Raw genomic sequence first — 50,486 nt, 5'->3', positions numbered from 1 at the left:
CATTATACCACGCAAAACAAATAAACTTAACATAAATTTCATATTCATGTAACATTTTACACCTAATGCCCTGATATCTTGAGAGAAAAATTTCAAACATTTGTTTGGAGAATTTGTTTTATTGTATGACTAAAACAAATTCAGCCTTTTCCGTAATGTTATTATGGTGTCTTTTCTGTATAAATAGCACTCAAAAACTCAGCATATGATTTTTCTAAGCCCGTAACATCTCCTGATTTAAGGTTTAAGCCTCCAATTCCTGAAGTGTCTGGTTTAATTTTTAATGATGACACTTGGAAATACAGGTTTTCATCATTGGTTTTGGGCTGAACTTTTACTGTTGAGCCTAAAAGTTTCTTGGTAGAGATGGTATATACTTCTCCCGGAACAATTTTTAATTTAAAAAACGATCTTGGTGATACCCTATAGTCTTTATTATTAATATTGATCTTCTGCTCTTTTTCTGAGGAAGCAAATATATACATCATCCCCTCCTTGACTTTTAGCTTTTCTTTTGGAGTATAATATAATGCTATCTTATAATTGGAAGGATTAAAGGTCTGATGTGATCCGTCTACATTTTCAAAAGGTTTTATGACAAAAGTATTGGCTCCAATCTCTTTTGCTTTTTTATATATTAATGAGAACACTATTTCATCATCTTTCGAGAACCCCTGAACTTCTGCTTCTCCTAAATAAACTGCTTCTGTTTCAGCTTCATCTTTTTTATAAAGAAATTTATCTGAGTTATCATTGGTTTTCTCAACTTTACTCAGATAGACATTTTGTGCATTCCAAAGCTGAATACATAGTATTGAAAAGATGATGGCAATATTTTTCATAATATTATTGTTGTGTAAGGATCTCAACACATTCTTCAAGACTGTGTTCCCAATGTTTTGGCTCAATTTTATAAATCTCTTCTATTTTATCCAGAGACATTGTACTTCTTACAGGTCTTTTGGCTGGAGTAGGATATTGTTCGGTTGTTAATGCATTCAATTGTATTGAAGATTTTGAAAATTCAGCGATTTTCTTTGCAAAATCAAACCAAGTGGTTTCCGGATAGTTTGAAAAATGGAAAATTCCAAAGGTTTTATTCGGGTTTTCGATAATATCCATGATAGCAGCTGCAAGATCATTTGCATTTGTAGGCTGCCCAAACTGATCAGCCACAATTCCCAATTCTGTTTTCTGAGAGAATAGATTCAACATTGTTTTCACAAAGTTCTTATTAAACTCAGAATATAGCCAGGAAGTTCTCAGAATAATTGTTTTAGGATTAATTTCCAATGCTAATTCTTCACCTTTTCTTTTTGATGCTCCATACACTCCTATTGGATTGGTAAAATCATCTTCTGAATAAGGAAGATTGGTATCTCCATCAAAAACATAGTCTGTAGAGACGTGAATCAGAATGGCCTTATAATCTGCACAAGCCTGAGCAAGATGAGCTACTCCATGTGCATTGACTGCAAAGGCTTTTTCTTCTTCTTTCTCTGCCAAGTCTACTGCTGTATATGCAGAAGCGTTGATACAAAAATCAGGTTTATTATCATAAAAGAAGTCATTTACCTGGTCTGCATTGGTAACATCTAAGATTGTAGAATCTGTAAAAATAAATTCATATTGGTTTTCAAAGTCAGGAGCTATTTTTCTGATACAGTTTCCTAACTGCCCATTACTTCCAATTACTGCTATTTTTTTCATATTTTATTCATTTTAAATTTTCAAACGACTCTCAACAGAATTATCTACTAAGAGTTTTTTGCGTTTTGGGATCTTAAAAACTTAACTCTTGACTGGAAATCTTTTTGTACCAGATCTACATAGAATTTATGGAAAGTTTCTTTGATATCTTCTGGATGGATTTCTGATTTTCTTGTTTTTATATTAAAATAAATAACCGTCACCCAAAGTACAGCATGAATTGTTTTCTCATCCAAACTTTTCATCAGAATTTCAACTTTAGCTGTTCTGTCCTGAATATCGATAGTTTTACTACTGATGACCACCTGAGTATTATATCTTACTTCTTTCAGATAAGCGATTTCATTCTGAATGGCAATCCAGGTACAGCCTGTTTGCTTGGTATATTCTTCATAAGTAAATCCGTAAAATGTCTCTACGTGATCTTCTCTGGCATTGAACATGTAATCTAGATATTTTACATTATTCAAATGACCAATAGGATCACAATCGCTAAACCTTACTTTTACTATAGTTGATACTTCTTTTTCCATTCCGCAAAAATAAACAAACCGCCTCTTTTGAAGGCGGTTTGTCTTATAAATCTTTGTTAATTTGCTGAAATTATTGAATTCCTAATTCTTTCTTTACAGCTGCAGTAGCATCAGCACCTGCTTTGTAAAGGAATGCAGGTGAATTTGCATCCATTACATACTCATATCCGTTAGCTTTAGCAACTTTATCAACAGCATCGTTCAATTTTTTCTCAATTGGCCCGAAAGCTACTTCTTGCTTAGCCTGAAGATCTTTTTGAGCTTTGTCCTGCATTTGAGCTATTTCTTCCTGAATTTTTTGTAATTCACCTTCTCTAGCTTTGTTTTCGTCTGCAGTTTTCTTAGGCGCTTCTTCGCTATATTGCTTTAGTTTAGCTTGCCCAGCATCATATTTTTTCTTGATCTCAGCTTGTTTAGTATCGTAGAATGTTTTAAGGTCAGCATCTGCTTTTTTCTTTTCAGGCATTGCATTAAGAACTCCCAATACATCTAAAGTAGCCATTTTTTGAGCTTTTGCCATACCTACAGAAACAACCATCATTACTGCTGCAAATAATACACTTAATTTTTTCATAATTGGTAAATAAATAATTTAATTTGTTTTTAGATTTCAAATTTACGTAAAAGTTAACTTACAATTTTACTTTTTACTTTTACTTGTAGTTTTCTCTTTTTTATCTGTTCCCTTCAGTAAAATAGCTAATACTTTTTCTGTATAGTCATATTTTCCCTGGAGAAAAATAACACTAATGTTATTGCTTTTATCAAGAACTATGCCCAACCCATTTTTTTCGGACATTGTTTTGATGGCTTCCCAGATCTGATCCTGGAATGGTAAAACAAGATTTGTTCTCAATTTTGCTATTTCACCATTGGCTCCGAAACGTAAGCTGGTAGTGGTTTTGACATTTTTATCAAGATCTGCAACTTCTTTTTCTCTCAATTTCAGCTGATCGCCTATCAATAACACTTTTTCACTTTCAAAGGCCGCCTTTTTTCGTTCATACTCTGACTGCAGGTTTTGAAGTTCTGACTGCCAGGTATCAATCTGAGAGTTTAGTCTCGCTTCGGCTTCTTTATACTGAGGTAATTTATTTAAAATTTCATTAGTATCTACCACTCCGATTTTCTGGGCATTTCCAAACCCAAAAATTAAGAGCAATACAAAAGTGATGGTTATTTTAAAGTTCTTCATATTTATAATTATAATGATTGGTTCATCAAGAAGTGGTTTCGCCATCCTGATGGGTTTCCGGACATTGTCTTATCAAATCCATAAGCAAAGTCGAACCCAATCAATCCAAACGCTCCCATATAAACTCTAACTCCCACACCTACTGATCTTTTCAACTGGAATGGATTATAATTACCCCATGAGTTCCAAACGTTACCTCCTTCAGCAAATGTTAATGCATAAATTTTAGCTGTTTGGTTCATTGAAATCGGATATCTTAATTCTAAAGTAAATCTGTTATAGATTGTACCCCCTCCTTTTTGAGTGATATCTTCACCTTCACCTCCATAAGTACTCGCATTTTCATATCCTCTTAAAGGAATCAATTCTCTACCATCATATCTACCTCCGAATAATCCTGTACCCCCTACATAGAATCTCTCAAATGGCGGTGCCCCAAGGTTTTTGTTATAGCCATCCATGAAGCCCATTTCAGCGGAAGATCTCAACACAAGTTTACCGGCAATTTCGTTATAAACATCTGCTTTAAACTTGACTTTATAGAACTCCATCCACTTGTATTTATCAACCGCCTTCATTGTTTCATAGTTTTTATTACTAAACAATGAATATGGAGGAGTTAGCTTAGCAGAAAGTTCAATATTGGAACCCATTGTAGGGAAAATAGGATCTATACCTGCTGAGTTTCTACTTAATCCTAGGTTGATACTAAAGTTATTAGCTGTTCCATACATCTCTGTTTCCGTTCCAAACTGGAATGGATAATTATTAAAGTCGTACTTCTGGAACTGTAATCCTGTATATAGTGAGAAATAATCATCCGGCCAGTTTAATAGTCTGTTCAAACCTACTGATGCGGAGAAAATATTTAGTTTTTGGGAACCTCCCAATCCATCACTGTATCGCACTCTTGAATTATTTAAACTTACAGAAAGAGCTGTAGGTCTTGTCCCGAATAGCCAAGGTTCTGTAAAGGATACTCCATAGTTCTGGAAGTACTGCCCTGCCTGTACCTGAATGGAGAAAGTCTGCCCATCACCCTGTGGTACTGGTTTAAAGTCTTTAAACTTCAGGAAGTTTCTCAATGAGAAGTTATTGAACGTTAATCCTAAAGTACCAATAAAGCTATTACCACCATAACCAGCCTGCAGCTGAACCTGGGAAGATCCTTTTTCTACAAGCTTCCAGTTAACATCTACTGTATTATCAACCTGGTTAGGCTGAATATCCTGACCGATCTGTTGCGGATCAAAGAATGACATCCCTGCCAAATCAAAATAAGTTCTCTTGATTTCGGTTTTTTTGAACAATTCTCCTGGTTTTGTTCTTAACGCTCTAAGGATTACGTGGTCATGGGTTGTTGTATTCCCCTGCCATGTTACTTTGTTCCAGGTAGCCTGCTCTCCTTCGTTAATTCTGATCTCCAGGTTTACGGCATCACCGTTCACTGATTTTTCAACCGGTGTTACATTGGAGAAAAGGTATCCGTTATTCATATAAACGGATTTAATATCGGAATCATCTTCTTTACCACCGTCTTCACCAACTTTTTTGTTGAATCCTACGGCATCATAGATATCTCCTTTCTTATATCCTAGTAATCTCTGTAAATATTCAGTAGCATAAACTGTATTACCAGTGAACGTAATATCCCCGATATAATACTTTTTACCTTCGTTAAGTTTTACATTGATTTCGTAGTTGTTCTTCTTATTCCTCCATACAGAATCTGAAACGATTTTTGCGTCTCTGTATCCTAAAGAGTTATAATAATTGATCAGGCTTTGTTTATCTTCCTGGTATTTATCTTCAATGAATTTGGATGATTTCAAAATACCACCGATGCTGAAACGTTTCTGTTTTGTTTCTTTAAAGGCTTTATTTCTAAGCTTTCTATCGGTTACATTCTGATTCCCTTCAAATTCAATATGGTCAATTTTAATTCTCTTACCCTTGTCAAGATTGATCGTCCAGTCTACCAAAGCAGGATCTCCCGCATTTACCTTATCTTCAATCGTGATTTTGGCATCAGCAAAACCTTTTTGATATAGTCTTTCGGAATGTTTGTTTTAAGACTTGACACCAGATTTTGAGTAATCTTTGTCCCAGGCTTTAGATTGTTATCTTTAGCCAGTTTTTCACCTTTTGATTTCCCAATTCCTTTGCCTTTAAATTTCACTTCTCCAAGTTCTTTCAGATCCTGAAGATAGAATTTAAGAACAACAGTTTGTCCTTCAATACTTTGAACGTACACTTCCACTTCAGAAAAGATTGGGTATCCCAAAGCTTCTTAACCGCATTACTGATTTTCTGCCCCGGAATATCTACGCTTTCTCCTTTGGATAAGCCAGTAAATCTAAGGATCTGAGCTGGTGTATATTTTTTTACCCCATCTACAACAATGTCTTTAAGTGTATAAGTACCTACCTCATTGTCTGCATGTACAGCATTGTTTACTTTTGTGCTGTCCTGTGGCGTTACTTGTCCATAAAAATGTGCAGAAGCAGCAAACATAATGATGGGTAATAGTCTAAACTTCATTTTATCGAGTCTTTCTTTTCTTAAAATTTATTGGCCTTGTATCTGCTCTCCGGTTAATCCGTATCTTCTTTCTTTGTTTTGATAATCAACAATACATTGGAAGAAAATATCTTTGGTAAAATCCGGCCATAGAACATTTAAAAACTGTAATTCAGCATAAGCAATCTGCCAAAGAAGGAAGTTGCTTATTCTTATTTCGCCACTGGTTCTTATCAATAGATCTACAGGAGGAAAATCTTTGGTATAGAGATAATTTTCGAATAATTTTTCATCTATATTCTCTACATCTACTTTTCCTTCTTTTACATCTGAGCTGATATTTTTAACGGCATCCAGTATTTCGTTTTGTGAGCCATAGCTGATCGCCAGTACAAGGTTTCCTTTTGTGTTTTCTTTTGTAAGTTCTACCACACGCTGCAGCTGCTCTCTTACTAAATCAGGCAGCTTCTCAAGATTCCCTATCACATGCATTCTCAATCCTTTACTAAAGATTTCCTCTGCTTCCAGCAGCAGGGTTTCCACAAGTAAGTTCATGAGGGTATTCACTTCTTCAGATGGACGGCTCCAATTTTCTGAAGAAAATGTGTAAAGTGTTAAATAAGGGATATTGATCTCATTACATGCATTAATAGCATTTCTTACAGCATTAATGGCATTTTTGTGACCGAAGGTTCTTTCTTCGCCACGAGATTTTGCCCATCTCCCATTACCATCCATAATGATGGCTACGTGTTTTGGTAAATTCTCAGAATTTATTTTATCTTTAATCAACGACATATTAATTAATCACAATAACATGGAGGTCTTCCAAACGAAAACGTCAATCCTAAACTGAATGTATTTAACCAGTCTTTGGATTTATCATCTCCAATATTTCTTTTTTTAATAAACTCTTCTTCTCTTTCCTTTGCAACGGCGTAATAGTTTCCTGATTCTAATAATGAGCCTCCTGAAACCGGATCCAGGATATCAGCATTAAAGGAACTTTTTACATCCTCAGAAAGAATCTTACTATGATCAAGCTGATCTGTCAGAGTATATCTAAATGTTGCTTCTGCAAATATAGCCCAAGTATGGTTAAATTTATACTTTAGCCCTACTCCAAAAGGGATATGCATGGTAACTTTTTTTCCTAATGAATATTCAGTGTTTGTTTTAAAGTCCATTTCATTAATCGGAGCCAATGCCACTCCATCCGGATCTCTTCTGAAATCATGGGAAAGATTAGCTTTAGGCGCATCAAACATCAAGGCTCCAATACCTCCGAAAATATATGGACTCACCATACTGATCTGTTCATTATTAACCGGGAAAAAATTATATTCAAACATTAAACTTGCTTCATATACATTGTTTTTCCCGTATGCATTTCTATTTCTTCTATATTCTTCTTTTGCAGCTTTATCGCTAAACTGAATTTGGTTATACCCTAAATCCAATCTAACAGTTTGGTGCGGGTTAAAATTAAATCTATATAAAATTCCACCATAAAATGGGATCCCCCAATCCGACATTCTATTTAAATCCAACGGCTTTTGTAAAATATAACTTGTGCTCCCTACATCACCCACTAGGTTACTCATACCTAGACGAACCCCCAATTCGTTTCTTTGTGCTTTAACACTTACCACTCCAAGGAAGGCAAGGAAGCTAAACAATAATTTTTTATTCATAAAAGAATATGGATTTATGGTTATTTTAAAATTTAATTTTTGCAAATATAAAACATTTTTATATTAATGATAATCTTAATGTTTAGTTAAAAATAAACAAAAAAACATAATTTGTTATAAAGTAAACGGCAAAGTGGCAAAAATATTCTTTTTTCCATAGAATGAAAATACATATAGTATGAAAAAACCCCCATCGAATGAGGGTTTAAGGCTCTATTTTTTATTAAACATTCTCTGCATCTTATTCCGTAATCTAATTAATAGCGGTTCTTTATAATTTTTATCTTCATCAAAATAGCCGTAACCATAGCCGTATCCGTAACCATAGCCATACCCGTATCCCTGCTTCGTATTATAATCGTTATAAATAAGTCCTAAATGTTCAATTTCATTATTCTGATATTTCTCTGTGATGAGCTTCATCATATATTTTTCGGTATACTCATGACGCACCACATAGATATTGGCATCAGAGTATTTCATGAGTTCATAAGAATCTGCTACCAGGCCGGCCGGCGGAGAATCTATAATAATAAAATCATATTTTTCCTTCAGTTCCTGTAAGAACTGAACATTCTTCTGACTCATCAGTAATTCTGAAGGGTTTGGAGGAATAGGTCCTGAGGTAGCAACATCCAGATTCGGGATTTTTGTATGATTAATAATCTGATCAATATGTACTTCTCCTGTAAGATAGTTTGATATACCATATTTGTTATCAATCTTAAAATCACCAAAGATCTTTGGTTTTCTAAGGTCCATTCCTAAAAGAATTGTCTTTTTATCACTTAAGCCTAATACAGAAGCCAGGTTAATGGAAACATAAGTTTTTCCTTCCCCTCCTACGGAAGAGGTTACCAATATCACTTTCCCTTTCTCATCTTCATTATTCATCAGGAATCTCATATTGGCTCTGATTCCTCTAAATGCCTCTGAAACAGATGATTTTGGCTGATCCAAAACCGTAAGCATATTTTCGCTGTTGTTATTTCCAATCACTCCAAGAAGAGGAATTTTTGTAACTCCTAATAGCTCTTTAATATTTCTAATCTTATTATCAAGCAGCTCACCTATAAGAATAAACAGTATTGGAATGAATAACATTCCACCTATTATACTTGTTTTTGCTGTTTTAATATTAGGACTTACAGGCCCCTGTCCAATATTTTTGGCCGGGTCAATCACACTAATGTCTGATTGATTGGTTGCTACATTTAAACGGGCTTCATTCTGTCTGTTTAAAAGGCTGTTATAGGTAGCCTCAATCATATTATATCCTCTTTCTGCATCCAGATATCTTCTTTCTTTTTCAGGATAGGTTGTTAAATCAACATTAGCGTCTGATACCTGACGATCAATTTTATTGATCTCATCATAATATTTAGTATAATAGTTTTTTAAACTGTTAAAAGAACTGGTTTTAGCTTCATTAATTAACCTGTTTACTTCTTTCATTGGCTCAGAAGTAGGTTTATAAATTAAAGCTAGTTCGCTTCTTTTTGTATACAGTGCCTTAAGTTCGCTTACTGAAGCGGAGAAGAATCCATCTTCAAAACCTGCCGCATTCGTAGCAATCATTTTATCAAAATTCTGTGACTGAAGTGTATTTCTAATATTATTCAGAGAGTTAACTTTGCTTATGATATCTGCTTTTTTAGCTTCAAGTTCTTTTATAGTTTCCAGAGATTTTTCATCTCTATTTTTAATATCATAAAGTTTTTCTGAAGTTTTCAGATTATTCAGGACAGCACCTGCGGAGTCCAATCTTTTACGTATTCCGTCCAGGCTTCCTTGTAAGTAAGCTGTTGTATTTTTATTAACGATATTTTTATCTTCAAGTCTTTTTTCTGAAGCTCAGCAACTGATTTGTTAAGGAAGTTCACCGTACCATTAAGATTATACCCTTTTTTATTGATAATCATAATAGTATTAATTTCCTTATCAAACCCTACTCCCAGGGTAGATACAATATCATTAACCCCCTGGTTTATAGTCGTTAAATTGATAATAATATTATCAAGTTTGATGTTAGGAGTAACCGGATTTTGAACCAACTTAAATCTCAAATTTGGAGAATTATACCATTCATTGATTCTAATAATCTTATTTGCCGGTCTATTGTATGCATTAATATTCTGAAAGCCTTCTACTTCATAATTATACAAACTTGTGGATTGCCCTTCTTCAGGCAATACTATTTCATACGTACCATTTCCTTTTGGCAGTATAGTGATTGGATAATTTACCTGCTGAAGATGTTTTTTATCAATTTCGAAAAAAACAGGGGAATCATCTTTATCCAGATAGGTAGTCTTTATAAATCCTTTGGTAGAATAGCCCACAAAAAGGTTCAATTCCTTTACCAAATATTCATTATGAGATCTTGACAAAAGCATTTTCTTTAAATAAACACCATCTTGATTTCCTCCCTGTCCCCAAATGAAATTAATGGACTGATTAGGGCTAAAATAACTTGAGGTATTATTGGAGATACTTAAAGACAAGTCTGAAGCATATACATTCTGAGCATAATACTTACTATATGCCCAAGAGACGGCATAACCAATAAAGAACATAAGGATAAACCAATACCAGTTTTTAAGCAGCCTTCTTATAAAGTGTTCAATATCAAACAATGCAAAAGTTCCGTACTTATCTTTGGGAGCTTCGCTTTTTCCTACGTTAGTTTCTTTTCCTGGGATCATAGAATTAAAGTCTTTGTAGGAGTACATATATAGATAATGCAGTCGTAATAGCCGTAACACCAGTAAGCATTGTCTGGATAGGATCTTTACCGAATCCGTTCAAGCTTTTTCTTCTGGTATTAAGATAAATTTCATCTCCATTCTGTATATAATAGTAAGGAGAGTTCATAAGGTCTTCACGGGTAAGATCTATTTTAGCAATTTTGATTCCTTCCGGAAGTTTTCTATGGATAACAACTTCTTTTTTATCTACGGTTCTGTTCAGCCCTCCATTAATAGCCAATGCTTCAGTAATGGTAAGTGTATTTTTATGAGCTATTTTTTCTCCTGATAATCCCGTAGTCTCCAAGTCACCAAGAATGTAATAAGTAATTCCGTCGGTATTCAGTCTTACTTGAGATTTTCCTTCCTGGAAATTTTCATTTACTTTAGCTTGTATTTCTTTTGAGACATCATCAAGAGTTCTTCCTTCTGCTTTAATATATCCTATTCCGAAAATATTAATATCTCCGTTGCCATCTACTTTTAATCCATTAAAATAGAAATTGAGATTTCCTCCTGATGTTGTACCTGTAGCACCGCCTGTAGCTCCAACGTTTACAACTCCACCACCACCTACTCCGCCTGAGGTATTATATGCGGAGTAAAATTGTGCTGCATCTCCTTTGGGTGTAGTCACAATATTAAGGTTAAGCATATCATTTTTGGTAATCCTGTATACAGGAATATTGTAGGGAACAAGACCTTCTTCATTGATTACAAGGCTTTCATTTGGCTGTAAATACCTTACATCCTTTACGGTAATGCACGAGGTAAGCAGAAAAGGTAATATTAAAAATAAATACTTAAAGTTCTTCATCATATTTGAATATTGTTTACAAAAGTAATATTTAATTGTTAATTTTTGTTATTTCTTAACCGATATATCAAATCTGGTAAATATGCTCCCAAAAAGCCTAAGAAAACAATCAGTAATAACAAAAGATTTACATTGGTGTGTCTTAAATAATAGGCTGCTGCTACAATCATTAAATAATATAAAATAATATAGAACGTAGATCTTCTATGGGTAAGATTTAATTTCAGAAGTTTGTGATGAATATGGTTCTTATCAGCATCAAAAGGTGACTTCTTGTTATATAGTCTCACAATGATTACATTCAATGTATCTACAATCGGTAAAATTAGAATGGCTACTGCCACTACCGGGGCTGACTGCAGGTGATACCTAGGTACATCCGCAAGATTCTTATCTATAAAAATATCTATAAAACAAATAGAAGTAAAGGCTAATAGAAATCCTAAAAGCATAGACCCCGTGTCTCCCATAAATATTTTATTGGTTCTGTAGTTTGACAGATTGTAATACAGAAACGCCAAAACAGTCCCAATAATGATTACTGACAAAACAACCAACGGATAATTGTATTCACCTAACCTATAATAACTGATTCCAAATAACGCACTGCAGATTACAGAATAACCACCTGCCAGCCCATCAATTCCATCAATAAGATTGAAAGCATTAATAAGAATAATAAATGTAATAATACTGAACACTACACTTACAAAATACCCCAGCTCATAGACTCCAAATATTCCAAATAAGCTCCTGATTCTGATATCTGAACCAATGACAATTAATGAAGATACTAAGATTTGAGCCACAAGCTTTTTATAAGCTCTCATGACCACAATATCGTCCATCACTCCTATATACAGAAGGATAATAAGTGAAGCAAACAGGAATTTATAAAGATCAAACAGTTCATATGCAAAAATAGATGCACATATTCCTATAGAATAAAAAATGGCAATCCCTCCAAGATTTGGGATTTTTCTAAGATGTGAACTTCTGACACCAGGTTCATCCATAAGGTTTTTCCTTCTGGAAATCTTTACAATAGTAGGGATGGAGAAAAAAGTAATTAAAAAGGAAAATACGAAACCTAATCCTATTTTTACATAGAAAATATTTATCCCCGATCCGCTTAAGAACAATTCAAAGTTTTTCATTCTTTTCTTATCCAGTACATATTATCTATTCAACTAAACCGATGATCTATCTATGTTGTCACCGTGTTCCATTGTCCGAAACAATAGTACTTACATTTGTGTTTATATCAATTTTCTTATCAATTTTTTCTGTCCGGCAAAAAATAACAGATAAAAAATCTTTTTTTTCACCGGCAAAGATAAAAGATAATTTGTACCAAAACGACTATAGTTCAATATATCTTGAATTTTTATTTGTCTTTCTCTTATGAAAACAGATAGTTTATCAGCCATGCTGTAAAACATTTTTTCATCCTTTACAAAAGCCAGATAAGCCAGAAAAGAATATACTCCTTCAAAAATCTGAAAGTTTTTAAGTTCTTTTCTTTTATGAGCATATCTGGATTCTCCAAATACATTTTCTACATCCTGTACTGCTTTCAGTATATCAAGTCCTTTTTCCGTATGGGTTTTCGTGATAGAATCTGTACGCTCCAGGTATTGATAATGAAAGCTCTGAGTCTGTGTGATAGTTTCACACTCCAGCAGCAGCTGTGGAATCAACTGAATATCTTCAAAATGAACTCCTTTTTTAAACCTTTTCTGATTAAAAAGTTCCTTTTTGAACAATTTGTTGCAGGCAAAGTAGCTGATATCCGAAAAAACTGAGAAATGGTCTTCTAATTTTATTTTCTCGGGCATATTGGGAATCTGAGTCAGCTTTTGGGTTACCTGCCCATTTTCATTTACTTTCTGAATATTACAGATCACTATTCCTGCCTGATGTTTCTCTGCCAGCTGAAGCATTTCTTCAAACATGGTTTCAGTAACATAGTCATCACTATCCACAAAACCTATATAATTCCCATCGGCTCTATCCAAACCAAAATTCCTGGCATCACTTAACCCTCCATTTTCTTTGGCAAAGGCTTTTATTTTGTCCGGATACTTTTCTGCATACTCTTTAATGATCTTCCCGGATTCATCTTTACTTCCGTCATCTATGATAAGAATCTCAATATTCTGATGCGTCTGATTAACTAGAGAGTCAAGGCATTTTGTCAAATAATTTTCGACATTATAAACGGGAACAATAATTGAAATTCTCGGGGGAACGTTGATCATACATTAAAATTTCGTCAGTCTTGCATTCAGCCAGCCCTTTTTGGCATCATCAAAATCCTTTCTTGAACAGGGAATGCAGTTTTCTATATTTTCATCGTCACCAAAATACCACAAATTACTGAAAGTATCACGCTTAAATGCAAATTGTCTTTCATCAATTAAAACATAAAACAATTCATACTGTCGTTCTTTAGGATGAGATTGCTGAATATTAATCCCTTCGATCAGATACCATAGCATTTGAGCCAGCAGCTGATGGTTCAACTGGTTTTCCGAATAAATATTATAATTAAAAATCCCTACCGTCTTCAGATTTTCACTCAGCCCGATCTCCTTCATGTACGCACAGATTTCTCTTCTGTTCAGTCCATTTACCTGCGGATTCATAGAAAATGGTTCACTGAAACTTTCTACAGCGTCACAATTTACCGTAACCAGATCTGCTTTTCTGAAGAAAGGTTCTGTTTTTTCTGTAGAATTCATCATTTCTGCTAAACGGATGATGTCAAACTCCACTTCTTTAATCAATCGCACAGAATCCATTTCGTTCAAGTGCTTCTGATAGCCTAAATGGTGATAATTTTTAATAGAAAAATTCTTGGCTCCGAAAATTTTCCCTAAAAATGTATATTCATTAATCTCTTCTCCCTGTTTTAGGGAAATAATATTACTGATTTGCGTATAATTGATACTTTTCTGATGAAAATTCAATGCTGAAAACAGCGAAAAGGCAAAGTCATTGGATCCCCCGATGATTACCGGAAGTGCTCTTTTATAATGACAGGCTGATAAAACTTCCTGTAAAATATAGTGGGTATCCTGAACAGATTTCCCTGAGACTAAATCACCCAAATCCACAATCGGAATTTCAAAATCCAATTGTGAAAGTTTATAAAATTCTTTTCTGACTGCTGTAAAATCCTGCACCTCTGCATCACCGCCTGCTCCTCTATAATCCGAGACAAATAAAAGAACAATGCTATCTTCTTTTATATCTTTTGCAATCCGGTTTCCGATCTGCCAGCTTTCTGTTTTAAAATTTCTTGGCGAAATGATAAAGTCTTCAAAATCCATATTTTAACCTGAAATTGTAATAGTTTAATAATTGCTTGATATAACAAACATACAAAAAAACACCACAACTGAGAACCTTACAGAGATTTTTGTGCATAAAAAAAGCCGTTAACACTATTTGTTAACAGCTTTGTATGATATAATTAATATTACTTCTTCTTAGCAGCTGGCTTTTTTGCAGCGGTTGTCTTCTTAGTAGTTACGGCCTTTTTTGCTGCAGGTTTTTTCTTTTCTGCAAAAGCATTTTTATCCTGATCTGTGATCCATTTTTTGACTTCATCCAGAGAAATTTCTTTCAATTCTTCTGCGTCGTACTTGGTATCATCACTTTTCTTTGGAATCTTGAACATGGCTTTTCCAAATTTGATGAATGGCCCCCATCTTCCGTTTTCAAGGGAAATTTTTTCTTTTTCCCATTGCTGGATATATCGGTTGGCTTCTTTTTCAAGCTTAGCATCAATCAGTTCATTGATATCACTCTGGGAAAGGTTTTCGAAGTTGTATTTCTTCGGAACGTTTACGAAAATATCTTTGTATTTGATAAATGGCCCAAATCTTCCTGATCCTTTAGTTACAGGTTCTCCTTTATAAGTTGCGATTGGAGCATCAGCTTTTTTCTTTTCATTAATGATCTCTTCTGCACGTTTTTGATCTACAGAAAGCGGATCTTCACCTTTGGGAATACTGATGAAAGTTTCACCCCATTTCACATAAGGCCCGAATCTTCCTACTCCCACAGAAACTGCCTGCCCTTCAAAATCGCTCAGTTCAAAAGGCAATTTGAAGAGTTCCAATGCTTCTTCAAAGGTAATAGTCGCAATATTCTGCCCGGACATCAATGAAGCAAAGATCGGCTTCTCTTCATCATCAGTTTCTCCGATCTGGATCATCGCTCCAAATCTTCCGATTCTTGCATGAACATTTTTACCGGTCTTTGGGTCAACTCCTAAAAGCCTGTCTCCGGTTGCACGGTCTGCATTTTCTTCTACATCTTCAATTCTCGGGTGGAATTTTGAGTAGAAATTCGTCATCATTTCTTTCCATTTCTGATCTCCGCTTGCAATTTCGTCGAAACTCTCTTCTACTCTTGCCGTGAAACCATAATCAAGGATTTCTCTGAAGTTATCTGTTAAGAAGTCATTCACAACTTCTCCTATATCTGTAGGTATGAATTTATTTTTATCACCACCAAATTTCTCATCCAGAACTACTTTCTTGATCTTATCTTTTACTAAAGACATTTTGATCACTTCACGGGTATGTGGTTCTATTTCTCTTTTATCCACATATTCTCTATTTTGAATGGTCTGAATGGTTGGTGCATAAGTAGATGGTCTACCAATCCCTAACTCTTCTAATTTTCTTACCAATCCGGCTTCCGTATATCTTGCACTTGGTCTGGTGAATTTTTCTGTTGCCGTAATGGATTTATAACTTAATACTTCACCAACTTTTACTTTTGGCAATAGCTTTTCATTGTTTTCATCATCATCATCTTCGGTTTTTACAATTCCGTAAGCCTTAAGGAAACCATCAAAAATGATGACTTCTCCCTGAGCTTCAAAATGATGGGGTAACGAAGCATTTCCGATCTCGATAACCGTTTTTTCAATTTTAGCATTCGCCATCTGAGATGCTAATGTTCTTCTGTAGATTAATTGATACAGCTTATTCAACTGTGCATCTCCAATGCTCTTCACTCCGAAATCCGTAGGACGGATAGCTTCGTGAGCTTCCTGTGCAGAAGCTGATTTGGTAGTATAGTTTCTTGGAGAAGAGTATTCTGCTCCGTATTCTGATATAATTTGTTTTTTTGCTCCTTCAATAGCTTCCTGAGAAAGGTTTACAGAGTCTGTTCTCATATAAGTAATGAATCCTTCTTCATATAGTCTCTGAGCCAGACGCATGGTATTGGTCACATTGTATCCTAATCTGGATGAAGCTTCCTGCTGTAGTGTAGAAGTAGTAAAAGGAGCGGATGCAGAACGTGTTCCCGGCTTTGTTTCAACATTCAGAACTTTAAATTCTGTAGTTTTTGCCTGCTCAAGGAATTTTTCAGCTTCAGCTTCTTTTTCAAAGTCTTTTTTAAGTTTAGCTGCAATTTCCTGTTCTGTATTGTTTAAGAAAATTCCGTCTAGTTTAAAACTTGCTTTGGGTACAAATTCACGGATTTCTTTTTCTCTTTCAACAATTAATCTTACGGCTACCGATTGTACTCTTCCAGCAGATAGTCCTGGTTTTACTTTTTTCCATAAAACCGGAGACATTTCAAAACCTACGATTCTGTCCAGCACTCTTCTTGCCTGCTGGGCATTTACTAAGTTCTGATCGATATCCCTTGGATTTTCAATTGCTTTTAGAATGGCATTTTTAGTAATCTCGTGGAAAACAATTCTTTTTCTGTTTTCAGGCTTTAGTTTCAATTCATCTGCTAAGTGCCATGCAATAGCTTCTCCCTCGCGGTCTTCATCGGAAGCCAGCCAAACCATTTCGGCTTTCTTTACTGCAGCTTTTAATTCTGTCACCAATTTCTTCTTGTCTGCTGAAACTTCGTAATCAGGACTAAAGGTGGCAAGATCTATACCCATTCCTTTTTTAGGAAGGTCCCGGATATGTCCGAAACTGGATTTCACTTCAAAATCCTTACCTAAATATTTCTGAATAGTTTTTGCCTTTGCCGGGGACTCTACGATTACTAAATTTTTCGACATTCTAAAAAAATTTTTTTGCAAAAGTAAAGCTTTTTTATTATATACTTTTTGAAATCACATTTTATTTAATAATTCCAGGGGAGCAACAAACAGCCTATAGAGTATTCCTTCAAAAGTAAAACCCTTCCCGGACATTTCCACTCTATATAGTAAAGACAACAGTATAACAGCCATTATAACATAGAATTTTCGATCAATGGTTATCGGTTCATAAGCATATATAGAGTTTCCTTTTTTCAATATCATGCCAAACAGAACAATGATGAGCATCATATGAATATACATCCATCTTCCCCAGTCTATTGCAAGATAAAACAGTGGTAATGAAAACACAAAGGCTCCGATTAATAAAATATATAAAATCTTTTGCCCTTTTAGATATTTTAAATAATAGCCTATATGAAATACACTTATTCCTAAACTGATAAAGTAAAGCAAATATTCATTAAGATGTTCTTTAATATATTGTCTTTCATCAATATCCCAATAGAAAATTCCGTAGGTAGGATGTACTCCTCTTTTGCTCAGTATTTCTAATGAAATTCCTTCGTTTACATTTTTTCCGAACAAGACAATAGCTGCAGCTGGAATCATTACTGCGAGGAAATATTTTGTATACCTTCTGATTTCCAGTTTTCCGTTTTTCAGATATAATGCAATCGCAAAGTAAGGAACATAGAACAGGGTAACCTCGTGCAAAAGTGTACTTATAAAAAGCAGTAAGCAGAAGATGTATTCTTTATACTTTGAAAGTTTATGATTGTCTAAAAGGTATGCAAAGTAAGTAAATAACAGAAATACAATAAATTCTTTTTTCCCTACATAAGTCACTGTATTTAAAAGCCCTATAAAACCAATAGAAGACAATAAAAGTGAGAGATACAGCAAATCTGTTATTTTGTACCTGATAAGTTTTGTATAATACCAAAAGAATAGGGAAATAATCACAAATTGAAAGAAATACACAATATAATTAAGACGAAGCCCCGTTATATCCTGCAGAATAAAAAAGAAACTCCCGGATAAGCCTCTTCTTTTGAACCCGCCGTCTTCGTAATTAATCAGCCAGTCTGCAAGAATATATCCATCATCTTTAAGATTAAATATAAGGGTAAATGCAAGAGTATATAGTGTGGTTATTATTATCAAAAAGTAGATAAAAATCTTGATATTAAAATTCTGAACTATCTTTCTCATCTTCATAAAGCGCTTTAAAATTCATAAAAAACGAAATAACAAAATAACGTGTTACCTATATAAATAATATGTGAAGTAAGTTTTATTTTCTAAGTATAACTGCAATCAAAAAGTGAACTTCATTAAGGTAATACGAAATTCTTATAGGTATCTATAGAATAATTAGCCTTTTTAGCATTAAAAATGGAGAAAATACAGAAGTTAAAAAATATAATAAAAAGAAGTCCGGAAAAAATGATCTGTTTTTCTCTTTTAGAAACTACAGAAAGTGCATTTCCCATAAGCAGCATTACAAATCCCATAAAAACCCCTACCAGCCTGGAACTTAGAATTGGATTTTCTCTCAGAATAAAAAATGCACATATTCCTATAACCGTCACATTTCTATAGTACTCATAATAAGGACTTTTCTCTTCCAACTTATCATTAAAATATAAAATAAAACAGGTATACAGAACCATTAAGATTTCCGGGATCCCGAAACCTCCATTAATCCTTGCATACTGCTCTTCCATATATCCATTAATCCCATCTGAAATTGATGACCCTCCTGCTATCATATTCAGAAAAACACCAAGCTGCTCGTACACCTTAAATGGGGATAATATCATTGAAGCTAACACTAAAATAAATATCCAGAATTTATTCAAAGGAAGCTTCACCAACCAATACAATGGTAAAGTAGCCCACGCAGAGGTATGAAACCCTGCTGCAAGATACACGCAGATAAAATACTTCCAAAACTTTCTTTCTTTAATAAAAATAAAAGAATAAAACATAATTCCTCCTGCCACCGATTGTCTCATCTGTCCTCCTGTAGAAATTAACATTCCGGGAATAAATCCTAATAAAAGTAAAAGAGTAGGATAATCTGAATTTTTAATGAGGAATTTATACACTAGTGTTAGTGAGATTATGGCTACTAATAAAGTAATGATACTAAAAGGAAGTCCCAGATCAAATACAACACGGTTCATCAATATGTATAACCATTCTATCCCCAGTTTGGGAGCCCCACTAAAAGGAATACCATTCATCAGGATCGTCCCATAATCATAAATATAAGAGTAATCAAAAATCCCTTTATAAGACCCGTAATCTGGTCCCACATCATTTCGGAGTCCAATTAATATAATCTGAAAAAAACAAATCCCATATAATGTCGCAGGGTCTACATACCCTCCAGAATATTCTTTAAAAGTAAGAAATAGTAAAACAAAAAAAACGATTAGAAAATAAAGGGGTAATAAATCCATAGTGCTAATTTATCTAAAAATCATATATTAATCATACAGCTTAAGCTTATCCTTTAAAAAATATTTACAAATAGCCCAACCAAAGCATCAATCTCCTTAATGGTGCTGCTGTTTCAATTCCAACAAAACAAGAAGGAGCCCTATAAAGAAAATTGGATAAAAAAATTAATAGTATAAAACTCACACTTTTTTTAGAAAAAACAGTTTTATAATCAAAAACTGATATCTTAAAATCATTCTTTGGCAAAAGAGAAATGATCAATACACTCCAGAATATAAACAAATTGTAAAACCACCGTCCAATATCAATCGCAATCAGAAACAAAGGTACTGTACACAATAAGCAGACAAAAAGAAAAATACCAGTTTTCTTATATCTTCCTTCTTAAATTCTTTGATATATAAATAGAATGTTACATAGACAAACTGCAACAGAAAAGTTACGCTATAAAGTGAATAGTCATAGAGATGTTTATAATAGTAATCTAATTTAATAAACTCATTTTCTTTCCATGCAAAGATATTATCATCTTGAAGGTTGATTCCACAAGCTTTAATAACACCTAAAGTGTATTCTGACCCAACATTCTTCATCCCCGCAAAAAAAATAATCAAAGCTGGAATACAGAATGATAATGAAATCAGCAAAATTTTAGAAAGTTCAACTTTTTTTGTGTGAAAATAGTATAAAGAAAGAAAACATGGAAAAAAGAAAACGAAACTCTCGTGTATAAAAACCGAAACAAAAAAGAGAATATAAAAAGAATACCACCGCCATTTGCTCATGTTACCTTTTGTAAGAATATAGGCGAAAAAAGATAACATAAACCATAAAATACCATCTTTTCTTGCCCCCATTCCAGAATCAGAAATAAATCCCCACAGACAAAACGGTGTAAATAAAAATACAAAATCTAAAATAGTATATTTTTTCAAGTTTATTAACCGTACCAGATAATAAAAGAAAAGAAAATGAAATATAAACTGAAAGAAAAATACAGTATACTGCACTTTGATCTGAAAAGTTTCGTATAGAAAAAAAACGACTGTTCCTAATAATCCTCTTCTTTTAAATCCTCCATCCTGATAATTAATAAGCCAGTCACCAAAAGGATAACCATTGGCAATGGTGTAGGCAAAATAAACCTTAAAAATCAAAAAAAGAGCAATACCTAATAAAAAAAATCTCAAAAAATAGTTTGTAATCGAGCGCATTTTGTGTTTTAATACTGTTATTTGGGAACAACGCAAAGGTAATTAATTTCGTAAAAGGAATTGTTAATATGCGTTAAAGTTTTTACTGAATATCTGTAATTATTCATAAGAGCATAAATATAGTAATAACAAGGTTATCAATGAGTTTTTCTTCAAAAGACTCTTGTCATACACATTGTGAGTCTCAGATAAAATGAAAACAAATATGAATTTTTTTTAATTCTAACTAAGAAACCGCCTCAAAAGCTGAGACGGTTTCAAATTTCAAATGAAAATTATTATTGTTTTTAAAGGCGGTATGGAATCATGATGATTTCATATCTACTTATATTATTCTTTGATAATCTTCACGATGGTTTCAGAATTATTGATTCTTACTAAATACGCTCCCGATAACAAAGAAGAAAGATCAGTCTGTTCATTTTCAAACTTACCCGATTTTATCATCTGGCCAGACATATTATAGATCTGATAATAATATTCTTTCACGCTTTCATTGCCTTTAATATACAATATACTTTTCACAGGATTAGGGAATAACTCAAGTTTATTTTGGGTTATTTTGTCCTCAATGACTGATTTTGCTAAAACATTGGTCGCTTTAGCGGCAGACAATGAGGTAATCTGCAGTTTAGGAATAGGGCCTAATTCATTTCCGTTTTCATCATATTGTACTTTAACACAACGGCAGTTCTGAGCAAAATAGGGATCTGCATTACTGCTAAACGGAAATATATAATTCCCAGCATATTGTATCTCCGTTCTTAATGCTCTTCCGGTATAATTGGAACCTAAAGCCCCTAGCCAGAAACCTCCATATACATAATCAATAGCATTGAAATCCGGCGCAGCAGGGGTTGCTTCTATGGTATTTCTGCCTCCTCTTACACCCAAATTGGCAAAACTTCCAATATTATAAGCTGCATTACCAAAAGAATACCCGATAGCTGCGGAACTGTAAGGGCTTCTGTCAATTCTTGTCCCTCCATAATTATTTGGAATACTAACTCCGGTGGTAGGTTTATAAAAAGGAGTTGCCCCTACGCTTGTGTTGGAGACTCCGGTTAAATCAGGGATTCTCCATCCTTCCGGACAAGGATCGAAAGGAGATTTTTTACCTCCTCTCCCCCATCTTTCCGGAGCTAGATTGGGTTCATTCGCCAACCAGTCTGCCCCATTGGTGTGATTAGTATCTGCTGATTTCGTGGTCATATTAGGAACCATGAAAGTCATAGGGTTTTTCACAGAATAGGATAAAACCTTGCTTATTTTATCAGACACTTTATCTGTTGCCAATACATTAGCCTGCACCGAATAGTCAGGATACTTTTTAAGATAAGAATCTGAATAATAAGTTGCAGCAGACAAGGTAGTATAAGTAACACTGCCATTAGCCTGTACCGTCCCTAAATAAACAGGAGCTGAGTTTCTGTTCGCATTCACAAAAACAGGCAGCGGATCTTTTCTACCCCATTGAAAGTGTAATCCTCCTGTAGTAACCGTTTTATTGGCTTCAGCAATAGCCTGGTTAGCTCCAAGATCTCTATCCATTATTTCTGTTTTGATCACTTCACCAGGTTTGATATAATTGATGTAATTAACAGCGGCCTGGTTAGGTAATTCAGTAACATAAGTAGCAGAGCTGATTGGGGTATTGGTTACCCAGATATGCCAGCTCCAGTAAACAGGATTGGTAATACTTCCATTATGCAGGGTAACAACAGCATTCCCAGATTGGTTTGGTGCAATCTTAACATTGATATTGGTGTTGGAAATATCAGCCAATGAAGTAGGAGCAGGATTAGAAAGGGCAATATTACTGATTAAGCCGGTAGCTGTAGACCATAATACATTAACTTTCAAATTATTGAAATTCGAAGAATTCAGGATATCAGGATTATTAAGCAGTTTACTCTGAGCAGAGAATGCTTTGCTGATTGGGATCTGAATGGTAGATTCTGCTGTACTTTTAACAAGGGTATAAGAGTTCGGATTATTTAATCCTTCAGCATATTCCACAGCGTTATTAAAGAACTCTGTAGGGAAGTTATAGCTATTCACCTCATACAAAGGATCTTTAATACATCGGCATCCGTTGGCTCCAGAAGTTGCTCCACCGCCAATAGGATAATATTGATATCTTCCGGTAATGGAAGGTAAGGAAGGGTCAGGAGTATCCGGCTGATCTCTATCAGGAATCATCCTGAAACCTCTTGCTGACACGGAAGGAGTTGCGTCAAACCATTTCGTCATTGTTGCAGTCCATAAATACGTCTCGTGCTGATCGGTATACTGTCCTTCATGGTAATTTCTTACAAGAACACCCGTACCAGGGAAAAGTCCCATATTATTTCCGCCTACATTGCTGAGATCTACCCCAACATTGTTGTATATTTTGAACCCTTTCATATAAGCGGGAGTATTATTATCATTAGGTTTAATGATATGATACTTATTCGCTTCAAAGGTATTGATAGAGATATTATTCTTAATACCATACGGACTAAAATCTACCCTTACATCATCAATATAGCTTCCATTTCCTAAATTGGCAATCAATACAGAAGGTATTCTCCATCCGTTAGGACAAGGGTCAAAAGAAGATTTATCCCTATATGGCTTTGCACTGTTGTCATTATTATAGTCTCCGCTGGTAATAACGCCTTTTGAGTTATCAGACCACAAGTTTAATTCACTTAATCTATTGGTAGGTAATGTGGGTGAATTCCCAAACCAGTTCACCTGAAGGTTGGCATTGTTATTATAAAGCGCCTGTCCGGAATTATCATTTTTGTCTACATAAATTAAGCTTAATGGATTTTTAATGGATAAGCGAAGATTATTTGGAACAGTAGCATTTGATAATGTTACCTTTTTAATCAAATCATCGATTTTCTGAGAACCATTAGCCATATTTCTGGATTGTCTGTGTCTTATTCTTCCTACAGATCCCGAAGCTTCATAAAAATCATTTCCTTTGTATACCAGGGGCGGAATAGGATCTTTTCTTCCCCATTGATAAAGAAGACCTCCGTTTTTGTTAAACTCAGTTCCGGTGATGGTATTGCTTAAAGCACCCAGGTTTCTATCCATCCATCCCCAGTCGGAATCAGGGATTAATTCAACAGTTCCATCAGTTCTTTGTCTTTTCACCCCATCAAAACTCTTGTATGTTGAACCGTTGGTAGGATCATCAGTCACCCAGACATGCCAGGACCAGAAAATTTCTCCGTTTACCTTGTAAGCGATTACTGCATTTCCTTCTTTCGTTTTGTTGATCGGAACTTTTATTTTAGCCTCCTCTCCGGATCCTATAATTTCCAAACTGTAATTGTCTCCGGATTTTATCAATCCATGGATGTCTTCCCAATACACATCTGCTGTTACAGTACCGGAAGGAATAGGACTTCCGCCCATAAGCGGGTTGGAATTCCACATTTTATATGCCTTTTTTACAGGAATATAAAGACCGTCTACATCAGCATTATTATTTTTATTCTTGCCCGTGAAGATATAGCTGTTGGGTGCTTTAGACCAATCTCCATAGTCAGATACTGCTCCGGAGTTAATTGTAAAGCACGCAACAGGACATTCCTCTGTAATTGGGTTGTTAAAAATCCCTACATATTTTATAAATTTATTGATCTCGCTTTCGATATCCATCAAAGGTCTTGACGGACCATTCCAGCTGTTGATCACTTTTCTGTTTCTGATAGCCCCTACTCCATACAATGATGCCTGGGAGGTATTACTTAACGAAAAGTTCTCAGAACCAGGCCCTCTCTGCTTGCCATTAAGAGGTGGATACCCAAAATCATTCGTCGTATTGTAGTTGCTTATCGAGCTAAGGGAAATATATTGTCCATTGGCTTTATAAACCCTTAATCCGGTAACCTTGCTGATCACAATAACAACAGGCTGCTGATTGACAAAAACATCACCCAGCTTTTCATTAATGTAATTATAAAGGTTATAATATCGGTTCACAAGAGCATTAGGATTAGTAAAATCCAGATATCCTCTACCCCAGGCTTCACCTCCTTGATCTGCTGGTAAAAACCAATTGCTGAAGTTGATAAAGAAACTTTCATTGGAGAACTTTCCTGCAAACATATATACCGGATCATGATAAGAGAACTCAAAAGGACTCGTATCACTGTTCTGATAAATATATTTCTGCGAGCTGGCTATCGTAGGAAGATTATTTGGGTTTGCAATGTTAACCAATGGTGAATTGGCATTAGAATTATCTAATGCTGCATCTCCTTGGAAAGACAAAACAATATTATCCAGTTTTCTCGCCAGATGCTGGGAAGTTACCCTGTCTTTTACCCCTGATACAGATCCATTCGCGTTATATAAAACAGTTCCGTTCTTTTTAGGGGTAAACAGAATCGTGTACTGGTTTTCATCCAGATCACAATTCCCATAGGTATAATCAGATTGCTTGTAATGGTTTACTGATTTATCCCAGGAAACAGAGGACCAATTGGTTAGCGTTTCATTTGAACTTAATTCGATTTTTACGGAATGTGAAGCCAAAGTGGATTGCGGCAGCTCGAAATTAGCCGTAAGCTCTTCATCGTAATCATAATTTCCTGCAAAAGTTTTGCACCATACAGGAATCCAGTTGTTTTGAGCATCCTTGTACTTAATGGTAACTTTTACATCTCCTGCGGTAGTGGGTTTTTGAAAGTTTCCTTTCATAACTACCAATCCCTTCTCATTCACATTCTGTGAAATGATGATAAGCGGATCCAGATCATAGGTACTTGGCGGTAAAGCTGCCCTATGCATGAATCTAGTACTGGTCTCAACAGACAGGGAGGTAGAAGCCGCCCTTGCCCAGGTATGAGACGATGCAATACAAAGTACTGCTGCAAAAATCTTTAAGGTCGATTTTTTTTTCATACGTATAAAATTAAAAGTGTTTTTAATGGGTAAAACAGGCATGTTATCCAAATAAGAAACTGACAATCAATAGAATTAAAAATAAAGTTCTAATTCCAACTTGATAATTAAAGCTGGGATTTCAATTTTCACTTGGAATATATACTGGTAGAATCAGATTTCTCTGAATACGTTGTGGGAATCATGAAGCGAATAATAGGCCCATGTATAGAAAATATTTTTTTCCATGCTTATTTGTTTTTAAGTTTTCCTGGTGTGTTTTTAAATAACTAAAAAAATCAGATAATCCTGATATTTAAAGCCTTAGCAAAGATAAAAAAAATATCTTCTCCCACAATAGGGAGTTTGTTTTTTTGAAAAAACACCTCATTAAATCAAAAACAAGTGATTTAGAATATCATAAATCCAATTTACTATAAAGAAGATCTTAAAAACCGCCATTACATTTGAAAAAAAATAAATGAATGTTCCTATTTTTCAAACTTTTCACAGCTGATTTAGGTCAATTATAAAAAATTATTGTTGATTTATTTTAAAGAGTATTCTAATATTCTTATAAGATTGAAGATGGCTAATTTTTTAAAAAAACTTTAATAAGAAGCCTATACCAATATCCAATTCATAAGATAGAACATGGTAAATAAAGTCGGTAATGAAAACAGCAGACAAGAAAATGATATTTTTATAATTCAATAAAAAATTGTCTATCAGCTTCATTTCTCTTTCAACTAAACCTTACGGTCCAAACAAATATTCACATAAAATTAAACAGACACCCTATTTTTAGCTCTATAAAAAAACCGTCTCAGTCTTTGAGACGGTTCTAAATTTCACATGATTCGTGTTACTCTTTAATAATCTTCACTATGGTTTCAGAATTGTTGATTCTTACTAAATACGCTCCCGATAACAAAGAAGAAAGGTCAGTCTGTTCATTTTCAAATTTACCCGATTTTATCATCTGGCCAGACATATTATAGATCTGATAATAATATTCTTTCACGCTGTCATTACCTTTAATATACAATATACTTTTCACAGGATTAGGGAATAACTCAAGTTTATTTTGAGTTATTTTGTCCTCAATGACTGATTTTGCTAAAACATTGGTCGCTCTAGTGGCAGACAATGAGGTAATCTGCAGTTTAGGAATAGGGCCTAATTCATTTCCGTTTTCATCATATTGTACTTTAACACAACGGCAGTTCTGAGCAAAATAGGGATCAGCATTACTGCTAAACGGAAATAAATAGTTTCCCACATATTGTATCTCCGTTCTTAATGCTCTTCCGGTATAATTGGAACCTAAAGCCCCTAACCAAAAACCTCCATAAATGTAATCAATAGCATTGAAATCCGGCGCTGCAGGAGTTGCTTCTATGGTATTTCTGCCTCCTCTTACACCTAAATTGGCAAAACTTCCAATATTATAAGCTGCATCACCAAAAGAATACCCGATAGCTGCGGAACTGTAAGGATTTCTGTTAATTCTTGTACCCCCATAATTATTAGGAATACTGATTCCTGTAGTAGGTCTATAAAAAGGGCTTGTTCCTACATTGGTATTAGACACTCCTGTTGGATCAGGAATCCTCCATCCTTCCGGACAAGGATCAAAAGGAGACTTTTTACCTCCTCTCCCCCATCTTTCCGGAGCTAGATTGGGTTCATTCGCCAACCAATCTGCCCCATTGGTGTGATTAGTATCTGCTGATTTCGTGGTCATATTAGGAACCATGAAAGTCATAGGGTTTTTCACAGAATAGGATAAAACCTTGCTTATTTTATCAGACACTTTATCTGTAGCCAATACATTGGCTTGCACCGAATAGTCAGGATACTTTTTAAGATAAGAATCTGAATAATAAGTTGCAGCAGACAAGGTAGTATAAGTAACACTGCCATTAGCCTGTACCGTCCCTAAATAAACAGGAGCTGAGTTTCTGTTCGCATTCACAAAAACAGGCAGCGGATCTTTTCTACCCCATTGAAAGTGTAATCCTCCTGTAGTAACCGTTTTATTGGCTTCAGCAATAGCCTGGTTAGCTCCAAGATCTCTATCCATTATTTCTGTTTTGATCACTTCACCAGGTTTGATATAATTGATGTAATTAACAGCGGCCTGGTTAGGTAATTCAGTAACATAAGTAGCAGAGCTGATTGGGGTATTGGTTACCCAGATATGCCAGCTCCAGTAAACAGGATTGGTAATACTTCCATTATGCAGGGTAACAACAGCATTCCCAGATTGGTTGGGAGCAATCTTAACATTGATATTGGTGTTGGAAATATCAGCCAATGAAGCAGGAGCAGGATTAGAAAGTGCTATATTACTGATTAAGCCGGCAGCGGTAGACCATAATACATTAACTTTCAAATTATTGAAATTCGAAGAATTCAGGATATCAGGATTATTAAGCAGTTTACTCTGAGCAGAGAATGCTTTGCTGATTGGGATCTGAATGGTAGATTCTGCTGTACTTTTAACAAGGGTATAAGAGTTCGGATTATTTAATCCTTCAGCATATTCCACAGCGTTATTAAAGAACTCTGTAGGGAAGTTATAATTGTTAACTTCATATAAAGGATCTTTAATACATCTGCATCCATGAGCTGCAGATGTTACTCCCCCAGATAAAGGATAATATTGATATCTTCCGGTGATGGAAGGTAAGGAAGGATCAGGAACATCCGGCTGATCTCTATCAGGAATCATACGAAAATTTCTAGCTGAAACAGAAGGAGTTGCATCAAAAAACCGGGTCATTGTTGCTGTCCATAAGTAGGTTTCATGCTGATCGGTATACTGCCCTTCATGGTAATTTCTTACAAGCATACCCGTACCAGGGAAAAGTCCCATATTATTTCCGCCTACATTGCTGAGATCCACCCCAACATTGTTGTATATTTTAAACCCTTTCATATAAGCGGGAGTATTATTATCATTAGGTTTAATGATATGATACTTATTCGCTTCAAAGGTATTGATAGAGATATTATTCTTAATACCATACGGACTAAAATCTACCCTTACATCATCAATATAGCTTCCGTTTCCTAAATTGGCTACCAAGACGGAAGGTATTCTCCATCCGTTGGGACAAGGGTCAAAAGATGACTTATCTCTATAAGGATTTGCAATATTGTCACTACTCAAATCTTCGTTGGTAATAATACCTTTTGAGTTATCAGACCACAAGTTTAATTCACTTAATCTATTCGGAGGCAATGTGGGTGAATTCCCAAACCAATTTACCTGAAGATTGGCATTGTTACTATAAAGCGCCTGTCCGGAATTATCATCTTTGTTCACATAAATTAAGCTTAATGGATTTTTAATGGATAAACGAAGATTATTAGGAACGGTAGCATTTGACAATATTACCAGTTTAATTAAGTTATCAATCTTCTGAGAACCATTAGCCATATTTCTGGATTGTCTGTGTCTTATTCTTCCAACAGATCCCGAAGCTTCATAAAAATCATTTCCTTTGTATACCAGGGGCGGAATAGGATCTTTTCTTCCCCATTGATAAAGAAGACCTCCATTTTTGTTATATTCAGTTCCAGTGATGGTATTGCTTAAAGCACCCAGGTTTCTATCCATCCATCCCCAGTCGGAATCAGGGATTAATTCCAGAGTTCCATCAGTTCTTTGTCTTTTCACTCCATCAAAACTTTTATAAGTTGAACCGTTGGTAGGATCATCAGTCACCCAGACATGCCAAGACCAGAAAACTTCTCCGTTTACCTTGTAGGCAATGACAGCATTTCCTTCTTTCGTTTTGTTGATCGGAACTTTTATTTTTGCATCCTCTCCGGATCCTATAATCTCCAAACTGTAATTGTCTCCGGATTTTATCAATCCATGGATGTCTTCCCAATACACATCTGCTGTTACAGTACCGGAAGGAATAGGACTTCCACCCATAAGCGGGTTCGAGTTCCACATTTTATAGGCTTTTTTTACAGGGATATAAAGACCATCCACATCAGCATTATTATTTTTATTCTTACCCGTGAAGATATAACTGTTGGGTGCTTTAGACCAATCTCCATAGTCAGATACTGCTCCGGAGTTAATTGTAAAACAGGAAACAGGACATTCCTCTGTGATTTGATTTTTAAAAATCCCTACATATTTTATAAATTTATTGATCTCACTTTCGATATCCATCAAAGGCCTTGACGGACCATTCCAGCTATTGATCACTTTTCTGTTTCTGATAGCCCCAACACCATATAGTGAGGCCTGAGAAGTATTACTTAACGAAAAATTCTCAGAACCAGGCCCTCTCTGCTTGCCATTAAGAGGAGGATACCCAAAATCATCAATTGTATTGTAATTACTGGTAGCATTAAGAGAAATATACTGTCCATTGGCTTTATAAACTCTTAATCCGGTAACCTTGCTGATCACAATAACAACAGGCTGCTGATTAGCAAAAACGTCTCCCAATTTTTCATTGATGTAATTATAAAGGTTATAATATCGGTTCACAAGAGCATTAGGCTTTGTAAAATCCAGATATCCTCTGCCTAAATCCTCCCCTCCTTCAGATGCAAGTAAAAACCAATTGCTGAAGTTGATAAAGAAACTTTCATTGGAGAACTTTCCTGCAAACATATATACCGGATCATGATAAGAAAACTCGAAAGGACTGGTATCACTGTTCTGATAAATATATTTCTGCGAACTGGCTATCGTAGAAAGTTTATTTGGGTTTGCAATGTTAACCAATGGTGAATTGGCATTAGAATTTTCTAATACCGCTCTTCCCTGAAAAGACAAAACAATATTATCCAGTTTTCTCGCCAGATGCTGGGAAGTTACCCTATCTTTTATTCCTGATACAGATCCATTCGCGTTATATAAAACAGTTCCGTCTTTTTTAGGGGGTAAACAGAATCGTGTACTGGTTTTCATCCAGATCACAATTCCCATAGGTATAATCGGATTGCTTGTAATGGCTTACTGACTTATTCCATGAAACAGAGGACCAATTGGTTAGCGTTTCATTCGAACTTAATTCGATTTTTACGGAATGTGAAGCCAAAGTGGATTGCGGCAGCTCGAAATTAGCCGTAAGCTCTTCATCGTAGTCATAATTTCCTACAAAAGTTTTGCACCATACAGGAATCCAGTTGTTTTGAGCATCCTTGTACTTAATGGTAACTTTTACATCTCCTGCGGTAGTGGGTTTTTGAAAGTTTCCTTTCATAACTACCAATCCCTTCTCATTCACATTCTGTGAAATAATGATAAGCGGATCCAGATCATAGGTACTTGGCGGTAAAGCTGCCCTATGCATGAATCTTGTACTGGTCTCAACAGACAGGGAGGTAGAAGCCGCCCTTGCCCAGGTATGAGATACTGCAATACAAAATATTACAGCAAAAATCTTTAAGGTGAATCTTTTTTCATACCATATAGAATTAAAAAGTGTTTAGAAGGTAAAACGAACGTATAACCCATATAATGTTTTGAAAATCAGATAGAATTCAAAACATTATCCCAATCCAGGCCTTGTCGACCAAAGCCAGGATCGTAAATGTATTATCCGGAAAACAGGGTATATTAAATTGGATTCTTATGAATAAATTTCAGAGGAAGTGAACAAAGGCATCTACAAATAGGTAGAACGTAATCTTTTTCACGATTACATGTTATTAGTTTTCTGGTTATGTGTTGTACAAACCCTTAAAAATTCCAGATATAACTATCTTTAAATTTTTAACAAAGTTATCAAAAAAAAGAAAAAAAAATCCCAAAATAGAGAAATTATATTTTTAAGAAAAATAAAATAATAAATAAAAAATATAGATAATTTATAATATAATAAACATTATTAAAAAGAAAAACATCTAAAAACAACCATTATCATTAAAAATAAAATTAATAATATTAAGTGTTTTTTATCTTCTTTTTCACCAGCTTATATTAATTATAAAAAGCTATTTCTTGATTTGAAATATACTCTGATAGTCTTGTGAGATTAAATCCGGTTATTTTTTAAAAAAGTTTCAGAAAAAGCTTTAGAGGCAATCCCATATCAATGCCTAATTCATAAGATGGAACACGATAAACAAAGTCAGCCACAAGAACAGCAGCCACGAAAATCATATTTTTATAATTCAATAAAGAACTGTCTATCAGCTTCATTTCCCTTCTTCTGCCAGGAAGCTGGAAAATAAGGATAATAAAGAACAGAATAAAGTGATTGTACAACCATCTTCCTACGTCAATAGCGATTAGAAACAGAGGAACAGTAAGTATAATGCATGTAAAAAAAGCGATTAGCAGGAGCTTCTTATTAGAAATCTCCTCCTTCTTAAGAATAAAAATATAATACAGAATAAACAATAGTTGTATGGTGAAGCTCACTGCATAAAGACTGATTGTATTCAGATGCTCCAGATAATATTTTGTTTTAATCAGCTCGGTTTCTTTCCATTGAAAAATGTTATCATCCTGTAAATTGATCCCGCATTCATTAACAAGCTGAAGAGTGTGTTCATAATCCGGATTCATACTTCCCATAAAGAAAATAAATACAGCCGGAATGAAAAAAGCCAGTACGATTTTAAGAGTCTTTTGAATATCTAATTTTCCGTTATGAAGAAACAGGATCAATAAAAAATAAGGGGCATAAAAAATGAAACTTTCATGAATAAAAACGGATAAAGAGAATGAAATCAATAATATATTCTCTCTAAATCCGGATAATTTATTTTTTGCTAAAAAATAAGCATATAGTAAAAAAAGCAGCCATAAGATACCGTCTTTCCTGGAACCAATTGCTGCATCAGAAAAAAATCCCCATAGACAGAAAGGTGTAAGAAATAGGAAAACGTCTATAATATTTGTCTGTTTTAATTTAAATAATAGTGACAGAATATAAAAAAACAGAATATAAACGATTGCCTGAGCTACAAAAACAGAATATTGTAATTTGATGGAAAATGAATCATAAAAAAAAACAAAAACAGTTCCTAATAACCCTCTCCTTTTAAATCCTCCATCCTGATAATTAATCAACCAGTCCGCGAAAGCAAACCCATTACATGCATAATAGGCAAATCCAATTTTAAATAAGCAAAGAATCGTAACTGCTATAAGATACCATCCTGATTTAAATCCTTCCAGCGCTTTTTTCATCGAACTTAATGTACTCTAGATCATCAAACTTAATTATCATATTCAATTAATAACCAAGTTAATATAAAAATTTTAAACTGTAATTACAAAAAATGGTATTATTGATTAGGTATGAGATTTTTAAACTGGTGGGCAGCTGTCACAATACCTGTAAGAATTAATGGTAAAAACAATCTTGTTTCCCAGAAAAGCCCCACCATTGCAATCATTATCAGGTAAGGGATGGAAAAGAACAGGTATTTCCTGATGAACATTTTTCCTTTATCGTTACACAGCAGGTAGCTGAAATATATACTGATCACTCCAAACAGAAGACCACTTAAGTTAAAAGGACTGCTGAAATTATCCCAAAAATAAATTCCTTCCACAAAAGATGCGTTCTGGTGAATCATCATTCTAAGTCCTGCATAAGGCACTATAAAAGCAATCACCAAAAAGATAATTTCTTTAACGAAAGTAAAATCCTTCTTTTTCAATTTTTCAAAATCAATGCACATTGCCGCAAAAAAGAAATATTCAGGCATGAAGTTTCTCTTGCCAGCGTAGAAATAAACACGGCGATGCACAAAAGAATAAAGAATGTAGGTTTCCTGCTCTGCAGATATTTCAAAGTAAGCAATGCTCCTAAAAGATAAAAGAAGATCGCTATACAGTCACAATTGGTAGGAACATACTGAACAATGACAATAAAGAATACAGCCAGCAAATGAATCATTCTTCTGATATTCAAATGTAATGCATCTCCTGTAAAATTTAATTTAAGAAGCGAATGCAAAACAATTGATGACAGCACAAAAAAGAAACTGTTAATCAGAAAAATACTATGATAAAACAATGTTCCTTGTTTTAAAAGAAAATTTTTGAGAAAAGGAAGATAATTATTGACAATGAAAGTCACTAATTCTGTGACATGTACACTCAGATAATTGGGAATTACTCTATAAGCATATACAGAAGAGAACATAAAATCCGGTGCTCTCTCCATTGTCTTCAACCTTACATAGGAAGACTCGAAGCCGTAATAGGACATCGCAAACAGCAGAAACGGAAGTACGGTTACAAATAAAAACCCATTTATTTTTTCATCATTTTTTATCGACATATCAAAAACAGATTCTTATTTTTTTAATAATAATTGTGGTTTAAAATACATTTCATCAAAAGGGAACTTGTACAAAAGTAGAATAATTTTCATTCCGTTCAGAATATTTTATTGATTTTCAGCCAAAACTTCTCCCTAACTATTTTGATGTAATTCTTAAAAATTTAAATTTGCAGACTTGACCCAAATGCAATGCATCGCTTTTTTATATTTTTATATTATCTGATTTCCAGAAACAAAATCCTTTCTGTTTTTACAGCATTAGGAATTGCCCTTTTATGTCTTTTCTTTGCTTCAAAGATTAATTTTGAAGAAGATATCAATCAGATCATTCCAAAAAATGAAAAATCGGATCTTACAGCAAAAGTACTTAAACAGCTTAATTTTTCGGATAAGATCATTGTGATCATAGAAAATAAGTCTAATGAAGACAGCTTCCAGCTTTCCGAAACAGCAGATACTTTTTTACAAAAAATAGAACCTTTACAAAAGTATATAGGTTCCATACAAGGAAAAGTAAATGATAATGAAATTTCTGAAACCTTTGATTTCGTTAATCAGAACCTGCCTTTATTCCTCAATGAAAACGATTATAAAGAAATTGAAAGGAAACTTCAAAAAGACAGTATTGCCAAGCAGGTAGAGGACAATTACATTTCATTAGTTTCCCCCACCAGCCTTGTCACCAAAGAATTTATCAAAAAAGATCCTCTTGGGCTGACCTTCTTAGGGATCAAAAAACTAAATGCTCTAAACATCAGTAAGGATTTCAAACTGGAAGATAGCTATATTGTAACCAAAGATGGTAAAAACCTTCTGCTTTTCATAGATCCTAAAAATAAAAGCAATGATACAAAGGCTAACGAATCTTTCGTCGACCAGCTGAATACTATAAAAGACAACCTTAATAAGCAGTTCAAGGGAAAAACTGAAATCAGTTATTTTGGTTCTCCGGTTATTGCAGTGGCCAATGCCAAGCAGATCAAAAAAGATATCCAAAATACAGTTGTGATTTCTATGACGGTACTTTTAGTGCTGCTGATTTATTATTTCAGGAACTTCTTCACACCGATTATAGTATTTCTTCCTACAGTATTCTCCGTTTTATTGGCTTTATTGATATTGTACTTTATTAAGGATAAGATTTCTGCCATTTCATTAAGTGTAGGTGCTATTCTTATCGGGATTACCATAGATTATGCCCTGCATATTCTTACCCATTACAAACACAATAACAATATTGAGGAGCTTTACAAGGAAATTACCCAACCTATTATATTAAGTAGCGCAACTACTGCAGTTTCCTTTCTATGCCTGGTATTTGTACGTTCTGAAGCATTAAAGGACCTGGGTCTTTTTGCTGCTATTACAGTTATCTTATCTTCCATCACAGCATTGATTATCGTCCCTCAGCTTTATAAACCTAAACATTCTGAAGAAAAGCTTAACACCAATTTTATTGATAAAATCGGATCTTATCCGTATGAGAAAAACAAACCTTTGATTATCGGATGTTCCATCATCATTTTGGCTTGTTTATTTGGCTTCAGACATGTAGGTTTTAATGAAGACATTGGGGATCTGAATTACATTCCAAAAGAAATGAAGATCAGTGAAGCAAAACTGCAGAAGCTTTCGGATATCACTTCAAAATCTATTTATACCATTTCTTATGGGAATTCTGAAGAACAGGCGCTGGCCCGAAACTCTCAGCTAAATACATTTTTGGAACAAGAGAAGAAAGAGGGTAAAATCCTTAGTTATAATTCTATCGGAAGTATTGTGTTGTCCGAAAAAGACCAGCAAAAGAAAATTGAAGAATGGAAAAACTTCTGGAATGACAATAAAAAGCATCAAACCGTTTCTGAGCTTATCAGCAATGGAAATAAGTTTGGATTCAACAGTTCGGCTTTTGACAATTTTAATGAGGTTTTAAATAAAAGCTACTCTACATTAGATATCAAGGACTATGAAAAAGTAAAAGCACTCCAGATTTCAGAATTCATGAGCAATGAAAATGGCTTTTACACGGTTTCCAATGTAGTGAAGGTGGATGAAAATAAAAGAGACACCTTCATTAAGGATATTGAAAAGAAGCATGATGCCATTGCAATTGACCGTCAGCAGATGAATGAAAACTTTTTAGGCTTATTAAAAAGAGATTTCAATACGCTGATTAATTATTCTCTTCTTGCGATTATTTTAACTATTATTGTCTTCTTCAGAAATTTTGAGTTGACCGTTCTTACCATGTTCCCAATTGTTTTAACGGGAGTGGTAACAGCCGGGATTTTATATTTCTTAGGATTAGAATTAAATATTTTCAGCACAGTAGTTTGCACTTTAGTTTTCGGTGTTGGGGATGATTTCAGCATTTTCCTTACTCAGGCGATGCAAAAGGAACATACCACAGGAAAAAACGAACTTCCTACTTACAGAACATCTATTATTTTAGCGGTATTCACAACCATTTTATCCATTGGATCTTTAATTTTTGCTAAACATCCCGCTTTACATTCATTGGCTTTAGTTGCTTTGATCGGAATGTTCTCCGTAATTATCATTACTTCTACCCTATATCCGTTCTGGTTCAGATTATTGATTACCAACAGGGCAAAAAAGGACTTTCCCCGATCACCTTCAGGTTATTGATAGTTTCGGTGATCAGCTTTTTATATTATGGACTTGGAGGAATGGTATTTTCAGCCATAGGAAGCTTCTTTGTAAAAAACTCAAAGGGTAAAACGCTGAATATGATCAAACTTATTTTAGCTAAGTTTTTAACTTCTGTTCTCTATTCTAATCCATTTGTAAAGAAGAAGGTCATTGATAATCCAAAAGAAGACTTCACCAAACCGGCAGTCATTATTGCCAATCATACTTCTTTTCTGGACACCTTGGCTATTGCCATGGCTACCCATAAAATCATTTATTTAGTGAATGATTGGGTGTACAAATCACCGGTATTTGGAAAACTGGTAAGAGCATTGGGCTCTTATCCGGTTTCTCAAGGTATTGAAAACGGAATGGATAAATTAAAGGAAAAAATTGCTCAGGGATATTCTCTTGTTGTTTTTCCTGAAGCAGAACGTTCTTATACCAATGATGTAAAAAGATTCCATAAAGGAGCTTTCTATCTTGCAGAACAGTTTGATCTGGATGTTCTTCCTTTATATATCCATGGAAATTCTGAAGTGCTACCGAAAGGTGACTTCATTATTTATGATGGGAGCATTACAGTAAAAGTGGGAGACAGAATTAATAAGGATGATCTGAGTTTCGGTAAAAACTATTCTGAAAGAACAAAAAAGATTAATGCTTACTATCGAGAGGAATTTGCTAAACTAAGAGAAGAGATTGAAGACGAAAATTATTTCAAAAAGCAACTATTCTTAAGCTATTTATATAAGGATAGTGAGGTGGTAACAGAAGTAAAGAAAGATTTCAACACCCATAAATCCGTTTACTTTGAACTGAATAAGCACATTGATGCCGATGCCAACATCCTTCATATTGCTGATGATTATGGACAGAAAGATGCTTTATTAACGCTCTATCAAGCCAGCCGAAGAATTTTTTCATGGATAAAGAATGAGAATAAAAGAGCCATAGCAGCCCATAGTTATCTGGTGAAAAGAAGAAAGATAAACTATATCAAAGATTTATCTGAAGTTACTAAAAACATCGATGTTCTTTTGGTTTCTGATGACCATTTTGACCTCAATGAAATTCAGAATCTTCCTGAGATGATCATTTTTATCAATACCACAAAAACGAAAATAAAAAATAAAAATTATATATTAGAATTTAGTTCTGAATCATTAAAAGTATTTAAAACTAAATAATAAATATGAAAAACATATTTTTGTAAACACTAAAAAGATTCCATGAAAAAAAATATACTTGTCATATATTATTCTCAAACCGGCCAGCTGGAGGATATTGTGAGAAATATTGCCAAGCCTTTTGAAGCCAAAAAGGAAGAATATGATATTACCTATTATAATATTAAATTAAAGGAAGACTTCCCTTTTCCTTGGCAGAGTGATGTTTTTTTCAACACTTTTCCGGAATCTTATTTACAAATACCTAAGGAAATTGTACCCCCTTCAGAAGAAATACTGAACAGGAAGTATGACCTCATCCTGTTCGGATATCAGGTATGGTATCTCACACCCTCTATCCCGATTATTTCATTTTTGAAGAGCGGCTATGCAGAGCAGATCTTAAAAGACACTCCTGTAGTCACCATTTCCGGAACAAGAAACATGTGGATGCTTTCTCAGGAAAAACTGAAAGTATATTTAAGAGATCTTAAAGCCCAACTTGTTGGAAACATCGCTTTGGTAGACAGACATGACAACTACACCAGTGTTTTGACCATTCTTCGATGGCTGACAACAGGTCAGAAGGGAAAATCCGGTATGCTTCCGGCAGCAGGAGTTTCAGATGAAGAAATTACAGGTTCTGTAAAATATGGCGAAATCATCGAAAAGCATTTTAAAAACAATCATCTGGAAAATTTACAACCGGATCTTGTAAAAAATGGTGCCATCGAAATCCGCCCGTTTTTAGTGCGTGTAGAAAAGGTAGGGAACAAGATTTTCACAGTATGGTCTCATCTGATTATCAAGAAAAAAGAGAAACGTCCATTGCTGATAAAATTCTTTAAGGTATATTTGATGGCAGCGATATGGATTATCTCACCTGTCGTTTTGGTGTTACACCTGCTTACAACCCCTATATTTTGGTTTAAAAGACAAAAACAAAAAGATATTTACAAGGAATTAATTTAAAATAGAATGTACGACGTATTTATAACAAAAGCTTCAAAATTTTTACCTAATGCACCGGTAGCAAATGATGAAATGGAAACATATCTGGGGCTTATCAATGACGCACCTTCTAAAGCCAGATCACTTATTTTAAGAAATAATAAAATCACTACAAGATATTACGCTTTAGATAAAGAAGGAAATCCTACACATACCAATGCTCAGCTTACAGCAAAAGCCATTGAAGGACTTTTTGATGAGAATTTCAAAAAGGAAGATATGAAGTTATTATCTGTAGGAACTACTTCTCCGGATCAGATCCAGCCTTCACACGCCTCTATGGTTCATGGTGAACTGAACATTGGAAAATCTATTGAAATCAATACTGCAACCGGACTTTGTAATTCAGGAATGAATGCTCTTAACTATGGCTTCCTTTCCGTAAGAGCCGGAGTACAGGAAAGTGCCGTATGTGCAGGTTCTGAAAGAATGTCTGCATGGATGACAGCCGATAAGTTCAACCATGAAGCTGAAAACTTAAAATTATTAGAAGAAAGACCAATTATTGCTTTCAAAAGAGAGTTCCTTAGATGGATGCTTTCTGATGGTGCAGGCGCTTTCCTCCTACAAAATAAACCCAGAGAAAATGGGATCTCTTTAAGAGTGGAATTTATTGATTTCTATTCTTACGCTCACGAGATTGAAGCATGCATGTATGCAGGATGTGAAAAGCAGGAAGACGGAAGCTTAAAATCATGGGCAGATTATCCCTCTGATTCATGGTTGAAGGATTCTATCTTTGCCATCAAGCAAGACACTAAAATTCTTGATAAATATATCCTGGTAAAAGGTGCGGAAAGTTTAAGAGCTTCTTTTGATAAACATAATCTGGATCCTGAAAAAATTGACCATGTATTGGCTCACATCTCTTCAGGCTATTTCAAAGATGGTTTAAAAGAGGAATTCGCTAAAAAAGGTATGGATTTCCCTGCTGAAAAATGGTTCTATAACCTTTCTGATATTGGAAACATCGGTGCCGGATCTATCTTCGTAGCATTAGAGGAACTTATGAACTCCGGAACATTGAAAAAAGGAGAAAAAGTACTTCTTTGTGTTCCTGAGAGTGGAAGATTCGCTTATTCTTGCTCATTATTAACAGTCTGCTAATGGAAAACAGACTGCCAACATCCGATAAAGATTTTGTACAAAGTCTTATTCCGCAACGTGCTCCGTTTGTAATGGTACATGAGTTATCAGAATACTCAGAAAGCCATCTTATTTCCGGATTTGAAATAAAAGAAGATAACCTTTTTGTTCATGAAGGATCTTTTCAGGCTTCCGGGCTTATTGAACATCAGGCACAAAGTGTAGCACTTCACACAGGGTACAAGTATTATTTGCTTGGAAAAGATGCTCCTACAGGATATATTGGAGCTATCAAATCCTTTGAAGCTGAAGTATTGCCTAAAGTTGGAGATCAACTGAAATCTGAGGTAACCATCCTCAATGAAGTAATGGGAGTAACCCTTGTAGACATTGTTACCAAATTAAATGGTGAAGTGATTGCAAAATCTCAAATGAAAACTGCTGTAAAATAACTTTTAAATGGAAATCAGGGAAGAAAATATCATCAATATACACAACTTTTTACCTCATCGTGAACCGATGCTGATGGCAGACTATATCCTGGAACTGACTAAGGAAAAAGTAGTGACTTCCTTTGAAATAAAAGAAGACAACATCTTTGTACATAACAATGAATTGGCTGAAGCCGGATTAATTGAAAACCTGGCACAGACCTGCTCATCCATCCTTGGACAAAGCTTCTTCGAAAATCCGGAAGCAGATACCAAAGTGATAGGTTTTATCACCAATATCAAAAAGATTGAGATCTTCGGACTTCCCAAAGTAAATGACAAAATCATTTCAAAAGCATCACTGATTTCCCAGTTTGAAAATATCTGCCACATTTTCTGTGAAACCTTCAACAACGAAGAATTGTTGATCAGAGCAGAGATAAACCTGTTTATTCAGGAGGTAAAATCGTAAAAGAAAGAAAAAGACTATAAAAGCTGTACGTTTTGTGCAGCTTTTTTGTCTTTTTGATGATTACATAGGTTGGATGTTGTTATTTTTAACGCTATGATCGCCAAGGAAATGTTTATTCCTATTATTTTAAAGTTCGCAAAGGCGTTTCACTTAGCTAAGGCTGCTAACTATTTTTACATAGATGTTATTTATATTCGGTATTAAGTTTCGGCTAAAGCCAGATGAGTTTTATGATTTATTTAGGCGGACTAAAGCCCACCTCTATTGAATTAGAAAACACCAATTTTATCAAATATCTTCTCTTGCTGAGTGAAACGCCTTTGCGATCGAAAAATATTCACAATTAATAATCCTTTTGTGAACCTTGCGTTATAAAAATAGTCACTGAAAACATTACAGATCATTGTGAATATTTGTGGAGTTATTTGTGACATTTATCTAAAAAAAACAGAATATTTCACGTGAAACATTCTTCAATTCCGTGGAACACTCATTATCAAACAAATACTTTATTTAAACAAAAAAGTGGAACATTTCTGCTCCACTTTACCTATTATTAAAACTAAAATATTAGTATCCGAAGATTTCTTCAAGCGATACCTCCTGGAATTGTCCCATTTTATTGATCGATTCCATATTCAGGTTTTCTTTTTTACCGATAATTGCGGTATTATACTGTACAGGTTTTACCTCTGTGTTATAGAATCCTGTCAACTGTGGCAGGGTCAATCCTTGGATCTCAGCATACGTATCTTTTCTAAGGTCATAATCAACACCTAGCTTTTTCAGGGCTAATTGACTAAAGAAGATATTAGTCCTGTTGATTCTGTTAGATGCAATTTGCTTTAATGCTGAACCTCTTGCATTTTCAAACTGTGTCGGAATTTGTGGTAACTCAGCCATTAGTTCACTCATAGCACTTACAGCTAATGGAAGTTTATTCGCCTGCGTTCCAATATAATTCGTGATATAGTTCGCATGACCTTTTTCTGAGGCATTTGCATAAGAAACATAGGCAGAATAAGCTAGAGACTTACTTTCTCTGATCTCCTGGAAAACAATAGATGATAGTCCTCTTCCAAAATATTCATTGAATACATTTGACTTTCCGAAGTTGCTTAGGTTTACAGTGCTTCCTTTCGCTACTTTTGCCATTTCCATCTGTACCATGTCATAATTTGTGAAATAAACCTTTCCTGTTGTTGCAGGCTCTGCATATTCCTTAGCTTTTGCAGGTTGCAGGCTAGCGTTTACAATATAAGGCTGTACAGCTTTTTCCATTCCCGCCTGATCCTGTCCATATAAAAGAACCTCATAAGGATATTGGTTCAGTGTTTTTATCTTTTTCATTAATTCTGCAGCATCAATGCTTTCCAGGCGAGCTTTAGAAATAACATCCGTCATTCTTGAATCTTTTCCATATTTTGCATAGTTGGAAAGTGCTCCCATAATTTTTACTTTATCTTTTTTAGCAACTTCTCTGGCTTCAAGAATTGTTTTTACAGTTTGACTGTAAATCGCTTGATCTGCTTTTACGTTTGTCATCCAGTGATTCATTAACTCCACTCCTTTCTTCATATTGCTTTCAAGCCCTGATAAAGTAACCGTAGTCTGATCATTAGAAGTTCTGAAACTGTAAGAGATTCCTAACTTATAGAATTCTTCCTTCAACTGCTCCGGAGTATATTGATCTGTTCCAAGGTATTCGAAAAGTGTTCCCGCTAAAGAAAGTTCTTTATCATGATCTGTTCCAAAAGGGAAAACATAGCTTACCTGGGCAATTTCATTGTATTTATTTTTTACAAAGCTTACTGTTTTATCTTTTATCTTTGAAGTCTGAATAGCCGTTTTATAATCGATAAACTCTGGTTTGATTTCAGCGACTTTAGTGTTTAAAATATCTTTAAGGAAAGGAGATTGAGCCTCTCTGTTCAGCTTAATAGGAGTAATTCCCGGATTTTCTACACGAACAAGTTTATCATTCACTCCTTTTTCTTTGTAAACGACTACATAGTTATTCTTAAAGAACTCATTAGCAAATTTTACTACATCAGCCTTAGTGATCTTTTCATATTGGTTGATTTCGTCCAGCTCCTGTTCCCAGGTTCTACCTTTGATATAAGAATCATAAAGCTCGGTAGCCAAACCATCAGCCGTTTCCCAGCCTTTCATGCGCTGAACTTTTTTATCATTGACGATAGCCTTCAGCATCCAGTCCGGGAACTGTCCTTTTTTAACAAGGTCAAGCTGGTCCAGCAATAACTTTTTAGCTTCATCAAAGCTTTGTCCATCCTTAGGAGTTACTACTAATGCAAATGTTCCATACATTTTGAATGGAGATTCGTAAGCTCCCGCTCCTAATGTTTTCTGTTTTTGATTAATATTAAGGTCAATTAAACCGGCATCTCCTCTGTTGCTTAAAATCTCTGCAACAACATCTGCCAATCTAGCTTCCTGGCTTCCATAAGAATCTGTTCTCCATGCCATCGTCATTCTTGGTGTAGACGGGCTTTTTACTGTTCTGGAAACAATCTGAGTCATTGGCTCTTCTGTTACCATTTTTTTCATTGGAAGCTCCTTATATTTGAAAGCTCCGAAATACTGATCAACTAATTTTATAGTTTTATCAAAATCAAGATCTCCAACCAATACTACCGCCATATTATTAGGCACATAATAGGTATCAAAATACTTGTGAATGGCTACCATTGAAGGACTCTTCAAGTGTTCAGAAGTACCAATTGTAGTTTGCTGTCCGTTCGGGTGTTTTGGGAAAAGCGCTTCCATCAAAGCATAGTTTACCAAACGTCCGTCGTTATCCTGCGCTCTGTTGTATTCTTCATACACTGCTTCTAGTTCTGTGTGGAAAAGACGAAGTACTAATTCTGAAAAACGTTCCTTTTCAACTCTTAACCATTTTTCAAGTTCATTGGATGGAATATTGTTTTTGTAAACCGTTTCATCCAGCCATGTGTGAGCATTTGTTCCTGTTGCTCCCAAGGAAGAGATTGCTTTATCATATTCATTCGCGATCGCAAATTTTGAAGCTTCCTGAGATACCTCATCAATCTTTTTGTAAAGCTCCTTTTTCTTCGCAGGATCCTTTTCAGCCTTATGCTGCTCATAAAGATCAGAGATCTGTTGTAATAAAGCTTTTTCTTTTGCCCAATCCTGAGTTCCCAAATGTGACGTTCCTTTGAAAACCATATGCTCCAGGTAGTGAGCCAATCCCGTATTATCACTTGGGTCGTTATTAGATCCCGTTCTCACCGGAATATAAGTCTGAATTCTCGGGGCATCTTCATTTTTAGCAAGATAAACCTTTAATCCGTTTTTCAGGGTATAAACTCTTACCCCGGCACGGTCATTTTTTACCGTTTCATACGTATACCCTTGGGCATCTGTTAGTTTTTGAGTATCGAATTTCTGAGCCATAGCACTAAGCATGCAGAAAAGCGAAACAGAAATAAAAAATTTCTTCATAGTGGTTATTTAATAATTTTATAATCAAATTTCTAATCCATTAGTCTTATCATAGGACTTACTTGTTACAGCCTTCCATCATAAGTATGAACAGTATTCTTTAAGATTTCATTACATCAAAATAGTTAAACATATCTGAATTAAAAACTGAGGAAAACGAAGATTATTTGTAATCCTACGAGTCAAAGGAAAAGATATCTATCAATGTTACCCTTATCAAACGGAGAAATATAATCATCAGCCTTATCATAAAAATGCAAATGAAAAAACCTGATATAACTGCTATTCCACAACAATCTTCCATCCAAAGAAGGCTTAATTTTCATATTATGTATTTTCACTATTTTAGCCACCTGATTAAAAAAGTCTAGAACAGATGAAATAAAGTTCATCTGGAATCTAAAAATTAAACATTATTCAGATGAAAAAACAAGACCTACCTCAAGACGAAAGTAATCTGAAATCCGCCAACATGACAGAAGTACTGTATGTAACGGATGAAAATGATAATTATACCACCGCCAACAGTACCGGCTGGGATGCAAAAAAAGCTGCTTTAGATGAATCCATGGAATTGATTTATGAGAGAATTGAAGAAGCAAAGCAAAACGTTGCCAATACTATCGTAAGCCCTATCGTTTATTTTATGGAACTGAATAAAATGGATCTGGGAGTACTAGCTTCTTATGTAGGAATGTGGCAATGGAGGGTAAAAAGACATTTTAAACCCAAAGTATTTAAAACACTAAGCGAAACTGCACTGAAAAAATATGCCGATGCATTCGGAATTTCAGTGAATGAACTAAAAAACTTCGACGGGAAATAAATAAAGTGGGGCATCCATTTTATTTACCTATGAAAAAGATACAAACTGCAAATGAAATTAAACTTTGAACACCATCAGACGGCGCATTGCGAAAACGGTGTTGCTTCTAATCTACTGCTTAACAGAGGACTGAAACTAAGCGAACCTATGATCTTCGGGATTGGTTCAGGATTGTTTTTCGTGTACCTTCCCTTTTTAAAGGTGAATTTTGCTCCGGGCTTCAGCTATCGTCCGATGCCGGGTGCTATTTTCAGTAAAGCAGCAAAGAGATTAGGCATTAAAATCAAAAGAGAAAAGTTTTCCAACCCTCTGGATGCTCAAAAAGCACTGGAGAGAAACTTAGAACAAAATATCCCTACAGGACTTCAGGTAGGTGTTTTCAACCTTACCTATTTCCCGGAAGAATATAAATTCCACTTCAATGCCCACAATCTTGTGGTATATGGGAAAGAAGACGGAAAATTCCTGATCAGTGATCCGGTAATGGATTACACCACAACACTTACAGAAGCTGAACTGGAAAAGGTAAGATATGCTAAAGGGGCACTTCCTCCAAAAGGACATATGTACTATCCTATTTATATTCCGGAAGATATTCATCTGGAAGAAGCGATTAAAAAAGGAATTAAAGATACCTGTAAAAATATGCTGGCTCCTGTACCATTAATTGGAGTAAAAGCGATGAGATGGGTTGCTAAAAGTATCCCGAAATGGGCAGAGAAGAAAGGAACAAAAGTAACCAACCATTATCTGGGCCAATTAATCAGAATGCAGGAAGAAATCGGAACAGGAGGCGGAGGCTTCAGGTTTATCTATGGAGCCTTTCTTCAGGAAGCAGCAGTTATCCTTAAAAATGACGAATTAAAAGAACTTTCAAAGGAAATTACCTCCATTGGTGACCTTTGGAGAGATTTTGCAGTAGATATTGCCAGAGTTTACAAAAACAGAAATGCTAAGAGCGATATCTACAACACTTTATCAAAAACAATGCTTCATATTGCAGATTTAGAAGAAGCTTTCTATAAAAAACTGAGAAAAGCAATCTGATATGGCAGACAATATGATCGAGATCAAAAATCTCTATAAAAAATACAAAAATTCTGACGAGTTTTCTGTCAATGATATCTCTTTGAATATCGGCAAAAACGAGATCTACGGAATTCTTGGACCCAACGGAGCAGGGAAAACAACCTTGATTTCTATGCTTTCTGGATTAATTAAACCCACTTCAGGACAATTTACCATTGATGGGTTATCCCCACAAAAAGACAATTTCAAGATCAGAGAGATTATGGGGATTGTTCCACAGGAGTATGCCCTTTATCCTACTCTTACTGCTAAAGAAAACCTGATGTTCTTCGGAAGCTTGTATGGCTTAAAGCATAAACAGCTTACCAAGGCTATTGATGAATCCCTGGAAATTATGGGGCTTTCAAAATTTGCCAATAAACAGGTAGGGCAATTCTCAGGAGGGATGAAGCGCCGTTGTAACCTCATCGCCGGAACCCTTCACAATCCAAAAGTTTTGTTTCTGGATGAACCTACGGTAGGAGTAGATGTACAATCTAAAAAAGTTATCATAGATTTCCTTTTAGAACTAAATAAAAGCGGAACATGCATCATCTATACTTCTCACCACCTCTCTGAAGCAGAAGAATTCTGTACCAAGATTGCGATTATTGATAAAGGAAGAATTCATGCCGTGGGAACTCCTGACGAACTTGTTTCCCAGATTGCCCATGCAGAAAACCTTGAAGATGTTTTTATTTCATTAACCGGAAAAGAATTAAGAGATGTTGTTGTATAAACTGTGGAGAAGCTTTATTAAGGAAATTCTTCTGCTGAAAAGAGATATCGGAGGTATTGTCATCATTTTTGTGATGCCGCTGCTTTTGATTGTAACCATTACCTTGATTCAGGATTCTACCTTTAAAAACCTTGAAGGTTCAAAAATCCCAATCATTTTTATTGATAACGATCAATCCGAAGTTTCCAAAAATATAAAAGGTGAGCTGGAAAATAGCAAAACCTTCCAACTGTTGACTAATTTCAACGAAAAATCGGCACAGGATGCTGTATTTGCAGGAGAGTATCAGATGGCCATCGTTATTCCTGAAAATCTGACAAAAGATTTAAATTCCAATATCGATTCAAAAGTTCAGACGATTGTAAGCTCATTTGGATTGGAAGATGATTCTGCAAAAACAAAAATAGAAGCTCCAAAAGCCAAAGAAATTCATTTGTATTTTGACCCGGCTACCAATGCAGGATTCAAAAACTCTGTGATGAATTCTGTGAACAAAATGGTTTTTGAGATCGAAAATAAAAAGATCTACAAAGCTTTTCAGGATCAATTAGGCACTGAAGAAAATCTTGAAGAGAATAAAAACCTCATCAGTTTCAAAGAAATCACTCCAAAAAAAGGAGAAATGGATATTATGCCGAATTCCGTTCAACATAACGTTCCTGCATGGACTCTTTTTGCTATATTTTTCATCGTAGTTCCTTTGTCAATCAATCTTGTAAAGGAAAAAAGCCAGGGAACAAGTGTAAGAGCCAGAATAAGCCCTACTCCATACTTCGTTCATATCTTAGGAAAGACATTTACCTATCTGATCATCTGCCTTATTCAGTTTTTACTGATGGTGGCTGTAGGGATCTACCTTTTCCCGTATATGGATCTTCCGGCATTTGATGTATCCGGAAAAATGTTCCAACTTGTTACAGTAACTCTGTTTGCCGGGCTTGCTGCTATTGGATTTGGAGTATTATTGGGAACTATTGCAGATACTCAGGAACAGTCTGCTCCTTTTGGAGCAACATCTGTAGTAGTATTGGCAGCAATCGGAGGAATCTGGGTTCCGGTATTTTTAATGCCTGAATTCATGCAGACTGTCGCTAAATTCTCTCCTATGAACTGGGGATTGAATGCTTATTATGATATTATATTAAGAAACAGTGGAATCGGAGGGATTGCCAAAGAACTGGTATTCCTGTTTTTATTTTATATTTCCACCGTATCCATTTCTATTTTTTACGAAAGAAAACTTCATAATATTTAATTTATTTTATTACTAATATTGTCAGGAGGTTTCTGACAGCCATCAAAATTCAGGAAGAAAAAAACATGCAGTCTAACGAAAATATATTAACCTGTACCGAAGAAGTAAGAGTACGATTCAACGAGACAGATCCACTGGGTATTGTCTGGCATGGCCATTATATCGTTTATTTTGAAGACGGAAGAGAAGCCTTCGGGCGCCAGCATGGTCTCACTTACCTTGATATTCAGAAGGCAGGCTATGTAACCCCTATTGTAAAAAGCACCTGTGAACATTTTCTTCCCTTAAAATATGGAGAAACCTTCAGAATTGTGACCACTTTTGTCAATTCTGCTTCCGCAAAACTTATCTATAAGTACGAACTTTTCAATCACGAAAATAAATTGGTGTGCAGTGGAGAAACTATCCAGGTATTTCTGGATAGCAACGGAAGTTTATGTTTATACAACCCGGAATTTTTTCAAGCCTGGAAAGATAAAATGGGATTATCATGAAGAAAGAAATTTATATTACAGATTACAACTGTGTAACTCCTCTTGGCTTTGATGTAGATTCTAACTGGAATGCACTTTTAGCTGGAAAATCAGGGGTTGATTTACATAAAATTATAGAAAGCCAGGATGCTTTTTACGCCTCCGGAATCAATTCTGAAAAGCTGAATGAAGAATTTGACAGAGTATTCTCTCAAATTGACCAACAGACATTCACAAGACTGGAGAAGATGCTTCTTCTAAGCATGAAGCCTTTAGTTGAAAAGCATACTATATCTGAAGACACAGCACTCATCCTTTCTACAACAAAAGGAAACATCAGCTTATTAAAAAATCAGACTGAATTACCTGAAGGCGTTTATTTATCGCAATTAGCACAAAAAATCGCTGATTTTTTCGGATTTAAAACTAACCCTATCGTGGTTTCCAATGCCTGTGTTTCTGGGGTAATGGCTATTGCCGTGGCTAAGAATATGATTCAGGCAGGAAGGTATAAAGATGCCTTTGTGATCGCTGGAGATGAAATTTCGGAATTTGTAATTTCCGGTTTCAATTCATTTCAGGCTATTGGATCAGAACCATGCAAACCTTATGATAAAAACCGGAACGGAATCAATATTGGCGAGGCAGCAGCAGCAGTTTACATCACTACAGAGTTTTCAGAAGATGAAAAATTCAGATTTAAAGTATTGGGAGATTCAGCCATTAATGATGCCAACCATATTTCCGGCCCTTCAAGAACGGGAGATGGCTTATACGGAAGTATCAGAAATTCGATGATGGAAGCTAAGGTTTCCGCAGAGCAAATTGATTTTATTTCAGCCCACGGAACGGCAACATTATACAACGATGAAATGGAAAGTATCGCTTTCAGCAGAATGGAGCTTCAAAATGTCCCACTAAACAGCATGAAAGGATATTACGGACACTGCTTAGGAGCTTCCGGATTATTGGAAAGTATTATTTCTATGGAATCTGCTCTTCAAAACACCTTGATCCCTTCTAAAAATTTTGAAGAAATGGGTGTATCCGAACCGTTGAATATCATTAAAAAAAACCAACCTGCAAACATCAGATATATTTTGAAGACGGCTTCCGGTTTTGGAGGTTGTAATGCAGCAATTGTATTGGAAAAATGTTAATTCTATTTATCATATAAATAATAAAAACCACCAAATTGTGGTGGTTTTATTTCTATATAAAAATAATTATTTCCTAGTCAATATAATATTTGCTGGAAGAGTTATTGAAGAATCATAAAGGGGCTGTCCCGGAACATTAATCTTTACTCCATTATGATTCTTTAAATTCAATAATTTGATATGGTTTGAATCTATATATTCTATTTCATATTCTATATTTTTATTTTTAGAAATATGAGTTATACTTCCAACCAATTTATTAGGATTACTAAGTGTATATCCTAATATTGTACTTTTTTTACTCTCATAGTTCGTATCAGAGTATTGTACAGAACTTTCAATAATTAAGTTATTACTAACATACTTATGAAATCCTATTAATGCATCAGCTCTTACATTCCCTTTTATTGGAAGAAGAATATTTTCTTTTCTAAAAACTAATTCTAAACTTTTTTCATTATCCTGCCAGACCCATGCTCCAATAAATTTATCAATATTAGAATTGGGATTATTTGCTCCAGGAGAAAAATTAAATTGGGATTTACAATAAGTAAAT

Annotated in this window: 34 protein-coding genes and 2 pseudogenes (1 of these 36 running past the window's edge); 12 read left to right on the top strand and 24 right to left on the bottom strand. The window is 34.9% G+C overall.

Translation table 11 applies throughout. From position 1 onward, the window contains the following. Positions 1 to 161: 161 nt before the first annotated feature. The 22 genes and pseudogenes from H5J24_RS25440 to H5J24_RS25335 all read right to left on the bottom strand — a co-directional run bounded on the left by H5J24_RS25440 (position 162) and on the right by H5J24_RS25335 (position 34,102). Entirely contained in the window at positions 162 to 842 is a 681-nt protein-coding gene (locus H5J24_RS25440; RefSeq protein WP_068939360.1) for a hypothetical protein, read from the bottom strand. A gap of 4 nt (positions 843 to 846) precedes the next feature. Further along, positions 847 to 1,710, bottom strand: a complete 864-nt coding sequence (gene rfbD, locus H5J24_RS25435; protein ID WP_068939358.1) for a dTDP-4-dehydrorhamnose reductase — start codon at positions 1,708 to 1,710, stop codon at positions 847 to 849. Positions 1,711 to 1,757: 47 nt separating this feature from the next. Next, positions 1,758 to 2,243 (bottom strand): acyl-CoA thioesterase, encoded by a 486-nt coding sequence (locus H5J24_RS25430; protein ID WP_068939356.1) that lies wholly within the window; start codon positions 2,241 to 2,243, stop codon positions 1,758 to 1,760. A gap of 70 nt (positions 2,244 to 2,313) precedes the next feature. Then, positions 2,314 to 2,817: an OmpH/Skp family outer membrane protein gene (locus H5J24_RS25425; protein ID WP_068939355.1), complete on the bottom strand. Its 504-nt coding sequence runs from the start codon at positions 2,815 to 2,817 to the stop codon at positions 2,314 to 2,316. Between the two features lie 66 nt (positions 2,818 to 2,883). Then, positions 2,884 to 3,438: an OmpH/Skp family outer membrane protein gene (locus tag H5J24_RS25420; RefSeq protein WP_068939407.1), complete on the bottom strand. Its 555-nt coding sequence runs from the start codon at positions 3,436 to 3,438 to the stop codon at positions 2,884 to 2,886. A gap of 8 nt (positions 3,439 to 3,446) precedes the next feature. Next, a pseudogene (locus H5J24_RS25415) lies at positions 3,447 to 5,979 on the bottom strand (BamA/OMP85 family outer membrane protein). 27 nt (positions 5,980 to 6,006) lie between these two features. Continuing rightward, positions 6,007 to 6,756: an undecaprenyl pyrophosphate synthase gene (gene uppS, locus H5J24_RS25410; protein WP_068939351.1), complete on the bottom strand. Its 750-nt coding sequence runs from the start codon at positions 6,754 to 6,756 to the stop codon at positions 6,007 to 6,009. Positions 6,757 to 6,761: 5 nt separating this feature from the next. Beyond that, positions 6,762 to 7,652, bottom strand: coding sequence for a type IX secretion system protein PorG (porG, locus tag H5J24_RS25405; RefSeq protein WP_068939349.1), 891 nt, complete (start codon positions 7,650 to 7,652; stop codon positions 6,762 to 6,764). 213 nt (positions 7,653 to 7,865) lie between these two features. Beyond that, positions 7,866 to 10,357 (bottom strand): annotated as a pseudogene (locus tag H5J24_RS26340) (exopolysaccharide transport family protein). A 4-nt stretch (positions 10,358 to 10,361) separates the two neighbouring features. Then, positions 10,362 to 11,216: a polysaccharide biosynthesis/export family protein gene (locus H5J24_RS25395; protein ID WP_068939342.1), complete on the bottom strand. Its 855-nt coding sequence runs from the start codon at positions 11,214 to 11,216 to the stop codon at positions 10,362 to 10,364. Between the two features lie 38 nt (positions 11,217 to 11,254). After that, entirely contained in the window at positions 11,255 to 12,373 is a 1,119-nt protein-coding gene (locus H5J24_RS25390; protein ID WP_068939339.1) for a glycosyltransferase family 4 protein, read from the bottom strand. Between the two features lie 102 nt (positions 12,374 to 12,475). Next, positions 12,476 to 13,477, bottom strand: a complete 1,002-nt coding sequence (locus tag H5J24_RS25385; protein ID WP_068939337.1) for a glycosyltransferase family 2 protein — start codon at positions 13,475 to 13,477, stop codon at positions 12,476 to 12,478. Between the two features lie 3 nt (positions 13,478 to 13,480). Further along, on the bottom strand, positions 13,481 to 14,551 hold the full coding sequence (locus tag H5J24_RS25380) for a formimidoylglutamase (RefSeq protein ID WP_068939335.1): 1,071 nt from the start codon (positions 14,549 to 14,551) through the stop codon (positions 13,481 to 13,483). A 149-nt stretch (positions 14,552 to 14,700) separates the two neighbouring features. Continuing rightward, positions 14,701 to 17,262: a type I DNA topoisomerase gene (gene topA / locus H5J24_RS25375; RefSeq protein WP_068939332.1), complete on the bottom strand. Its 2,562-nt coding sequence runs from the start codon at positions 17,260 to 17,262 to the stop codon at positions 14,701 to 14,703. Positions 17,263 to 17,316: 54 nt separating this feature from the next. Then, positions 17,317 to 18,459: a hypothetical protein gene (locus H5J24_RS25370; protein ID WP_141395607.1), complete on the bottom strand. Its 1,143-nt coding sequence runs from the start codon at positions 18,457 to 18,459 to the stop codon at positions 17,317 to 17,319. 122 nt (positions 18,460 to 18,581) lie between these two features. Beyond that, positions 18,582 to 19,715 (bottom strand): EpsG family protein, encoded by a 1,134-nt coding sequence (locus H5J24_RS25365; RefSeq protein ID WP_068939328.1) that lies wholly within the window; start codon positions 19,713 to 19,715, stop codon positions 18,582 to 18,584. 1,545 nt (positions 19,716 to 21,260) lie between these two features. Further along, positions 21,261 to 25,841: a T9SS type A sorting domain-containing protein gene (locus tag H5J24_RS25360; RefSeq protein WP_167386946.1), complete on the bottom strand. Its 4,581-nt coding sequence runs from the start codon at positions 25,839 to 25,841 to the stop codon at positions 21,261 to 21,263. Positions 25,842 to 26,685: 844 nt separating this feature from the next. Then, positions 26,686 to 30,768 (bottom strand): T9SS type A sorting domain-containing protein, encoded by a 4,083-nt coding sequence (locus H5J24_RS25355; protein ID WP_232815943.1) that lies wholly within the window; start codon positions 30,766 to 30,768, stop codon positions 26,686 to 26,688. Next, positions 30,734 to 31,153: a hypothetical protein gene (locus tag H5J24_RS25350; protein ID WP_232815942.1), complete on the bottom strand. Its 420-nt coding sequence runs from the start codon at positions 31,151 to 31,153 to the stop codon at positions 30,734 to 30,736. The genes H5J24_RS25355 and H5J24_RS25350 overlap by 35 nt, the downstream gene beginning before the upstream one ends. A 701-nt stretch (positions 31,154 to 31,854) precedes the next feature. Continuing rightward, a complete protein-coding gene (locus H5J24_RS25345; RefSeq protein WP_068939325.1) occupies positions 31,855 to 33,000 on the bottom strand; it encodes a hypothetical protein in 1,146 nt (381 codons plus the stop codon). A gap of 98 nt (positions 33,001 to 33,098) precedes the next feature. Then, complete coding sequence (locus tag H5J24_RS25340; RefSeq protein ID WP_232815941.1) at positions 33,099 to 33,476, bottom strand: hypothetical protein; 378 nt, start codon at positions 33,474 to 33,476, stop codon at positions 33,099 to 33,101. Then, on the bottom strand, positions 33,473 to 34,102 hold the full coding sequence (locus H5J24_RS25335; RefSeq protein ID WP_232815940.1) for a hypothetical protein: 630 nt from the start codon (positions 34,100 to 34,102) through the stop codon (positions 33,473 to 33,475). The genes H5J24_RS25340 and H5J24_RS25335 overlap by 4 nt, the downstream gene beginning before the upstream one ends. 192 nt (positions 34,103 to 34,294) lie before the next feature. Here H5J24_RS25335 and H5J24_RS25330 point away from each other — a divergent pair, with 192 nt between their 5' ends. The 6 genes from H5J24_RS25330 (at position 34,295) to H5J24_RS25305 (ending at position 40,926) form a co-directional block, all read left to right on the top strand. Next, complete coding sequence (locus tag H5J24_RS25330) at positions 34,295 to 36,754, top strand: MMPL family transporter (protein ID WP_232815939.1); 2,460 nt, start codon at positions 34,295 to 34,297, stop codon at positions 36,752 to 36,754. A 101-nt stretch (positions 36,755 to 36,855) separates the two neighbouring features. Then, entirely contained in the window at positions 36,856 to 37,947 is a 1,092-nt protein-coding gene (locus H5J24_RS25325; protein WP_232815938.1) for a lysophospholipid acyltransferase family protein, read from the top strand. 42 nt (positions 37,948 to 37,989) lie between these two features. Further along, positions 37,990 to 38,898, top strand: coding sequence for a dialkylrecorsinol condensing enzyme DarA (locus tag H5J24_RS25320; RefSeq protein WP_232815937.1), 909 nt, complete (start codon positions 37,990 to 37,992; stop codon positions 38,896 to 38,898). Positions 38,899 to 38,904: 6 nt separating this feature from the next. Next, positions 38,905 to 40,044, top strand: coding sequence for a dialkylresorcinol biosynthesis protein DarB (gene darB, locus H5J24_RS25315; protein ID WP_068939316.1), 1,140 nt, complete (start codon positions 38,905 to 38,907; stop codon positions 40,042 to 40,044). After that, positions 40,044 to 40,475, top strand: a complete 432-nt coding sequence (locus H5J24_RS25310; protein ID WP_068939314.1) for a hotdog family protein — start codon at positions 40,044 to 40,046, stop codon at positions 40,473 to 40,475. The genes darB and H5J24_RS25310 overlap by 1 nt, the downstream gene beginning before the upstream one ends. A 7-nt stretch (positions 40,476 to 40,482) precedes the next feature. Then, entirely contained in the window at positions 40,483 to 40,926 is a 444-nt protein-coding gene (locus H5J24_RS25305) for a hotdog family protein (protein ID WP_068939312.1), read from the top strand. 570 nt (positions 40,927 to 41,496) lie between these two features. Here the strand turns inward: H5J24_RS25305 and H5J24_RS25300 are convergent. Continuing rightward, the gene (locus tag H5J24_RS25300; protein WP_068939310.1) at positions 41,497 to 44,409 is read right to left on the bottom strand and encodes an insulinase family protein; all 2,913 of its coding nucleotides are present in this window, start codon (positions 44,407 to 44,409) and stop codon (positions 41,497 to 41,499) included. A 421-nt stretch (positions 44,410 to 44,830) separates the two neighbouring features. Between H5J24_RS25300 and DarG the strand changes: the two genes are divergently transcribed. The 6 genes from DarG to H5J24_RS25270 all read left to right on the top strand — a co-directional run bounded on the left by DarG (position 44,831) and on the right by H5J24_RS25270 (position 49,930). Then, a complete protein-coding gene (gene DarG, locus H5J24_RS25295; protein ID WP_068939306.1) occupies positions 44,831 to 45,235 on the top strand; it encodes a flexirubin biosynthesis protein DarG in 405 nt (134 codons plus the stop codon). A 51-nt stretch (positions 45,236 to 45,286) separates the two neighbouring features. Continuing rightward, positions 45,287 to 46,282, top strand: coding sequence for a BtrH-related acyltransferase DarH (gene darH / locus H5J24_RS25290; RefSeq protein WP_068939304.1), 996 nt, complete (start codon positions 45,287 to 45,289; stop codon positions 46,280 to 46,282). 1 nt (position 46,283) lies between these two features. Further along, on the top strand, positions 46,284 to 47,042 hold the full coding sequence (locus tag H5J24_RS25285) for an ABC transporter ATP-binding protein (RefSeq protein ID WP_082810963.1): 759 nt from the start codon (positions 46,284 to 46,286) through the stop codon (positions 47,040 to 47,042). Beyond that, positions 47,029 to 48,297, top strand: coding sequence for an ABC transporter permease (locus H5J24_RS25280; protein ID WP_068939302.1), 1,269 nt, complete (start codon positions 47,029 to 47,031; stop codon positions 48,295 to 48,297). Before H5J24_RS25285 ends, H5J24_RS25280 begins: the two co-directional genes overlap by 14 nt. Before the next feature lie 65 nt (positions 48,298 to 48,362). Next, positions 48,363 to 48,791, top strand: coding sequence for an acyl-CoA thioesterase (locus H5J24_RS25275; RefSeq protein ID WP_068939300.1), 429 nt, complete (start codon positions 48,363 to 48,365; stop codon positions 48,789 to 48,791). Continuing rightward, positions 48,788 to 49,930: a beta-ketoacyl synthase N-terminal-like domain-containing protein gene (locus H5J24_RS25270; protein ID WP_068939299.1), complete on the top strand. Its 1,143-nt coding sequence runs from the start codon at positions 48,788 to 48,790 to the stop codon at positions 49,928 to 49,930. The genes H5J24_RS25275 and H5J24_RS25270 overlap by 4 nt, the downstream gene beginning before the upstream one ends. Before the next feature lie 66 nt (positions 49,931 to 49,996). On the opposite strand, the gene H5J24_RS25265 is transcribed toward H5J24_RS25270, so the two are convergent. Further along, on the bottom strand, positions 49,997 to 50,486 hold the 3' portion of the coding sequence (locus H5J24_RS25265; RefSeq protein WP_068939297.1) for a DUF6705 family protein. Its footprint extends 35 nt past the window's final position; 490 of the gene's 525 nt are visible here — the last part of the coding sequence; its start codon lies off the right edge, out of view; its stop codon occupies positions 49,997 to 49,999.

The sequence above is a fragment of the Chryseobacterium capnotolerans genome, assembly GCF_021278965.1.
In the GTDB taxonomy this organism is placed as follows: Bacteria; Bacteroidota; Bacteroidia; order Flavobacteriales; family Weeksellaceae; genus Chryseobacterium; species Chryseobacterium capnotolerans.
Note: the sequence above shows the minus strand (reverse complement) of the source record. Positions and strands in the feature narration are given on the sequence as shown.

Coding starts and splice junctions, on each gene's coding strand:
- H5J24_RS25300 (WP_068939310.1), bottom strand. CDS start 44,409: ATGAAGAAATTTTTTATTTCTGTTTCGCTTTTCTGCATGCTTAGTGCT.
- darH (WP_068939304.1), top strand. CDS start 45,287: ATGAAATTAAACTTTGAACACCATCAGACGGCGCATTGCGAAAACGGT.
- darB (WP_068939316.1), top strand. CDS start 38,905: ATGTACGACGTATTTATAACAAAAGCTTCAAAATTTTTACCTAATGCA.
- uppS (WP_068939351.1), bottom strand. CDS start 6,756: ATGTCGTTGATTAAAGATAAAATAAATTCTGAGAATTTACCAAAACAC.
- H5J24_RS25380 (WP_068939335.1), bottom strand. CDS start 14,551: ATGGATTTTGAAGACTTTATCATTTCGCCAAGAAATTTTAAAACAGAA.
- H5J24_RS25365 (WP_068939328.1), bottom strand. CDS start 19,715: ATGGATTTATTACCCCTTTATTTTCTAATCGTTTTTTTTGTTTTACTA.
- topA (WP_068939332.1), bottom strand. CDS start 17,262: ATGTCGAAAAATTTAGTAATCGTAGAGTCCCCGGCAAAGGCAAAAACT.
- H5J24_RS25285 (WP_082810963.1), top strand. CDS start 46,284: ATGGCAGACAATATGATCGAGATCAAAAATCTCTATAAAAAATACAAA.
- H5J24_RS25420 (WP_068939407.1), bottom strand. CDS start 3,438: ATGAAGAACTTTAAAATAACCATCACTTTTGTATTGCTCTTAATTTTT.
- H5J24_RS25280 (WP_068939302.1), top strand. CDS start 47,029: ATGTTGTTGTATAAACTGTGGAGAAGCTTTATTAAGGAAATTCTTCTG.
- H5J24_RS25395 (WP_068939342.1), bottom strand. CDS start 11,216: ATGAAGAACTTTAAGTATTTATTTTTAATATTACCTTTTCTGCTTACC.
- H5J24_RS25430 (WP_068939356.1), bottom strand. CDS start 2,243: ATGGAAAAAGAAGTATCAACTATAGTAAAAGTAAGGTTTAGCGATTGT.
- H5J24_RS25275 (WP_068939300.1), top strand. CDS start 48,363: ATGCAGTCTAACGAAAATATATTAACCTGTACCGAAGAAGTAAGAGTA.
- H5J24_RS25325 (WP_232815938.1), top strand. CDS start 36,856: ATGATCAAACTTATTTTAGCTAAGTTTTTAACTTCTGTTCTCTATTCT.
- H5J24_RS25310 (WP_068939314.1), top strand. CDS start 40,044: ATGGAAAACAGACTGCCAACATCCGATAAAGATTTTGTACAAAGTCTT.
- H5J24_RS25345 (WP_068939325.1), bottom strand. CDS start 33,000: ATGAAAAAAGCGCTGGAAGGATTTAAATCAGGATGGTATCTTATAGCA.
- H5J24_RS25320 (WP_232815937.1), top strand. CDS start 37,990: ATGAAAAAAAATATACTTGTCATATATTATTCTCAAACCGGCCAGCTG.
- DarG (WP_068939306.1), top strand. CDS start 44,831: ATGAAAAAACAAGACCTACCTCAAGACGAAAGTAATCTGAAATCCGCC.
- H5J24_RS25350 (WP_232815942.1), bottom strand. CDS start 31,153: ATGCATAGGGCAGCTTTACCGCCAAGTACCTATGATCTGGATCCGCTT.
- H5J24_RS25270 (WP_068939299.1), top strand. CDS start 48,788: ATGAAGAAAGAAATTTATATTACAGATTACAACTGTGTAACTCCTCTT.
- H5J24_RS25425 (WP_068939355.1), bottom strand. CDS start 2,817: ATGAAAAAATTAAGTGTATTATTTGCAGCAGTAATGATGGTTGTTTCT.
- H5J24_RS25360 (WP_167386946.1), bottom strand. CDS start 25,841: ATGAAAAAAAAATCGACCTTAAAGATTTTTGCAGCAGTACTTTGTATT.
- H5J24_RS25305 (WP_068939312.1), top strand. CDS start 40,483: ATGGAAATCAGGGAAGAAAATATCATCAATATACACAACTTTTTACCT.
- H5J24_RS25385 (WP_068939337.1), bottom strand. CDS start 13,477: ATGATCAACGTTCCCCCGAGAATTTCAATTATTGTTCCCGTTTATAAT.
- rfbD (WP_068939358.1), bottom strand. CDS start 1,710: ATGAAAAAAATAGCAGTAATTGGAAGTAATGGGCAGTTAGGAAACTGT.
- H5J24_RS25440 (WP_068939360.1), bottom strand. CDS start 842: ATGAAAAATATTGCCATCATCTTTTCAATACTATGTATTCAGCTTTGG.
- H5J24_RS25390 (WP_068939339.1), bottom strand. CDS start 12,373: ATGAAAAACTTTGAATTGTTCTTAAGCGGATCGGGGATAAATATTTTC.
- H5J24_RS25370 (WP_141395607.1), bottom strand. CDS start 18,459: ATGAGAAAGATAGTTCAGAATTTTAATATCAAGATTTTTATCTACTTT.
- H5J24_RS25330 (WP_232815939.1), top strand. CDS start 34,295: ATGCATCGCTTTTTTATATTTTTATATTATCTGATTTCCAGAAACAAA.
- H5J24_RS25355 (WP_232815943.1), bottom strand. CDS start 30,768: ATGAAAACCAGTACACGATTCTGTTTACCCCCTAAAAAAGACGGAACT.
- porG (WP_068939349.1), bottom strand. CDS start 7,652: ATGAATAAAAAATTATTGTTTAGCTTCCTTGCCTTCCTTGGAGTGGTA.
- H5J24_RS25335 (WP_232815940.1), bottom strand. CDS start 34,102: ATGTCGATAAAAAATGATGAAAAAATAAATGGGTTTTTATTTGTAACC.